Here is a 57,671-nt window from a genome sequence, read left to right as displayed (position 1 = left end):
TGCAGGTGATGCTACGATTCTTGGAGCACAAACGCTAACGCGTTTCTTTGCGATCCACGTATTCTTCCTGCCTGCAGCACTTCTTGGATTGCTCGCAGCACACTTTATCATGATCAGAAGACAAGGTATTTCCGGACCATTGTAAAATATAAGGAAATCCTTGATTTCTCACTAAGGAGGGAACAAGATGCAGCACGGAAAAGGTATGAAATTCGTTGGAGATTCACGTATTAAAACGAATAGAATGTCCAACACACCTAAAGACTATTCCGAATATCCGGGTAAGACGGAAGCCTTCTGGCCAAACTTCCTCTTGAAAGAGTGGATGATTGGAGCAATTTTCTTAACTGGGTATTTGATTATTACATTAGCGCATCCATCACCGCTTGAGCGACAAGCGGATCCGACCGATACGACATATATTCCTCTTCCTGACTGGTATTTCTTGTTTATGTACCAGTTGCTGAAGTATGAATTTGCATCCGGTCCATTTAACGTCATTGGAGCTATCGTGGTTCCAGGACTTGCTGTTGGTGCACTTATGCTCGTTCCATTCATGGATACTTCTAAAGAACGTCGTCCATGGAAACGTCCGTTGCCAACAGGCTTTATGCTTTTAGCTTTCGCAGCTATCTTCTACCTAACATGGGAATCAGTTGCTAACCATGACTGGGAAAAAGCGGCAGCACAGGGTAAAATCGTTGAAGAGGTTGAATTCGATGAAACTGCCCCAGGATATGAGCTCTATCAGGGTTCTAGTTGTATTGGCTGTCACGGTGATCAGTTCCAAGGTGGATTGGGTCTTCCACTAACAGATACTGGACTTTCACCAGAAGAAATTGAAAAAATCGCCCATGATGGTATTGGTACAATGCCTGCAGGTCAATGGGAAGGTTCAGACGAAGACTTGGCGACTATGGCTGAGTTCATCTCGAATCTAGGAAAAGAATAACTTAAAGGAGTCAGGAAACTGACTCCTTTTTTGATACATATAAATGGATTCTGCAATGTATGGAGTGAAGGGTATGCAATTTGCACTAACTTGGATACGAATGATTCTGTTCAACAAATCGTTCCTATGGATTTTATTGTTCATCAATATCATTGGAACTGTATACGGGTATGATTGGTACATGTGGCAACTTGAAATCACAGATCCGATTTATTGGATATTCGTACCCGACAGCCCGACCGCCAGTTTGTTTTTCTGCTTTGCTATCATCGGCTGGTTACTGAATACGAATTTCAAATTGTTTGAAGCTCTCGCTCTCATTACTCTTGTGAAATATGGGATATGGGCTGTAGTTATGAATCTGCTGACATTGAACGAAGTGGGCTCAATTGGTCCTGCTGGATGGATGCTTGTTATTTCACATGGGGCGATGGCTCTTCAGGGAGTATTGTATTGGAATAAGTACAAATTCGGGATGATTTCGATTTTAATAGCCGCTGTTTGGACGTTGCATAATGACGTAATCGATTATGTCTTTGGACAGATGCCAATCTATGGGGACCTGATGAAGATGATGGATACCATAGGCTACTTCACGTTTTGGTTATCCATTGTTTGTATTTTACTTGCGGTATGGAATTGGAAGCGTCGTCATAAAATTGTAACAGAGCTAATCCAATAAGTATCTTAAAAGTTGCGAGTCACTTTCAAGCACACTAGAATAGGGAGTAGGGAAAGGGTGAGGACCGTTGAATTTCTTAGTGTATTTAGGCATCATAATTTTGTTGCCATTGTATGCACAGTTCAAAGTAAAAAGTACGTATAACAAGTATTCAAAAGTTCGTTCAACATCTGGAATGACTGGTGCACAAGTCGCTCGTCTAATCTTAGACCACAATGGCCTACAAGATGTAAAAGTCGTAGAAACTCAAGGAGTTTTGAGCGATCACTACAATCCAGTAACTAAAATCGTTGCATTATCGAGTCAAAACTATCACGAGGCATCTGTCGCTGGAACAGCTGTAGCCGCTCACGAAGTCGGTCACGCCATCCAAGACAAGGAAGCTTATGCGTTCCTTAGATTTAGACATCGCCTCGCTCCTGTAGCTGGAATCACTTCTAACGCAAGTTGGTTATTTATCATGGCGGGTCTGATTTTCTCAAGCATGAACAGTTTACTCGGAATCGGAATCATCATGATGGCAGTCGGAGTGGTATTCCAGATTGTCACGCTTCCAGTAGAGTTCAATGCCTCGAGTAGAGCGATGACTCAAATTGTTGAGCTAGGGATCATTCGAAACGAAGAAGAACCCCACGCGAAAAAAGTTTTAAGTGCAGCCGCAATGACATACGTTGCAGCAGCTGCTGTTGCTGTACTTGAATTGCTACGTCTTGTAACAATTTTCTTAAACCGTGACTAAACAAAAAAATGCCCACGCTAAATTTTAGCGTAGGGCATTTTTCATCTTGGAATCGGTTGTTTCTTATCGTCTAACGTGAAGCCTTCTCCCATCACATCATGGACATCAGAAACGGAGACAAATGCATGTGGATCGATTGAGGTGATAATATTCTTCATCCTCATAATTTCGTTCTTCGCGATGACACAGTACAAAATACTACGATCCGCTTTTGTGAAGTGGCCATACCCTTTAAACACTGTCACTCCACGGTCCATCTCAAGAGCAATCTTAGTTGCAATCGCATCTTGATGATCCGAGATGATAAACGCCCCTCTTGCGGCATATGCGCCCTCTTGAACAAAGTCAATGACTCGAGCACCGACAAATAACGCAACTAGCGTGTACATGACTGAACGATGATCTAGATACACATACCAAGAGACCAGAATAACCACAGCATCGAACATGAACATCGTTTTCCCAATGCTCCATCCCCAATGGATTTGGGCGAGCCGCGCAATAATGTCTACACCACCTGTAGTACCTCCGAATCTAAAGATGATTCCAAGTCCCACACCGATAAAGATACCTGCGAATAACGATACAAGGAACATGTCTCCCTCAAGATGGATATCGATTTGATACTTCATGAACACCTTTAGAAAAACAGAGACGGCAATTGTCCCTACGACGGTATAGGTGAATATACGCTTTCCGAGCATGCGCCATCCTATGATGAACATAGGGATGTTAAGTACTAAGTTCATAATGGCAGGGTCCCATTTGAAAGCAAAAAAGAGAATTAATGTAATACCTGTAAATCCGCCTTCTGCTAACTCGTTTTGAATATTAAAATGAACGAGTCCAAAGCTGAAAATGGCAGCTCCGAGTACAATGAAAAACAAATTTTTAAACTTTATATCCTTGAACATCTCATCACTCTCCTAAAAGCACTAGTGTTATTATCAGTCATCCAATATATTTTGACAACAGGAAGATGAATGAATACGATAAGTAAAGAAAGGTGTGAGCGACAATGAGTGAATCGAAAACGATGAAAGCAATGCAAAAAGAGGTAGATGCATACATTTCAAGCTTTAAAGAAGGATACTTTCCGCCAATGGAGCTCATAGCCCGTTTGACAGAAGAACTAGGTGAGTTATCCCGTGAAGTTCAGCATGTACATGGTATGAAGAAAAAGAAGAGTTCTGAAAGCGCGAGCACTTTAACTGAAGAGACAGGTGATTTGTTATTTGTACTCATTTGTTTTGCGAATGCTCAAGGAATTGAGTTGACGGAGGCATTGGATACTGTTCTTAATAAGTTTAAAACGCGTGACGCAGACCGCTGGACCAAAAAGGAGGAAATGAAATGACAATCCGTGTCGCAATCGCAGGTGCCCGTGGACGAATGGGAAGTACTGCAGCAGCAGCAATTAATGAAGCTCAAGATATGGAGTTTGTAGGAGCACTTGACTATAAATACGATGGTTGGTACATAAATGAGGGTACACTTATAGAGCATTCACCTGGAGTTCAAGTATATACTTCTATTGCAAAATTGGCAGAAGTTGCGAGGCCGGATGTACTTCTCGATTTAACGGATCCGGAAGCAGTCTTTCCAAATGCTCAAAAAGCGCTGACTTTGGGTATACGTCCTGTTATTGGAACATCAGGTTTGACACTGGAAGAAATCGATCAGTTGAAAATGTTGAGCGAACAAAAAGAACTATCTTGTATTTTAGCTCCTAACTTCTCAATTGGTGCAGTTTTGATGATGAAGTTTGCTGCGCAAGCCGCTCATTATCTAGGGGATGTTGAAATTATCGAAATGCATCATGACCGAAAGTTGGATGCTCCTTCAGGGACTGCGGTTAAAACAGCTGATATGATTTCGAGCGTAAGGACACCGCACCTACAGGGGCATCCAGACGAACAAGTGAACGCTTATGGCGCAAGAGGGGCTGACGTCCAAGGTATGAAGATCCACAGTGTCCGTTTGCCTGGATTGCTTGCACACCAGCAAGTGTTACTTGGTGGTGAAGGTGAGTTATTATCCATCCGCCACGATTCGTTCGACCGCAAAAGCTTCATGCCAGGTGTTCTTCTTGCCGTGCGTGAGTCTATGAGTCAACATCAATTTATCAATGGGTTAGAAGAACTCATCTAAAATGTTGAACAAAAGAGTGTGATGCACTCTACAAGTTAGTTGTTTGTAGGAGAGCAAAATAGAAGGACTTTTACGCGTGACATCGAACTCACTGTGTTTTAATTGGATTGAAATCGAGCCTTTCGGAAATCATTCGACTGGAGCGATAACCAAGGGCACTATACATTTGTAAATAACGTAATGAAATCTTAATAAGTAAGGGATGATGGGATGGAACGATTAAAAATAGGTGTCATTTGCTATCCATCCTTAGGAGGATCGGGAGTAGTAGCTACGGAGCTCGCTATTAAAATGGCTGCAAAAGGTCATGAAATTCACTTTATAACGTCTAGCCTTCCGTTTAGATATAACGAACCTCATGAGAATATCCATTTCCATGAGGTAAGGATCGATGGATATGCAGTATTCAAGTATCCTCCGTATGATATCGCTCTTGCAAATCGAATCGGTCAAGTCGTTGAGGAGCATCAGTTAGATTTGCTTCATGTTCATTATGCGGTTCCTCATGCAGTGTCAGCAGTGTTGGCGAAAGACATGATTCAATCGGATATCGGTATTATTACGACGTTACATGGTACGGATGTGACGATTCTTGGACACGATCCAGCACTACGCAATACAGTTAAATATGGAATTGATAAGTCTGATATTACAACAGCGGTTTCTGACTCACTACGTAAAGAAACCATAGAGCTAATAGAGCCTACCAAAGATATTATAACCATCTATAACTTCATCGATGAAGATACGTACCATCCTGTTGAATGTGGATCTTTACGTGAGGACTTCGATATTAAGAAGGATGAAAAAGTAGTCATTCATATATCAAATTTTAGAAGTGTCAAGAGAATTCCAGATCTGATTCGTGCATTTGCGAAGATTGTAGAAAAAGTTCCCTCCAAACTTTTATTAGTTGGAGAGGGTCCTGAGGTTCCAAGAATTCGTAGGTTGGTGGACATGCTTGGCGTTACTGAAAAAGTAATTTTTACCGGAAAACGTGATGACTTGCCAGAACTTTTATCATTCAGTGATGTCATGGTACTTCCTTCTGAAAAAGAGGCATTCGGACTTGTGTTATTAGAAGGGTTCGCATGTGGAGTTCCTGCAGTCGGTACAAAGGCAGGAGGAATTCCTGAAGTGATTGAAGAGGGGATTAATGGTCATATAGTGCCTATAGGTGACCCGGATGCGATTGCAGAAAAAACGCTCCGTATTTTGAGTGACAGCGATGTTCATCAACAGATGAAAGAGAACGCGATGAAAACTGTAAAAGGGAAGTTCGCATCTGACACCATCGTCGCACAATATGAAAAGCTTTATTATGACTTGCAAAAGAAGGAATGCTAATATGTTTGGAACTACTAAAAGCCGTACAGTCATCACTCGTTTAAACGAATTTGGGTATGAAGCCGTTTTTGTAGGAGGAGCTGTACGGGACTTTCTTCTTGGGAAAGAACCAACAGATATCGATATTGCCACTTCAGCGACCCCTGACCAAGTAAAATCTGTTTTCAAGAACACAATAGACCTCGGAACAGAGCATGGCACCGTATTGGTGATCGAATCAGGCGAACCGATTGAAGTGACGACCTATCGTACGGAAGGAACGTATTCAGATAATCGCAGACCGGATGAAGTCCATTTTGTAACTTCTCTAGAAGAAGATTTGAAAAGACGAGATTTTACTATCAATGCCCTCGCTCTTCGAATGGACGGAGAAGTAGTAGATCCTTTTAATGGTAGGGAAGATTTGTCGACTAAAACAATCCGGGCCGTTGGGAATGCAAGTGAACGCTTTAATGAGGACGCGCTTCGAATGATTCGGGCAGTCCGGTTTGTATCTGTACTTGGATTTGAATTGGAATCCTCGACAAAAGAATCGATTACAGCCCTGGCCAGTACTATTAAAACTCTCTCTGTTGAGCGGATTAAAAGCGAGTTCGATAAATTGTTTCAAGGTAAATTTGCTCACGATGCTTTGAAGTTACTAGCAGAAACAAATTTGTCAGAGGCACTTCCTTTATTCCCTAAGCGGCAAGATACATGGTTACAGTGTGCTCCATTCCGAAATTCACTGGAGGGGTGGGCGTCATTGATGATTGCTGGTGACTTCGATGCATCCGAGGTCGTAAGAGCATATAAATTATCAAACAAGGAACGGTTGTATTTGAAATCGATACAAAAGTTCTTTGAAATTAGACAACAGCGCGCTTATACAATCGATGATTATTACGCATCCGAGTATTCGACGTTGGTGTCTGTTGAAAAGATGATAGTTGCTTTCACCAATCGAGTAACAATCGATGAAAACGAGATCGAGAAAGCAATGAATGGGTTACCGATTCATTCCAAGCAAGAATTAGCTGTGAAAGGTGAACAACTGATGGAATGGACAGATAAAAAAGCAGGAAGATGGCTAGGAGAGGCGATTCAAGCCATTGAGCACGCTGTCCTACATCAAGTAATTCCGAACGAACAGAATGCGATAAAGGAATGGTTTTTACATGAATACGAATGTAAAAAGTGAGTTGCTAAAAAGAATGTCAGCAGGTAAAGACAATCCAGTGTCAGGACAACAATTGGCAGATGAGTATGGTGTATCCCGCACCGCCATCTGGAAATATGTAAAAGAACTTGAAAGTGAAGGGTATGAAATTGGCTCGATTCGAAAAAGAGGGTATTATTTAATCGACTCACCAGATACAGTAGGTCCTGCGGCGGTTCAACAGTTTTTGCAAACTGAAAACTACGGACGCAACATTCGTCATGTTGAATCGTGCCCATCGACACAGATACTTGCACACGAAGAAGCCCAAAATGGTGCACCCGACGGGACTGTTATTATTGCTGATGAGCAAACCGCTGGTAAAGGGAGACTGTCACGCCCTTGGTCTTCTGTAGCTGGGAAGGGGATCTGGATGAGCGTCATTACACGACCCAGGTTAACCCCGCAGCAAGCACCTCAAATGACTCTTGTGGCTGCAGTCGCTATTGTACGTGCTATCGAAGAGCTGACGGATGTCACGCCTACTATAAAATGGCCGAATGACATCTTGGTGGATGGTCGTAAACTAACAGGGATTCTGACTGAGCTTCAAGCGGATCCGGATCGTGTAAAAGCCATCATTCTTGGTATCGGCATGAACGTTAATCAGCAGTCAGAAGATTTCCCTGAAGAGATCCGTTCAATTGCCACATCTCTTTGTATTGAAGAAGGGCAACCGGTTAGTCGTGCAAAATTGACGGCAAAAGTCTTGGATTATTTAGAATTATACGTTGGGCTATACGTCGAAAAAGGATTCGCCCCCATTAAACTCCTTTGGGAAAGCTACGCAGACTCCATCGGCAAACGTGTTCGCATCTCGACACTGCAAGACACCTATGAAGCGACTGCTAGAGGTATTTCAGAAGACGGACGTCTTGAAGTGGTGCTTGACGATGGAACCATACGAGGAATCTATTCAGCTGATATTCACATTATCTGAACAATTAAAAACCATTTGGCAATTACCCACATTGGGTGTTATAGTGATTGAGAAGGGCGATATCATATTGAATCGCACCTGTAATACCAGTACGTGAACACAATTAAATAAATCTGCCTTGATCATATTGACAGGGACGGAGGAAACCTATGACGATATCCTACACAACCCTTCTGTCTTTTTATGACTAGAAGGGTTTTTATGTTTTGGTTTTCTCCTGAATAGGAGAGGAGAAGAACAATGAAAACAATTACGGACTTCAAACGGATGAAAGCTGAGGGTGACAAAATTGTGATGATGACAGCATATGATTACCCAACAGCGGTTTTTGCTGAAAAATCAGATGTTGATATTTTGCTAGTCGGGGATTCTCTTGGAATGGTCGTTCTGGGATATCCTTCAACTGTATATGTGACTTCGGATGACATGGTTCATCACGGAAAAGCGGTAAGACGTGGCGCAAAAGATACGTTTCTTGTTGTCGATCTGCCTTTTGGGACGTTTAGAGGCTCACAAGATCGAATTCTTAACGAAGCAATTCGGGTCTTTCAAGAAACGGGTGCAGACGCGCTTAAAGTCGAAGGAGCTGATGAAGTATTGGATACGATTCAGCTACTTACGAACACAGGGATCCCAGTTGTTGCCCATTTAGGGTTACTTCCTCAATCGGCATCTGTTATTGGAGGCTACAAAGTACAAGGAAAGACAGCGGATTCTGCACGTAAGCTGTTGGATGATGCGATATTGTGTGAACAAGCAGGTGCATGCATGATTGTTGTCGAGTGCATCCCCCATCAGTTGACTGAGAAGTTAACGAAAGCGGTCAGTATTCCGATCATAGGAATAGGCGCAGGGGCAGAAGCAGACGGCCAAGTACTTGTATTCCACGACCTTGTAAAATATGGAGACCATCGTCTACCGAAATTCGCGGAGTGCTTTAGCGATGCTGGAGTAGTTATTCAAGATGGAATTTCATCCTATACAAATGCAGTACGAACAGGAACGTTTCCCGTCGCGCAGCATCAGTTCACGATGAAAGAAGAAGAATTAGTGAATTTGTATGGAGGCGGAAACCAGTGACTGAAACAACTCCAATGCAATGTACAGCTTCAATCTCAAAAATGATTGAATGGCAGCAAGACATGAAAGCATCGAATCGGACAATCGGTTTTGTTCCAACGATGGGATTTCTTCATGAAGGCCACGTATCGTTAATACGGGAAGCGAAAGAGAACAATGACTGCGTCGCAGTTAGTATCTTCGTAAACCCTACTCAATTTGGACCAGGGGAGGACTTTGAAGCGTATCCTCGCAATTTGGATGCAGATGTAAGACTTGCTGCGCAAGCGGGGGCGGACATTATATTTTGTCCTGAAGTAGAGGAAATGTATCCAACTGATGGGGGTATACGTATAGTTCCAGGTCCTCTGGCAGACCGGTTATGCGGAGCATCGCGTCCGGGTCACTTTGATGGCGTGTTGAAAGTGGTCTTGAAGCTCGTGAATATCGTGCAACCAAACAACGTGTACTTTGGCATGAAAGATGCGCAACAACTTGCGATTATTGAAACGTTTTTCCGTGATTACAACTGTCCAGCAACCATAGTTCGCGTTCCAACAGTTCGGGAGTTAGATGGATTGGCAAAAAGCTCGAGGAATGTGAACCTTTCTTCTCAAGAACGAAGCGAAGCACCAGCACTATATGAAACGTTGCAACAGGGGCAAGTTTTAGTCCTTGAAGGGGTCGCAATTGATGCAGTTAAACAATTTGTCACAGAAGCACTTGAGAAAAAGACATCGGGGACCGTTGACTATATATCAATACTGACCTATCCACTATTGGAAGAACCGACCGCTATGTCGAAAGATCTGATCATTGCTTGCGCAGTCCAATTTCCAAAAGCTCGTTTGATCGATAATATCATTTTTGAGAGGGAAGGCTGAATCATGTTCCGTACGATGCTCACAAGTAAACTACACCGCGCTACAGTTACAGAAGCCAATTTGAATTATGTAGGAAGCATTACAATTGACGAAGACTTACTAGATGCAGCCAATATCCTGGTTAACGAAAAAGTACAGATCGTCAACAATAACAACGGAGAACGATTCGAAACGTATACCATTCCAGGGAAACGTGGCAGTGGCATGATCTGCGTTAATGGTGCTGCTGCAAGACTCGTTCAACCAGGAGATATCGTCATCATACTTGCGTATGCTCTCATGCTAGACGAAGAAGCGCAACAACATACCCCAATGGTCCTACTCATGGATGAACATAACAAAGTAAACCAAATTATCCAAGAATCCCACGGTGTAATTGTTTGATAATCTCTATGTGAATTGCATTTAGAAACGCATATTGTATTCTTATTTAAAACTAAATGACTATCCAGAAACAGTATCTACTGACTTTCTGGATAGCTTTTTCATTTTTTGCCATGTTCGCACCCTTCCTTTAGAGCCTAGACTGAATATATGGTACAATCTGCAGTAGGAAACCGATACAGGAAGTTGATGAATCCATGGAAAATCTAAAATTTGCAGTAGTCGATTTGGAGACAACCGGTCATTCCCCCGAAAAAGGCGACCGGATTATTCAAATTGCCATCATGTTCATTGAAGACGGCATTCTCACAAACGAGTATGTCCGCTTTGTCAATCCCGGTCAAAAAATCCCTGTTTTTATACAAGAACTAACGGATATCACGAACGCCGAGGTAAAAGATGCACCGTTATTTGAAGAAATTGCGCAAGAAGTGAGAGACTTATTAGAGGGATGGGTTTTTTCCGCACATAATACGAACTTCGATTTAACATTTCTGCAAAAAGAGTTTCTACGTTGTGGAATTCCTCGATGGCAAGGAAAACAAATCGATACAGTCGAATTTTCAAAAATCATGTTTCCATCCGCGGTCAGCTATCGTTTAAAAGAATTGACAGAGGAACTTGGAATCGAACTTTCCGCTGCTCACCGTGCAGATGATGATGCAAGAGCGACAGCCCACTTGTTACTTAAATGTATTGATAAAGTCAAATTGCTTCCAGAACAAACGATAACTCGTTTACATAAGCGCTCTTTTTCGTTGAAAACAGATCTATCCGTAATATTCTATCTAGCGCTAGTAGAGGCGCGTCAAAAAACGCTTTACCCGCATCTCTCTCATTTCCGGGGAATTCCTTTTCGGCAAACCAAGCTCATCCAGAACCTTGAACCTAGAGAAATTACCTATCCAATCAGTCAAGATGAAAAAGACCAGTTGCTCATTCAAGCATATCCTTCCTACGAATCTAGAAGCGCGCAACTGCAATTCATGGATGCTGCTTGGAAATCCTTACGTACAGGAACGGAGATCATGGTTGAGGTTCCTACAGGAATAGGAAAGACAGTATCTTATTTGCTGCCTGCAGCCATTCGCGCAGTGGAAACAAAACAAGCAGTCATTGTGAGTACGTACACGAATCATTTGGCAGATAAAATTATGGAAGAAGAAATTGACGTCGTCTCGAAAGCATTATCTGTTCCAGTTCAAGCTACCGTGTTGAAGGGGCGTTCAAATTATATTTCGCTAGCAAAGTTTGCAGAACTGTTGTTAAGTGGCGAATCGAGTTATGACAATATATTCACTGAAATGCAACTTTTAGTTTGGCTAACGGAAACCACGACGGGAGATGTTAACGAACTTAATCTTTCAGGTGGCGGCATGCTGTATATCGATCGAATCCGCAAACGTTCTTCGGTTCTTGCAGAAGATGAAGTTGGAGTGGATTATCATCAAATCGCTTTAGAAAATTGCCGTCATGCAGATATTGTCATCACGAACCATGCATTACTTCTCAGTGATGGAGCCAGTAAGGAACAAATTGTTAAGGAATCTTGCGGACTCGTTGTCGATGAAGCCCATCAGTTTATACACGCGGCCTATAAAACAAATGAAATCATATTCTCCTATACAAATTGGAAATATGTACTGGGGCAAATTGGCTCTGAAGCAGATGACCAAATTAGTCGTCGCATCGAAGGGATTCTAATACGAAAGAGATTACATCGTTCACGTGAGCGTTCAAACCTTTTGACAGCATTCGAGAAATTCTCTTCTGCTTTTGATGCTGCTATCCATGAGTTAATAGGGTCAGAATCAGTTCAAAGAGGTCATGTTAAGGGGAGTCGACTTCATGTTGCTTTAGAAGACATCACGGCGGACCGAATCGTATTTGAAACTGTGTTCCAATCCATGAATAGCTTCATTGAGCAAGCTTCGACATATGTTAAAAGATTGGATCGGGAAGTGGAAAGTCTTTCCGATAAAGAACAAGCGATTCTTACAGAATGGCATTATTGGATAGATGAGCTTCGCGTGAAAATTGGAGAATGGGTCGAATTATTCCTTGATAACGAATCGGATGGAACTGTTTGGATGGAGCAAGACCAAAGAAGTATCCCGGGAAGTCTCACAGTCATTAAAAGTCCTATTGACAGTGCACCTGTGATCCGTAATTCACTGAACTCATTTTTCACTGAGGAAAAAGGCGTGATATGGACGTCTGGGACATTATCTGTGAAAAGCGATGAGCGCTTTGTTGCACGGCAATTAGGTGTTGCCCAAGAGGTGCCCGTTCTGAAGTTACTTGCTCCTGAACACTTCTATACAGGTGCCCAGATCTTTCTTATCGATGATATGCCGAACATTCAGCAAGTCGCACAACAAGAATATGTAGAAGAAGTGGCGGAGGCAATCGTCCAAACGGTAATGGTAACTGAGGGGAGACTTTTTGTTCTCTTTACGTCGCAAGATATGCTGAATCAAACCCATGAACTCATTTCAGACAGTGGATTGTTGGAAGACTATGCACTCATCGCTCAAGGCATCAGCTCAGGTAGTAGGTATCGATTGTTAAAATCATTCCGTCAGTATGAAAAAGCGGTATTGTTCGGTACAAATAGCTTCTGGGAAGGGGTTGACGTCCCTGGTAACTCATTATCAGCAATTATTATAGTGCGTTTACCTTTCTCTTCTCCGTCTGAACCTGTGTTTAAAGCAAAAACTGCCCTACTGAACCAGATGGGGAAAAATGCATTCACTGCATATGCATTACCTGAAGCAATTTTGAGACTACGTCAAGGTTTTGGAAGACTAATTCGCTCATCTACAGATACTGGTTTTTTCATCATCTTGGATCGACGAATTGAAACGAAATCATATGGTAAGAAATTTTTAGAAGCGCTGCCAGACGTGCCTGTTAAAAAAGTGTCACTTGCACGTATGGTAGATGAACTTAATAATTGCTATAATAAATGAGTCTAACGGACTTAGATGAATACGTTTTTAAAAAATCAATCTAGGTCTGTCTAAACCCATTAAGAGTGGGATGTGAAATAGTGATAAACTGGATAAAATTTTTCGCCGTTTTTCTCTTTGCTCTAACGCTAGCTTTTACGTCATTTGTCTTTTACAAAGCTTATGAACCTGCTTCTACGTTAAAAGAAAATGCGACCAATCGAGTATTGGATGCGGGTCTTTTAGAAGAAGCAGATCGGGCTGAAGTGTACAATGGCACAACATCACTTACAGTGGTCTTTGGAAAAGATTCAAAAGGTGTTTCAAAAGCCGTTTTTGTAAACGAGAAGGCGAAATCAGATGAGGATCTGAACGTGATTACTCTTGAAAAAGGTATAACCGCAAAACAAGCATTATCCTCGGTCAAACAAGAAATGAACGTCAACAAACTCATCCATGTTAAACTGGGAGAGGAAGACGATGCTGCTGTATGGGAAGTCGCATTCAAAAATGAGGACAATAAACTGAATTACGTGTATGTCTCATTTTCAGATGGACAGTGGCAAAAGCGAATTTTAAACTTATAGGAAGTGCATGAACGCACTGGTAAAGGGAGCGATGGACTTGGCGAAGCAATTAGCATCTAGAGTAACTACACTTTCACCTTCAACAACTTTGGCGATTACAGCTAAAGCAAAAGAAATGAAAGAATCTGGTATTGATGTAATTGGTCTTGGTGCAGGAGAGCCTGACTACAATACACCCGAGCCTATACTGGAAGCAGCATGGCATTCTATGAAAGAGGGAAAGACAAAGTACACACCATCTGGTGGTCTTCCTGCTCTAAAGGATGCAGTCATTGGGAAGTTGGAAAAGGACCAAGGCTTAACGTATGCGCGTACTGAAGTCATGATCGGGATTGGCGCAAAGCATGTGTTGTACACATTGTTCCAAACGATTCTAGATCCATTAGATGAAGTGATCATTCCTGCACCATACTGGGTGAGTTATCCGGAGCAAGTGAAACTTGCAGGCGGAGTACCTGTTGTCGTTCAGGCAGCTGCAGAAGCAGAGTTCAAAGTGACGGCCAGTCAGATTAAGCAAGCTATTACATCAAAAACAAAAGCACTTATCCTTAACTCTCCTGGTAATCCTACAGGAATGGTGTATACAGAAGAAGAACTAAAAGAGATTGCGAAAGTGTGTAAGGAACACGATATTTGGATCATTTCGGATGAAATTTATGAGAAACTCGTTTATGGAACGGCAAAACATGTTTCCATTGCAACATTGTCAGACGATGCTAAGGAGCGCACGTTTATTATTAACGGTGTTTCAAAATCACATTCGATGACAGGATGGCGTATTGGGTTCATTGCCGGGAACGAAGAAGTCGTAAAAGCGATGACAAATCTTGCCAGCCATTCGACATCAAATCCTGTAACTACTTCACAATATGCGGCAATCGAAGCGTATAATGGTTCACAGGATGCAGTAGAGATTATGCGGAAAGATTTCGGCGCTCGTTTAGAACGTATTTATCCGCAAATCCAGGCAATTCCCGGTTTCCATACAGTGAAACCACAAGGTGCATTCTATTTGCTACCAGACGTATCAGAAGCTGTGAAACATACAGGTTATGAAAACGTGGATGCGTTTGCAAAAGCATTACTGGAAGAAGCAAATGTGGCAGTTATCCCAGGTAGCGGATTCGGTTCAGAAGAAACGATTCGATTATCATACGCGACTTCTATTGATTTGTTAGAAGAAGCTGTGCGCCGTATAGACCAATTTGTAAAAGAGAAATGGAACGACTGAACGAAAACTGACTAGGTAGTACAAGTACCTAGAAAAACTTTGGAGGCTCTTATGAAAACGATTATGATTCACGAAATGCCTGATCATGAAGGCGAAACAGTACGAATTGGAGCATGGCTTGCCAACAAGCGTTCAAGCGGTAAGATTGCATTTTTACAATTACGTGATGGCTCTGGTTTTGTACAAGGGGTTGTTGTTAAGGAAGATGCTGGTGAAGAATTATTTGCTACTGCAAAAGGTTTAACACAAGAGACTTCCTTGTATGTAACAGGTGAGGTTACTGTAGACGAACGTTCAAGCTTTGGGTATGAGCTGCAAGTCAAAGGGATTGAAGTGATTAAAGTAGCAGAAGATTACCCAATTACACCTAAAGAGCATGGAACAGAATTCCTTATGGATCACCGTCATCTTTGGTTGCGTTCACGGAAGCAACATGCAGTGATGAAAATACGTGACGAAATTATTCGCGCAACGTATGAATTCTTCCACATGAATGGATTTATCAAAATCGATCCACCGATATTGACAGGTTCTTCTCCTGAAGGAACTTCAGAGTTGTTCCACACGAAATACTTTGATGAGGATGCTTATCTTTCACAGTCAGGACAGCTTTACATGGAGGCTGCTGCGATGGCACTTGGTAAAGTATTTTCATTCGGTCCAACATTCCGTGCTGAAAAGTCGAAAACTCGCCGTCACTTAATCGAGTTTTGGATGATTGAGCCTGAAATGGCGTTCGTAGAACATGCTCAAAGTTTAGAGGTACAAGAGCAATTTGTAGCACACGTTGTTCAATCTGTACTTCAAAACTGCAAACTTGAGCTAGAACGTCTAGGTCGGGACACTTCAAAATTGGAAAAAATCCAAGCGCCGTTCCCGCGCATTACGTATGACGATGCAATTGAGTTCCTTCACAAAGAAGGATTCGATGATATCCAATGGGGTGACGATTTTGGAGCGCCTCATGAGTCGGCCATTGCGGAAAGTTATGATCTACCTGTATTCATCATGAATTATCCAATAGGCATTAAGCCATTCTACATGCAACCACATCCTGATCGTGATGATGTTGTGCTATGTGCAGACTTGATCGCCCCTGAAGGATATGGAGAAATCATTGGTGGATCTGAACGTATTCATGACTATGAACTCATGAAGCAACGTATCGAAGATCACCAGCTAGATGCTTCTGCATACGAATGGTATTTGGAGTTAAGTAAATATGGCGCAGTGCCTCACTCTGGTTTCGGTCTTGGATTAGAGCGTACTGTCGCTTGGATTTCAGGGGTTGAACACGTGCGGGAAACGATTCCGTTCCCACGTCTACTCAACCGTCTGTATCCTTAATAAAGCAACAAGGAGGAGTTCGCCATATGCAACAAGATGAACGGCTCCGGATGTGGATTGAGCAGGGGAATGTTACTATTCCCCAGCTTTTTTTTAACTCTTATAAAAAACTAGGCATTCAAGATTCGGATGCCATGCTCATTTTACAAATGGAAGCCTACCGTGCTCAACATATTGAGTTTCCGACGCCATCCGATTTTTCATCACGGATGAACCTCACAGAAAACGAGGTATCCCAAGTATTGCAGCGTCTCATGCAAAAGGGATATTTGAAAATTGGCCAAACTAGTGATTCCAATGGAGTACTGTTTGAACAATTTTCACTACTTCCTTTATGGGAAGCGGTTTTAGAATGTGAAATCGGGAGTCAGAATAAAACAGTTGAAGTAAAAGAAAAGGAAGAAGAAGGACAAATCTTCCAAGTTTTTGAGCAAGAATTTGGGCGTCTTCTTTCTCCTATGGAATGTGAAACGATTGCGATGTGGATTGATCAGGATCATCACGGCATTAATATTATTAAAGCAGCTTTAAAAGAGGCTGTTATTGCTCAGAAACTAAGTATGCGTTATATCGATCGGATTTTGTTTGAATGGAAAAAGAAAAATGTAACGACACTTGCAGATGTCGAAAAACAAACTAAAGCCTTCCGTTCCCCTACGCAATCTATACGACAGGGAAAAGCACAAGGAACTGTTAAACGGGTTCCTCTCTACAACTGGCTTGAAGATCGGGATGGGTGAGTGGAATGTTAACTAAAACAGAGTGGCACTATTGCTTAGAGGAAATCGACACGATGTTTCCGGATGCTCATTGTGAGCTTGTGCACGAAAATGCCTTTGAATTGGTCGTTGCGACACTTTTATCCGCACAATGTACGGATGTGCTGGTCAATCGTGTAACTGCAGAGTTGTTTAAGAAGTACAAAACGCCAGGAGATTATTTGGAAGTTCCAATCGAAGAATTGCAACAAGACATTCGTTCGATTGGTCTCTATCGGAACAAAGCAAAAAATATCCAAGCGTTGTCGCTCATGCTTCTAACTCAATTCGGTGGGGAAGTCCCTGAAGATCGCGACGTGCTGACAACACTTCCAGGAGTGGGTAGGAAAACGGCGAATGTTGTAGTCTCAAATGCGTTTGGTGTTCCTGCACTTGCTGTCGATACACACGTTGAACGTGTAGCAAAGCGTTTGGCAATGAACCGATGGAAAGACTCGGTCTTGGCAGTTGAAGAGAAAATCATGCGATGGACACCAAGAGAACGATGGACACAGACGCATCATCAACTTATTTTTTTCGGTAGATATCACTGCAAAGCCCAAAGACCGAACTGCCCGGAATGTCCACTGCTTTCTGTATGTCGAGAAGGAAAGAAGAGGATGAAGACTAATGGATAATTCAAAACCAAATGTAACAAAAGACCAAGTAATGCTTTACTTTGATAAATGGGAATCTCTAAAACCTGAAATTCAACAGCGTTATGACCAGAAGCAATCCGATGCTTCTGAGTCGATGGCGATTGCCATTGCAAACTATGAAGAATTACTAGAGGTATGTGCACCAGTCGGTGGTTCTGATCGTCGTACAAAAATGGAGCCATTGAATGGGGAGGAGCGCCTTCAATTCATCAAGGATAAGGTAATAAGTCCATTTGCACTCATTCAATTGAATTTGCTCTATACGGAATTGAGAAAGAAGATTGCCCGATTTATCACCAATTAAAAAAACAGCGACTTCGTTTTTACGAAGTCGCTGTTTTTTGTTGTCAGTTTTCGTCTGATGTCTTTGTATCATCAGGTTTGGTTCCAGAAGGTTTCGACGAACTGGCTGTATTGGAGTCCGAGTTATTCGAAGGGTTGCTACTGACGCCATCGGAACCGTCAGCATCGTTACCTTCTCCATTATTTTCAGAGTTGTTTCCGTCTGAACCATTGCCGTTGTTGCCATTATTGTTTCCGTTATTACCATTGTTACCGTTGTTGTTCCCATTGCCATTATTATTGTTCCCGTTGTTGTTATTGCCATTATTATTGTTGTTGTTGTCATTGTTAGAGCCGTTATTTTGACCGTCATCCTCATTGTCCTGATCAGAGTCCCCTTGGTTTTCATCATCAGGATTTTCTTCAGGCACTTCTTCTTCAGTTGCCTGAATCATAAGCGTTGTCGAAGCAGGGGAGCTAACAAGATTATCTGCTTTTGCAATAACAGAGAACGTATACGTATGACCCGGTTCGACATTCCCGAATGTGAAGGATTTATCGCTTGTCTCCGTAAGTGATTGGGATCCTCCGCCATCTACAGAAACTGAAACTGCAAATGAGACATCGCCATCAAAATCATCAGAATCAGGCTTATTGTGGTTCCAACTTAAGTCGATTTCCTGATTATCGGCGTCATATTCTGCACTTAAATCAGTAGGCGCTTCAAGTTCCGTCACTTCTTCCTCAGGCTCTTCCTCTACATATGTGCGCTCGGGAAGAGTTCCACGAACAAATAGCTCATCACTTTTCAGGTTGCTTGGTGTGCTATTACTTGCCAATTGAAGCGGTTGAGATCCTGCGACGATTGTAGCTTCTTCAACAGAACTAGGCTTTTTGAATTTCTTCGGATTGTTGCCAGAAGCGATATCGCTCATCACTTGACGGAACAATACTTTAGGCATATCGCGACCGCCTTGGAAACCGACTATGGGTTCGTTTCGTTTTTCATGTCCTCCCCAAACTGCAATCGTATAGTCGGATGTATATCCTGCAAACCATGAGTCAGGTACACTGTACTGGCCAATGTTATATTTCTTTTTGTCGTCAGCTGAATAGTTAGTTGTACCCGTTTTCCCCGCAATGTCCATTCCAGGAATGTTTGCTTTTGTTCCAGTTCCATTTGGTTTTGTCATCACGTCACGAAGCATATCTGTCACCATATAAGCGGTGGAATCCTTCATCGCGGAAACTGGATCTGGAGAAAGATTGATTTCAGTTTTACCATCTCGTAAAATTATTTTTTTTACTGCATGGGGAGCATTGTAGATACCTTCGTTTCCGAATGCCGCAAATGCTCCTGCCATTTGTTGAGTAGAGACGTCATTGGCGCCTCCGCCAATCGCATCCGATTGGTATAATTTTTTAACAGGTACGCCAAGTGAGTTTGCAAATTCCCCGGCGTTTTTAGTACCAACTTCTTCAAATGTTTTAATCGCTGGGATGTTTCGAGATTCATACACTGCTTGACGCATAGTGATAGGTCCCTTGAATCTATTGTCGACGTTATTTGCTTTTATACCTTTTGTTTTTTCATCTACGATTGTCTGACCAGTCGACCAGTTTAAGTATTCAATTGCAGGGCCATAGTCTAAAACGGGTTTGATCGAAGATCCAGGCTGTCGTTTTTGGTCGCTTGCATAGTTATGGTTAAATAATTTGTAATCACGACCTCCACCAACTGCTACAATCTCGCCTGTTTTTGTATCGACAACTGTCATACCTGCTTGAATTGTATCTGATTCAAAGTTGCTAGAATCTGCAAGTGCTTTTTCGACAGCTTGTTGTGCGTTAGGATCTAGGGCGGTTTGAATCGTAACACCATCTGCCTCAATATCTTTGTACCCTGCTTTTTGGAGTTCATCCATAGCAATATCAATGTAAGCTTGGTATTTAATATCCATTGGTTTTTCGCGTTTTTCTTCAGGAAGAAGAGAAGCAGTGACCGGGATGGATTTCGCGGTATCCATTTCCTCTTTTGTGATTTTTTCGTGTTGGTTCATGAGTCTCAATACAATATCACGACGTTTTTGTGCACGTTCAGGGTGTTTGAATGGATTGTAAGCATTTGGTGATTGAGGCATCCCTGCTAACATTGCCATTTCAGGAAGCTCCAGCTCATTTAACTCTTTCCCGAAAAAGTACTCAGCACCTGTACCAAATCCATATTTGTTACCTGACATGAGGACTTTGTTGAAATACATTTCAAAAATTTCTTCTTTGGAATAATTTCGTTCTAGCTTAAAAGCAAGCCATGCTTCCTGTGCTTTTCGCTTTAATGTTTTTTCATTCGTGAAGAATGAGTTTTTTATAACTTGCTGTGTTAATGTCGAAGCTCCTTGAGAGCCAAAACCGCTTTTAAGATTGGCAAGGACAGCACCACCAAGACGCCATAGGTCAATTCCGTGGTGTTTGTAAAAACGGGAGTCTTCCGTTGCAAGAATTGCGTCTTCCAATTCTTTAGGAATTTGGTCGTATGGTATATATTTTCGCTTTTCATTACCTGTAGTGTAAATAACGTTGTCGTTACGATCTAAAACTTTTGAAGAGAGCGGGTCTTTTAATAGACTTTCATCTAATGCGGGTGCCGTACTTGCATAGTAGGCGAATAAACCTGCACCTGCCATCAAAAATAGTAATCCGATAACAACGATTGCTTTCAATATGGTCTTAACGAGACCTTTTTTCTTTTTAGGTGTTTTTTTATGTTTCCGCGACGATTTCTGCTCCGCCTCCGCTTGTTGTCTGCGTGCGGTCCTTGAATTTGGAGTATTTTTGTCCATTAGGATTCCTGCCTTTCAATTCGTTCACCGGTTGTTTGTTCAACTAGACCGGTTAGAGCGTGTAAATAGTCTAGACGTGGATGATAGCCAGGTTGTAATTCGACTGACATTTCCTCAAGTTCAGAAAGAGTAATCGATTTTCTGCCACCATCAATCATCCTTGTCCATGTTCCGATGAAATTTCTAAAGGGTAATACGAAATAGCGATCTAAGAGAGAAAAGCGGATAATTAGAAATGCAATACCACCTTGTTCGTGTACTTGAGACATATGCTCAACTTGATGATCATGTATATTTTGTAAAGGAAAAGAAGTTTTGTTTTTCGTCTCCTTCGCTTCAAAATCGACATATTTCCCTTGCCATACGCCGTTGTAGTCAGTTGTGGAAGCAGTTTTGAAATAAGCTTCAGTAATTACTGCTGCACTTCTCGCCGGATATCGGACGTTAACAATTTGAATAGGTACGGGTTTTTTATGAATGACTGCGATCCCTCTACTAGTATAATACTCGTTGCTGTCATTCAATTCATCTTCCAACGTTTTACCCCGATTGCTGAAAGATAATGAAGTTGGTTTGGCAGCAGTATTCGTTGTAGTAGGTACATATTTTTTGCCATTTGGATAGCGTATCGCCAACATACTCACCTCACATCATCAGTGTATCATACCACAATATTGAGACGTTAAAACGTTGATTAGGTTGCAAACTACAAAATGCTCTCCCTTTTAGAGAGGAATGCACGTTCGTCAATGTTGGAACTAAAAGCACTAATTTGATAAACTTAAAATAGAAGTAGTAGAAAGGTGACAAGTAGTATGAGGTTACAGCAGTTAACAGAACAATTACTTGAAGTATGCGATGAGTGCTTAGTTCGGCATAGCGACATGCGACTTGAAAATCGCGAACCCGACTTTTATAAAGAAGTTAAACCATATGCCGATCACTGGCATCTGATGATAGATGAATGGGACGAACTCGTACAACAATGGATTCGTACAAGACGGCCAAAATACGTACGACCTATTCAAATTTCAACGTTAAATGATCTGATGAAACAATTTACCGTTCAATCCTTTTATCAAAAGACAGGGAAAAAGCGATTTGTTCAATCCATTCAATCCGCCAGTTATACATTGAATACCGTTCGTATCGCGTTGGAAAAAGAGAAAGAGGAGGGCGGAGATGGCAAATAACGTAAATCTCCAGTCATTTATTGATGAGTTGAAACAAGATCCGGAATTCGCAAAGAATGTAAAGCATTATAAAGTGACGGAAGGAAAAGACGCAATCTATGCTACTTTTCCTGAGAAATTGCATCCATCATTAAAAACGGCGCTTTCACATAAAGGCATACATCAATTATATAGTCATCAGCGGAAAGCATTCGACTTCGCACAACAAAAAAAATCATATACAGCGGTAACTCCAACGGCGTCTGGTAAATCACTTTGTTATCATTTACCTGTTCTTCAAAGCATATTGGAGAATGAAGCCTCGCGAGCATTGTATCTCTTTCCGACAAAAGCACTCGCGCAGGATCAATTAGCCGATCTACATGAACTCATTGAAGCGAGTGGAGAAACGATACTAAGTTATACGTATGATGGAGATACTGCACCCGGATTAAGAACGAAGGTTCGTAAATCGGGGCATATTGTGTTGACCAACCCGGATATGCTACATTCTGGAATTTTGCCGCATCATACGAAGTGGGTTTCACTTTTTGAGAACTTGAAGTATATCGTGATCGATGAATTGCATACGTATAAGGGAGTGTTTGGTACACATGTTGCCCATGTGTTAAGACGCTTAAAACGAATTTGTGCTTATTATGGAAGTAACCCTGTGTTCATCTGCACTTCAGCAACAATTGCAAACCCTCAACAACTTGCGGAAAACCTGACGAATTCCTCAATGGAGCTCATTGCGGATAACGGAGCGCCTGCTGGCAAGAAGCATTTTTTGTTTTACAATCCACCGGTTGTCCATGAAACGTTTGGAATTCGTAGGAGTGCTGTCTTGGAAGTTCGGGATATTGCTTCCCGCCTTTATCGAGAAGGGGTTCAAACCATCATTTTTGCAAAAAGCAGAGTGCGTGTAGAAATGCTCGTAACCTATATGAAAGAACTCACCAAAAAGAAATTGATGGATGAGACGATCATGGGGTACCGGGGAGGTTATCTTCCTTCAGAGCGTCGTAAAATTGAAAAAGGACTGCGTAATGGGACGATTAAGACAGTAGTCAGTACAAATGCGTTGGAACTTGGTATTGATATTGGTCAACTCCAAGCATGTGTTATGACGGGTTACCCGGGAAATATCGCAAGTGCATTGCAACAAGCAGGTCGAGCAGGAAGAAGGCAGGATGACGCACTCATCATTTATGTCGCACAGTCTATGGCGTTGGACCAATACATCATCGAGCATCCTGATTACTTACTAGGTGGATCACCAGAGGAAGCGCATATTCACCCTGACAATATTGTCATACTCATGGATCATCTACGGTGTGCTTCATTTGAACTGCCATTTTCGGTGAACGATCAGTATGCAGAGTTCGATGTCCAGCAGCTATTGGAATTTTTAGCGTCTGAAGGAGTTCTCGTATTGGCAGGGGATCATTGGCACTGGATGACAGAACGTTTTCCTGCGAGCGAAGTAAGTTTACGTTCAGCTTCTCAAGAAAATGTAGTGATTATTGATAAAACCCGACCTAAAGAAACGACGGTCATTGGAGAAATGGATCGATTCAGTGCAATGACGTTGTTACATGAAGAAGCGATCTATTTGCACCAAGGTACACAGTTCCAGGTTGAAATGTTAGATTGGGAGGAAAAGAAGGCGTATGTGACAGAAGTGGATGTCGATTACTTCACAGACGCGAATTTAGCTGTTGAGCTGAAAGTAATCAGTGAAGACAAAAAGCAGGATGACGCATCCCAGACAGTGGCATTCGGCGATCTAGCTGTCCTGGCAATCCCAACAATTTTTAAGAAGATTCGATTCGATTCTCATGACAATATCGGTTCTGGTCCTATTCATTTGCCAGCTGAAGAGCTACATACAGCGTCCACGTGGCTAGCATTTGATGTACCTGAAGGATGGACAGAAGCTACCTTGACTGACGCCATGACTGGTGCAGCACATGCGATGCAATCCTTTATTCCTTTGTTTGTTCAATGTGACAGAACTGATATTCATGTGGTACCGCAAGTAAAAGCAGTCCATACAGGAAAACCGACGTTTTTCATCTACGATAGTTATCCTGGAGGAATTGGATTGAGTGAAAAGATGTTTGACCAATGGAATTCATTGCTTCGCCAGGCCGCCTCGCACGTAAGTTCATGTGAATGTGAAGGAGGCTGTCCAATTTGTACAGGTCCGCCCGAAGCTGATACAAATTTGAAGCTAGGCGCTGCGGAGCTTTTGAAGAGTATGGCAGGTGGTGACGCGCGTGTCGTATGAGCAAAATCTTATGAAGATGAAAGGTATGTTGAAAAAATCAAAAGCTGACTCTTCAACTCAGAAAGAAACCTCAAAGATCGTTCAAGCGTCATCTCCTAGTTACGAATCACAGTGGCTAGCAGCAGGTCTCGAAAAAGAGACCAATCACTACGGGACCGTTTATAAGAAAATTGTCGACTATGACGAATTCTATACACACGGGAAATATCAATTGACCGAATTGACGGCCACGTTGCAAAAATGGAAGAGCTCAGGGGAACGACATCCGTTAGCACCTGACCCAGACAAACGACTCCTTTTTTTTGATACAGAAACCACGGGTTTGAAAGGGACCGGGACACTTATTTTTCTAATCGGTTTAATCGAGCAACGAGGCAAGGGCTTTAGAATGACCCAGTATGTACTGCCGGGTCCTGCTCATGAAGCAGCGTTTCTTTATGCAACTGAATTATGGGAAAAGCCGGTTACGCTTGTCATGTATAACGGAAAGAGTTTCGATGTGCCTCAATTGGATACCAGGTGGACAATGAATCGGAACTTACTACCTCCTTTGCCAAAGCACGATCAGATCGACCTGCTCCACGGTTCCAGGCGCATTTGGAAACACGAAATGGAATCGTTCAAATTGCCTGCAGTTGAAGAGGAACAACTTGGATTTGTACGGGAAGACGATATGCCGGGCTATTTGGCACCGATTATCTATCAAGATGCTGTGAAAAATGGTCGTGCTGAAATGCTGATGAAGATTTTGCTGCACAATGAGTACGATATTTTGTCACTTGTCACGTTGTATATTCGTTCAACTGAGCTTCTTTTACAGGAGGAGTTATCAGGAACTGCGATTAGCCAAACGAATATTGGAAAATGGTATGCCGATTTGAAGTCACATAGTCGAGCAACTGCTGTCTTAGAGCAGGTAATCGAGGAATATGGGACTCAACACCCGACAACTCACTTCCATTTCGGGTTTCTTTTAAAAAGGGAAGGGAAATACAAAGAGTCACTAGATGCGTTTGGTGTCTGTATGACGAAGTCGACTGGACGGGAACGGATTATTGCACTTGAGGAAATGGCGAAAATACTTGAGCACAAAAACAAAGACTGCACAAAGGCGCTACAACTTTGTGGAGTTTCCAAGGGGCTGCTTGCACGTGATTCCTCATTGTCTGCTTCGTTTTCTATGCGCATGATTGCGGAGTTCACAAAACGGGAAATGAGACTTAAGAGAAAATTATTTCCCGGGCAAGCGCAGGACTCGACAAAATAACACTTCTAATCTTGACTTGAGCAGACAGAATTGGACAGGATATGCTATACTTAGAGCAGTTACCACTGACGGAAGGACGTTGTTGAATGGATATTAAATTGGATTCAAAAACGATTCTTGAAAAAGAGTTTAAAACAGGTATGCGCGGTTATAACCAAGAAGAAGTCGATTTGTTTTTAGATAGTGTGATTCATGATTACGAAAGTTTTAAAAAACGGATCGCTGAGCTTGAACGCGAAAACGGAGAACTTCAAAATGAGTTATCTACTGTCCAGAAACGACCAGCATCGAGCGCTCCTGGTACAACAAACTTCGACCTGCTGAAACGTATTTCTAATTTGGAAAAAGCTGTGTTTGGAAGTAAACTTTCAGGAAACGAATAAGACGAACCCCACTTACCCTTGCGGAAAGTGGGGTTCTACTGTATACTAATCAAGCCATGACGGAAATTCAGGTAATTGCTGCAGTGCTAGACACTGGAGAGGAAAGTCCATGCTCACACGGTACTGAGATGTCCGTAGTGTTCGTGCCCGGCCAAAAAATAAGCCGGGGCGCTGTTTATTCAGCTGACGGCGGAAATAATTCCTAAGTCCTTTTAGGATATGGAAGACGTTTCCTGAAAAGTGCCACAGTGACGGAGCTGTATCGGAAACGGTACAGGTGGAACGAGGTAAACCCCGCGAGTGAGAAACCCAAATTATGGTAGGGGCGCTCTTCCGAAGGAAATGAACGGAGGAAGGGACAGACAATCGTCTGTAGATAGATGATTACCACCCTGAGTACGAGGTGTAAACCGTTCGAGTACAAGGGAACAAAACATGGCTTACGAATTTCCTGATGGTACTTAATGTATACAATCATGCTCTCCTGTATTTACGGAGAGCATTTCTGCGTTAGAAAACAGGTTTGTTCATATATAGCACGTACATAAAGTGATTCAACAGTGGAGAGGAAGTGTACGATTCATGAAAGAATACAAATTAGTAGCAACTGCAGCGATGGGGCTTGAAGGACTCGTTGCAGAAGAAGTGAAAGCACTAGGGTATGAAACGATGACAGAGAATGGGAAAGTTTACTTTTCTGGCGATGCCCATGCAATTGCAAAAGCGAATATGTGGCTGCGCATCGCTGACCGTGTCCGAATTATCGTAGGGGAATTTAAAGCAACTACTTTCGACGAACTATTTGAAAAAACTAAAGAATTGCCGTGGGAGGAATATCTTCCAGTGGATGCAACATTCCCGGTTGCTGGTAAATCCGTTAAGTCGATTCTTTACAGTGTGCCTGATTGCCAAGCAATTGTTAAAAAAGCAATTGCAGAAAAACTTAAAACCGTCCATGGCCGTGTCGGCTTTTTAGACGAAACGGGTCCATTATTCAAATTGGAAGTATCGATTTTAAAAGATAAGGTGACACTAACAATCGATTCAAGCGGTGCGGGTCTGCACAAACGCGGATATCGCGTTGGACAAGGTGATGCTCCGTTAAAAGAAACGTTAGCTGCGGCACTTGTTAAATTGACAAAATGGAACCCGGATCGACCATTTGTCGACCCGTTCTGTGGTTCAGGTACGATTCCAATTGAAGCTGCAATGCTCGGACAAAATTTAGCGCCAGGCTATAATCGGGAGTTTTTAAGCGAACAGTGGCCATGGATGGCTGAAAGCGTATGGGACCGAGTACGTGAAGAAGTAGAAGACGTCGCAGATTATGATCGTAAACTGATGATTTCAGGTTCTGACTGGGATCCAGCAATGATAAAAGTCGCAGAGAAAAATGCTGCAGAAGCAGGATTTTTAGATATTATCAATTGGAACGTTTGCAATGTTGCAGACCTTTCACTTGAAGGTGAAAACGGCGTTTTAGTCGGAAATCCACCGTATGGAGAACGTCTTGGCGAACTAGAAGAAGCTGAAGACATAACCGCTACACTGGGGAACGTCATGAAACCTTACCCATCCTGGTCTGTCTATATGCTTTCTTCTCTTGAAAACTTTGAGACGATGTATGGCAAAAGAGCTACTAAGAAACGTAAACTCTTCAATGGTTTCATCCGCACAGATCTTTATCAGTTCTGGGGCAAACGAAGCTAATCTAAATAGATCTAAAAGAGAGGATTCTCCTCTCTTTTCTTATGTAATAGAAAGGGGTTCACTATGACAGGAAAGTTACCATTTGCACTCACACGCGACAAAACATTCTACGAATCACTCAACGAGTGGATCGGAGATACCTTATATGATGAGCTCACCGAAAAAGGATTCGACTGCAGAGATGAACAAATCTATATGTCTTTCCAAATTGAGCAAGCTCTACGAGAAAAAGAAGTATTATTTGCTGAAGCTGGCGTCGGAACAGGTAAAACTATCGCTTATCTACTTCCTGCCATCGCTTATGCTCGCTACACAGGCAAACCGGCATTAATCTCTTGCGCAGACGAAACACTAATCGACCAACTTGTAAAAGAGGAAGGCGATATTCGTAAACTTGGTGAAGCGCTAGAGCTCACAATCGATGTGCGTCTTGCAAAATCACGTGACCAATATCTTTGCCTGAAGCGTTTGGAAGAAATGAATCGTAGCGGAGAAGATTATGCCGGGGATGTGGAAGACAGCCTCCCGGAATTCGTTTATGGGCCAGCCTCTTTATCAGAAGTGCATCCATACGGAGAGCGTTCTTCCTATCCAGATCTAAGTGATGGTGAATGGGAGACGATCAATTACCATCCAATACAACAATGTGGTGGATGTGACTTACGAAACCGTTGTGGACAAACGATTCACCGCAGTGAATATCGAAAAGCATCTGATCTCATCATTTGCTCCCACGATTTCTTTATGGAACACCTTTGGACGAAAGAGTCTAGAAAACGACAAGGGCAACTCCCATTACTACCAGAGGTTTCAATGGCTGTTTTTGACGAAGGTCATCTACTTGAATATGCAGCACAGCGCGCTCTAACTTATGAAGTACAAGATAGCACGCTTCTCGGACTTCTGGAGCGGGTCATGACAGACGGTGTACGTGAGCAAACGCTTCAACTGATGGAACAACTGATGGAATGTCATGAACTGTTCTTCGACTACCTATCTGAATGTGCTCAGGAGGATGGAGAAGAACGACTAACGATTTCAAAGACTGCCGAACTCGTGAATACAGCGCGTGAAGCAGTTCGTCTTTCGAATGCATTACTCGAAGAATTTGTCTTTGATAGTGAGCTCTATGTGATACCTGAATATGACTTGAGAATGGTAGAAGAATACCTCGAACAATATATATTCTCATTAGAGTTGTTTTCGGATAATGCAGAAGCTGTCGATTGGGCAGAAGATCGAGAAGGGGAATTGACACTAGTTATTATGCCGCGCCTTGTAACAGATGTTTTACAGGAGCGATTATTTTCAGAAAAACTACCAATTATTTTCTCATCAGCTACATTGTCCGTACAAAATGATTTCTCGTTTATTGCAAATAATCTAGGTATTGAACATTCAGTTTCATTTTCAATTGAATCTCCATATGATTACGACGAAGTCATGGATCTTACCATTGAATCGCTTTCTGAAGATGGTAAAATGAACAGACTTGTCGAATTATTGAATGATGGTGAACAGACGCTGGTGTTGTTTAAGTCGAAACAGTCTATGGAAGATTTTCGAGCGCACCTGCCTGAAGGACAACTTCCTTTCGCGGCGTTTGAGGGAGACCGTGAACTCTCGTCTATCGTTAAAGAGTTCCAAGCTAAAAAATGGTCTGCATTCTGCTCCTATCATTTGTGGGAAGGGCTGGATATTCCTCATGATGCATTAACGAGAGTGATCATTTATGATTTACCGTTGCCACCTGCAGATCCGTTGTTCAATGCGAAGCGCAGTCATGCAGAATCTCCATTTGAAGAAGTGGACTTACCATATATGTTGCTCCGTTTACGTCAAGGTGTTGGTCGACTTATCCGGACTGCGACAGATTCAGGTTCTGTTCATATTTTGTTGAACCCTGAAGAATCTAAATTAGTACCCACATTCGATTCAATTTTTCCCGTTGCTCCAAAAGTGAAATCTTGATAGATATGTAAATTGAACAAAACAAAAAGCAACAGGGCGTCGGCCTTGTTGCTTTTTGTTTTGTTAGTATGTTTCATCCTTCATCCAATTACCTTTTTCAAGCTTCGTCTATTGTCAGTAACACATTAGAAGGTGGAGCGTTGTTAAAATTCAGTGGTAATTTAAATGCTTGTTGGAAACCATAGAATTTCGTCTCACCTGTTAAAACAGTTGGTGGAGAAATATCCAGATTCAGTGCATCCTTTTCAAGCAAGGTACACAGATTTCCAGCGACCATATTCCCGAGTTCACCAGTAAATGACTCGATCATTTCGCCTTCAATCGTCATGCCAAACATTGCTTCGCCAATTTGTGAAATTGTCGATTCGTTTGTATCGATAATAAGTCGTCCGCGTACGTCACCAAGCAGTGCAATAAGTACACTTAGTTCTTTTTGTTCATACGGCTGTGTGGTGAGAGAAGGTGGGAGAACGTCGAATTTAACAGGGATAACTGTAGTTAGAGATTGGATTGTACTATTCAATATATGTTGGATTGTTTTTGCATCAGTCATTTAGACACCCCTTCAGCAGGTAATAATAGTCCAATGATACCACCCGGGTCGTCAATTGTATAGAGTATTTCTATAATTAAAAACGTAGAATATATGAATAGAGTGTGAACAATAAATAATGGTATGATAGACAAAGCTCTAGCAGAAGGGATCGAAGTGTTTATGACTCAGCATAAAGATTTTTTAGACGAAACCGCAGTTCTTGGTCTTCTTTGTCAAGAAGATGGGGATCAGGAAAGGTTTCAAAAAGCTACAATGCTTGCGAAGAAATTAGTGAAAGATGACTACACCATTGCATTTGCGGGTCATTTTTCAGCAGGTAAATCATCGATGATCAATGCACTGACAGGAGAGGATCTGTTGCCATCTAGTCCTATTCCGACAAGCGCAAATATCGTTAAAATACATAAGGATGAAGAGGACTTTGCAATCGTACATCGACAAGATGGGACTTCCGTTAAAGTTATTGGAGAAGGATTCTCACAAGCTGTTAAAAAGATGAGCAAAGAAGGGGCATCCATTGCTTCATTGGAAATTGGACATACAGCATCAAAACTTCCCATGGGGATTTCCGTGATGGATACACCTGGTGTCGACTCAACAGATGATGCTCACCGGTTGTCGACAGAATCTGCTCTCCATTTAGCTGATGTGGTGTTCTATACGATGGACTACAACCACGTGCAGTCTGAATTGAATTTCCGGTTCACCAAAGAACTGATGCGCTATAATCCGAATGTCTATTTAATCGTCAACCAAATTGACAAACACCGTTCGAATGAGTTGTCATTCGATGAATTCAAGGAATCTGTCCGGCACTCGTTTTCTCTTTGGGGTGTTAAGCCGAAAGGGATTTTTTTCACGTCACTCAAACAGCGTGATTTAGTAGGTAATGACTTTGACGCAGTGAAGGAGATCGTGAATGGCTCGATTGAGCACCGTGATGAACACTTTGAGCGGAATGCGCAAAATGCTCTCGCGCAGTTAACTGCAGAGCATATTGACTTTTTAAAAGAAGAGATTAAAGAAACAATTGATACTCATCCTGAGATTGCGGATGAAGAATGGTCTGAAACTAATGAACTTGAACTAGAAGCTGAAGAGCTTCACATGCGACTATCGCTCATGCATGGAGATGCTTTCCATCTGCACTTCGAGAAAGAGCGAAAAGAACTTTTACAAAGTGCTACCCTGACTCCTTATGAAACGAGAGAGTTGCTAAAAGAGTATTTAGAGTCGCAAACGAGTCATTTTAAAGTCGGTCTTTTCTTTAGTGCCAAAAAGACACAGGAAGAACGAGATCGGAGACTTCAGACGCTTAGTGAGTCATTAGAAAAGTTAGCCCATACTCAAATTGAGATACATCTTCGGTCACTTATGAAAAACGTACTGAAACAAGCGGGCTTGTTAACCGATGAACGATCATTAGAAATCGATGAAATGGATCTGGCATTTCGTTTTAGCGAGATTGCTTCTACTTTGACAACGCCGGATATTTTGACTGGCGAGCTGATTTTAAATGCGGCAAGTCAAATGCGTGAAGCGGTCCTGAACGTTTACAAGAGGAAAACAGACGATTGGAAAGTCCGGGTATCAGATGTGGCGAAGCGCGAAGGCGAGAGTGCTTCCGTACGATTGCAAAAAGAACTTAACGATTCAGAGCTGAAGTTAGCTGCAATCCGCCTCGTCAAATCACGTACTACAAACCTTCAATTATTTGAATCTGGTCAGCAACATGAATGGTCGAAAGAGGAACTAGCCTCATTGGATGGTTTAAAAGAAGAATGGAGAGCTCAATCTGAGCCTGAAATCCTCGATGTACAACAACAGCAAGAAACTGAAGTAATCCAGGAGCAAACTAAGCAAGATCTCAGCGTTCAGGAACAAAATGAGGAAATGTTCAATGGGGATCATGAACTCATCGTCAAGCGTGCGCAACAAGTGGCAGATGAAGTAGTTCACATTCCAGGGTTTAAAGAGCTCTCTGTATACTTGAAATCTAAATCGAAAAGGTTGGAACAGCAAGAGTTTACAGTGGCATTGTTTGGAGCGTTCAGTGCAGGTAAATCATCTTTCTCAAATGCGTTGCTTGGCGAAGCGGTATTACCTGTTTCTCCAAATCCGACAACTGCAGCCATTAACCGGATCCGACCGACTTCTGACGTACATGCTGATGGAACGGCGGATATTCACTTTAAAGCGCGTGAGCAATTGACTCAAGATACGGTGGACGCATTCGCAATGCTTGGTTTATCCATTTCAACACTTGAAGAAGCTTTTAAACGTGCAGAAGAAGCATTACAACTAGAACTAGTTGAAGAATCACTTCATATCCATAAATCGTTTATACGTGCATTCCAAGCAGGCTACCCAACATATCGTGATATGCTTGGCACTGTCTTGACTGCCGAGCGAGATGAGTTTGTCCGATTTGTAGCCGAAGAGGAACGCAGTTGTTTTGTCGAGTCGATCGACTTATATTATGACTGCGAACTGACACGCCAAGGGATTACCTTAGTGGATACTCCGGGTGCCGATTCGATAAATGCCCGACATACAGACGTAGCGTTTGAGTATATTAAAAATGCCGATGCGATTTTGTTTATCACTTATTATAATCATGCATTTTCACGCGCGGACCGTGAGTTTTTAATCCAGCTTGGACGTGTGAAAGATGCGTTTGAAATGGACAAGATGTTCTTTGTAGTCAATGCGATCGACTTGGCTGCAAATGAGGAGGAAGCACAGGAAGTAAAAGGATTTGTAGCAGAGGAACTTGTGAAATTCGGAATTCGAAACCCACGCGTTCATGGAATCTCTAGCTTGCAAGCACTTGAAGCAAAGCAACAAGGTGAAACCGAGTCGAAAATGAATGCCTTTGAAACTCGTTTTTATTCGTTTTTAGAAAATGATTTAAATGCATTAGCCGTTCAAGCATTGGATGAAGAGACTATGAAAACGGTCGAACGTCTAGCTGACCTCATTGATCGAACTGAGAAAAATCGTGAGCGGAAAGCAGAACGATTAGAGGAACTTACTGTTTTTGAACAACGTGTAAAGGAACATTATAGTTCAAGTTTTGCACCAGTTCTTAAAAAAGCCGTTGAAGAAGAGTTGAGGGAACTTATTTTCTACATCCATCAACGAGTATTTCTTAGATTCCCCGATTTCTTCAAAGAAGGCTATACACCGTCGTTATTTGTTCGTCACCAAGCTTCAGAAGCACTTCGTTTAGCACTAGAAGAAACCATAGGAATGACAGGCTTTGACTTTGCACAAGAACTTAAAGTGACAAATTTACGAATGCTGACGTTTATGAAGAAACAAGTTGATGCACGACAACGGACTGAACAGCGTTGGCTAGCTGAAATGGATAGTGCGCTGTCTCCTTCTCCGTTCGATTCAAAGGATGCAGAAATGTTAAAATTTGTTGCTCCATTCGAACAGATAGAACGATATAGTGCAGTGAATCGACACTTTAAGAATGCGAAGTCGTTCTTTGAAAAAGGTGATCGGAACGCGCTTCAAGAGCAATTGACAGAACTACTGAAGAAAGATGCGACAACCTATTTAGAGCAAGAACAGCAACGTTTAGGAGAATGGACCAACAATTGGATTGACGATTCTGCAGCCGCATTGACTGATCATTTATTAACAGAAACGTTGGCTCAACTAGAAGGTGAACGGAGTCTTTTGGAAAGTCATGAGCAGCTGTCTGAGTGGCGGACGATATATGGACAACTTCAACAGAAGGAGCTGGTTTAAGTGAATGTATTCAAATCTATGGTGGGACAAAATAGTGACCAACCGCGTAAATGGATTGATGCACGATTCTCTCTTCAAGATCCTGGAATGGGAGTGAATCTCTATAGTCAAAGTCACATTCAACATGCAATCCATTGGGATCTTGAGAATGATTTGTCGGATATGCAAAAAAGTGGCGGACGGCATCCTCTGCCTGATCACGAAACATTAACTGAGCTATATCGCAAGAGTGGTCTCCATTTGGAGGACGAAATCATCATTTACGATAATGGAGGAGAGCCATTCGCTGCTCGTGCATGGTGGATGTTGCAATATGGAGGATTTAAAAATGTGTACATTTCTCTGGAAGGCTATAAGGAGCTTGTAGAATCTGGCTTTCCAACAGATGCCGGTGTTGTGACTCCTGAACGCTCAACAGTAGAACCAGAGTGGAATGAATCCATTTTAGCGTCAAAAGAAGATGTGAAGAACCTAGTGCAAGCAAATGGTGAGAACTTACTGCTAGATGCAAGGGCAGCCGCACGTTACCGTGGAGAGCATGAACCACTGGATGCAATAGCAGGTCACATTCCAGGAGCACAAAACTTTGACTGGGCCCAGTTAACTAAGAATGGACGCTTTGAAACGTCGGGTGAGGCAGTTAATGGATTAGAAAAGATGGCCAATCATGAACAAGCGATTACCGTCTATTGTGGGAGTGGTGTGACTGCAGCACCTCTTTACGCCATGCTGACGGAAAAAGGGTATTCTAATGTCAGGTTATATGCAGGAAGTTATAGTGATTGGATTTCTGGTGGAGACCTAGCGGTTGAAACAGGAGCTTTTAAAAAGGATGATTCGCTGTGAAGGTAGCATTTATTAGTGATATCCACTCCTCTTTAGACGAATTGAAAATGGTGCTTGAGCAAATTGAAAAGGTAGCTCCGGATGCAAAGATAGTCGGTGTTGGAGATTTGTTCGAATGCACAATTGGTAAGAAAAAACTGGATGGGACGACCTATCCGCTACTCAGCGAGGTCATGCTCAATCCAGTTGGGTTCGAACAACTTCTTGACTTTCCTTCAATCAGAGGGAATCAGGAAGAGCGGATCCTCCTCATTTCCCGGTCAACTGATCCGTTATTGCAAATGATTTCTCAACTACCGGAACGAATGAGAATCGGTGATGCTTTGCTTATTCACGGTCACCAATGGCCGTACAATGAGTTGCCTCCACAAGAGGTGACGCAAGGTGAACCTCTTGTGGTACACGGTCATACACACAAATCATCATGGACTGTAGAAGGTGAGGAGCAGAAGTTTCAATTCTTTGAGCCGATCGAGCTTCCTCAGAAATCCGTGACGGTAAACGTAGGTTCAGTTGTCGATAACAAAGAATGGGTGTTATATAATGACGGTGAACGAAAAGTGACATTTATGAAAGTTGAATAGGAAGAGATTCATCGCTGCTTATGAATCGCTTGGCGAGCGAGCGCATCTGCTGCCCGATTCGTATCATCTGCAATCCATTTGATGAAAAAGTACTCGAAGTTCTTTGTGAGCTCGAGTACTTTTTTTAAGTGGGGTTTATACAGGTCATTTTTCACGAATTCTTTTTCTACGGCTTGCACCACGAGTTGAGAATCACTTTTGACAGAAAGAATTCCAGACGTTAACTTAGTAGCTTCCTCTAATCCTCTTATGAGCGCTAGAAACTCCGCTGAATGGTTATCACACGGTGGAATCGGTTCTGAGAGCTTAATGGAGTGACCTTCGCCTGTAATATAAATACCAATCCCGCTTTTTCCGGGGTTTCCTGCACTTGCGCCGTCTGTATATAATTCAATCATGTGAATGTGCCTCCTGTTTAGTTGCATCCTTACGTAAGAAAACTTACAATTACTTTAAGGTCTGATGGGAGTGACTTATGAAAAAAACTACTGTTATTTCTGAAATTGATGAACTACTTGATATGTATTGTGAAGGATGTCTAGTGAAAAAGCATTTGACACAAGAACGTGGTAAGACGGAAGCACACAAGTTTTGTATACGGGAATGCACTGTGGGCGACCAACTTCGCTTTCTTGGGTCTGAAATGAATAAATTAATGAAATAAGATCCCACTGATTAGATCAGAGGGATCTTTACATATAATGACGAGCGATCATCGGTCGGTCGAAGAAACATTTGCCGCTTGAGGACCACGATTACCTTCTATAATTTCAAAAGAGACATTTTGTCCCTCATCCAGCGTTTTGAATCCTTCTGCTGTGATGCCTGTGAAATGGACGAAAACATCTTGTCCGTCATCCGCTTCAATGAAACCGTACCCTTTTTCATTACTGAACCATTTGACTTTACCGTGGTACATAATTATTCCTCCTCGGCGTTAGATGTCTTCCCATTTAAAACATGGTTAAGTTTACTATACCGCAACCTTTTATGAAGGTCAAACGCACTATCAGATTTTTGGAAAATATAAAAAAGGTGTGATCTTGAAAATGACATACAGTGAACAGTGTGCGATAGTAACGCAAGAAATATACAAAAAATTTGATGCCAGTCATGATTTTGACCATATTTTACGAGTTTTGCAAAATGCCTATGAAATTATGGAAGAAATGGACGGCGTGAATCGGACAGCGGTCGAGTTGGCGGTCTATCTGCATGATATTGATGATCCAAAGTATGCAGAAGTCACCGGTACTTCCGCTGCGGAAATATTGAAGGACTTAGCTGTGCCGCAAGATCTTACTGAACTCGTATTAGCTACAATTGAATCAGTATCATTCAGCGGTGGCAATTCAAAAGAAATAGATTCTCCTGAAGGTGCCATCGTTCGGGACGCAGATCGATTGGATGCTATCGGAGCTATTGGTATTGCACGCACTTTTGCTTACGGCGGTGCGAAAGGCCGTAAAATATATGACCCGACAGAGAGTATACGCACAAGCATGTCAGAACATGACTACCGATCGAAAAAAACGGCTTCCGTTACACATTTTCATGAAAAATTATTTTTGTTAAAAGATTTAATGGTCACAGAACGAGGAAAACAACTTGCAGAAAATCGTCATCAATTCATGAAACAATTTGTTAGACAATTGGAAATTGAAACAGGTCTATCCTTATAAAGCCGATTGCATAAAAAACAGGCATCACTCAACGAGGATGCCTGCTTTTCTTAATGCTTCAAAAGCTTGATCGAGCTGTTTTTCACTATCTGCCATCACGGTATGTAAGTGTGTAAAGTCGTCAGATAGAGCAGATAGATAGGCAGCATTCGATGCTGTAATCTTGTCGAGGAATTCTTTCACTTCCATGCGATTCGCAACCATAATTGAGGCAGTTAAGTCACCATATACAGGATGTTCCACCCGAACGTCTTTAACAGTCACACCGTGATCCACGAAAATAGTCAGTTCCTCTTCGGTTTGGTTTGCAGCATGCTGACACACCACAATTCGTTCGATTTGGCCAGCACTTTCGGGGTCATTCATGTATAAATATCCTCTACTTGTTGCAACAATCGGTTCATCCACAGCTTTCAACAAATTAATGTCTCCAACCACTATTTGCCTACTGACTCCTGTGCGTTCGCCGATTTCTTTTCCTGTCATAGGTGTATCAGCTTGTTTCAATAGCTCGAGAATTTGGACTCTACGTGCTTCGCTTGCTGTCTGGTTTGTTGACATGCATCCGTCATCTCCCTTAACTTATCGTTCACTTTTTCTTTCTGAACTCTTTTAATCGTTCATAAATAGCTGCCGATTTTTTCTCTTCACCTGCTAAAACAGGCGTGTAAAATTGGAGGTTAGCGATGGAGTCCGGCAAATACGACTGATTTACCCAACCACCGAAAGAGCCAATCGGGTGATCGTGTGGGTAGATGTATCCGCCATGTCCTAACTTTTCAGCGCCAGCATAATGTGTATCACGCAAATGCATTGGGATATCACCGGTTTTCCCTTGGTGAATCGCAGCAATGGCAGCATCTAATGCCTTGTAAGCGGAGTTGGATTTGGAAGCGAGACACATTTCGATGACAGCATTCGCGAGTGGAATTCGTGCTTCAGGCAACCCCAATCGGATGGCGGCATCCGTTGCAGCAGCTACATGTGGACCGACTTCTGGTGCAGCAAGCCCTACATCTTCATAAGCCATTACAAGCAGCCTGCGATTGACAGAGACCAAATCTCCAACTTCGAGTAAGTGTGCTAAATAATAAAGTGCAGCATCCGTATCGCTGCCTCTGACGGATTTTTGCAAAGCAGATAGCAAATTATAATGATGAGAACCGTTTTTATCACCAAAAACCCCAACTCGTCCAATCAAGTTATCAATCAGCCAATCCTCGATAATGACTTTTCCATCTTCTTCGTCTGATGCAGAAATAAGTGATTCGAGTAATGTTAGTGCTTTACGAGCATCCCCATTGACTCCTTCAGCAATTTTTTCGATTTGCTCATCTGAAATCTCAATTTGCTGCTTCCCAAGTCCACGGGTTTCGTCGTTTAGCGCTCTATCTAGCAAGACGAGTAAATCTTCTTTTTCAAGCCTCTGCAACTGTAGAATTTCACCACATCTGGAGCGGATGGCTGGGTTGACATCATGAAATGGATTTTCTGTTGTTGCACCTATCAATACAACCGATCCATTTTCAACGTGCGGTAAGAGAGTATCTTGCTGGAGTTTGTTAAAACGATGGATTTCATCTAAAAACAAAATGACTTTCCCAGTGATTCTAGCTTCGTCTACAACACGTTCAATATCTTTTTTTCCTGAAGTCGTTGCGTTTAATGGAATGAATGTTAAATCCGTAGAGCCTGCAATCGCGTAGGCAAGAGAAGTTTTTCCAATACCCGGCTCTCCGTAAAGTAACATTGAGGGTACGTGTCCATTTGTAATCATCCGATAAAGCGCCGTGTCTTGGCCGATGACGTGCTGTTGACCAGCAATTTCGTCAATCGTGCGCGGTCGCATTCTAAATGCTAGAGGTTCGTTGTGCATGGTATCCCTACTTCCATTCAAAAGTGTTCTAGAGATAAGTATACATGTGCAGTAGCTTGAAGTCATTTCAAGGAAGCCGAGTGTTCGAATATGATATACTATCGGAAGCAATTTCAAAAAAAGGGACGATGTCTTATGAGAATATCAACAAAAGGAAGATACGGACTAACCATTATTGTCGAACTTGGCAAACGATACGGAGAAGGTCCAGTTCCGTTACGGAAAATAGCGGAAGAACAGACACTGTCAGAAGCGTATTTGGAACAACTTATCCCATTGCTTCGAAATGGTGGTCTGGTGAAGAGTATCAGAGGGGCTTATGGTGGGTACAAACTGTCAAAAGAACCTTGTGAAATGACGGCAGGGGATGTCATCCGTCTTCTTGAAGGTCCGATCCAACTAGTAGAAGGACTTGAAGAATCTGATATTCCACAACAATCGCTTTGGATGAAAATCAGCGAGGCTGTTCGGGAAGTACTAGACACAACAACAATCGAGGACTTAATACAATCTGAAAGAAACCAACCTAAATCAGACGGTTATATGTTTTATATTTAAAGGAGTTAAAAGCATGAAAACACCTATCTATTTAGATCACGCAGCGACAACACCTATACGGCCAGAAGTCGCAGATATATATATGGAAACGATGCAAACAGTTCCTGGAAACCCTTCCAGTGTACACAGTCATGGGAGAGCTGCGAGAAAGAGTGTGGACGATGCGCGGCAACAACTTGCTCGCTCAATTCATGCTGAACCGAGTGAAATCATTTTAACTTCAGGTGGGACGGAAGCGGATAACTTGGCCGTCACTGGAACTGCAATGAGTAGAAGACATCTCGGAAAACATATTATTACCACGACGATTGAGCACCATGCGGTATTAACAACGTGTGAAGCGCTTGAAAAAAGTGGGTTTGACGTGACGTATTTGCCGGTGGACCGCAATGGGCAAGTGACTGTTCAACAAGTTACTGAAGCACTGCGTGAGGATACAATCCTCGTTACAATCATGTATGGCAATAACGAAGTGGGCACAATTCAACCAATCGGAGAAATAGGCGAACTGTTAAAAGATCATCAAACACTGTTCCATACAGATGCTGTCCAAGCTTATGGAGTTCTTCCTATCAATGTGAACGAGTTACATGTTGACTTATTGTCGGTTTCATCCCACAAAGTGAACGGTCCGAAAGGCGTTGGTTTCCTTTATCAGCGTAAAGGGGTAGACTCCTTTCCAATTATGCATGGAGGTTCACAGGAACGTAAACGTAGGGCGGGAACTGAAAATGTTCCTGCAATCGTTGCATTCGCAAAAGCTGTCCAACTTTCTGCTGATGAACAACTTGAAAATGCGGTACGCTATACGTCGTATCAAACGATTATGAGGGAATCGTTCCAACAGTCGGCGGTAGCATATGAACCGACTATTGAAGAAGGGACGCCAGTGCTTCCACATATTTTCAATGTTTACCTTCCGGGAACAGATATTGAATCTTTGCTCGTCAATTTAGATTTAGAAGGCGTATCCGTGTCCAGCGGTTCTGCTTGTACAGCCGGTTCATTAGAGCCTTCTCACGTTTTGCTTGCGATGTTCGGAGAAAAATCACCACGTCTTAGAAGTTCTGTCCGTTTCAGTTTTGGATATGGTTTATCAGAAGAAGATATACAACAAGCGGCTGAACGGATCGCACTCATCGTCAAACGTACAGTGAAATAACACCTAAAAGGAATGAATGATAAATGAGAATAGATAAAGCAAAAAAAGATACAAGAGTCGTAGTAGGGATGTCAGGTGGCGTAGACTCGTCTGTCGCTGCCTATCTGTTGAAGCAAGAAGGCTATGAAGTCATAGGGATCTTTATGAAAAACTGGGATGACACGGATGAGTTTGGTGTTTGCACAGCAACCGAGGATTACGAAGATGTCATTAGCGTATGTAACCAAATTGGTATTCCTTATTATGCAGTCAATTTTGAACAACAATATTGGGATAAAGTATTTACGTACTTTTTGGATGAATACAAAGCAGGTAGAACGCCGAATCCAGATGTAATGTGTAACAAAGAAATTAAGTTCAAAGCATTTTTAGAGCATGCGATGAATCTTGGGGCAGACTTCCTAGCAACAGGACACTACGCCCGGATTGCTGAAACGGAAGATGGCGTTGCTATGCTTCGTGGTGTAGATACGAATAAGGATCAGACGTATTTCTTGAACCAACTGAACCAAGAACAATTGTCTAAAGTTATGTTTCCAATCGGTGACATGGAAAAGAGTCGTGTTCGTGAAATTGCGGAAGAAGCAGGTCTTGCTACGGCTAAGAAAAAAGACTCTACAGGTATTTGTTTCATTGGGGAAAGAAACTTCAAAGAGTTTCTCTCTAATTATTTACCAGCTCAACAAGGTGATATGAAAACGATGACGGGTGAGAAACAAGGTCGTCACGACGGGTTGATGTATTATACAATCGGACAACGTCACGGTCTTGGTATCGGCGGTTCTGGAGAGCCTTGGTTCGTGATTGGGAAAGATCTTAAATCCAATACATTATTGGTTGGACAAGGCTTCCACCACGATGCGCTCTATTCGGAAAGTTTAACAGCGACTGAAGTGAGTTTCACAACTGCACGGACTTTACCTGAAGAGTTCAAATGCACAGCTAAATTCAGATACCGCCAAGCAGATACGGGTGTCTCTGTTAAAATGACAGGACCGACAACTGCTGAAGTTGTATTTGACACTCCGGTACGTGCAATTACACCAGGTCAAGCTGTCGTCTTTTACGATGGCGATGAATGCCTTGGCGGGGGAACCATCGATACAGTCATTAAAAATGGAAAAACACTCGACTATGTCGGATAAGGGAGAACTAAAAATGGGACACAATGAACAAGCGATAGAAGCATTACAAGCAGGGAACTTTGAAAAAGCAGTGGAAGAATTCATTAAAGCAGCAGAAGAATCTCCTGACGATCCGGTCGGTTATGTAAATGTCGGGAACGTATTCGCATCCATTGGGGATATTGAAAAAGCAGAACCGTTTTTCCAAAAAGCACTCACGCTAGACGGCGAAATGGGAACAGCCTATTACGGGTTAGCCAACCTTTACTTTAACCAAGATCGTTATGACGAAGCAACAACGCTCTACGAAAAAGCAATTTCATGCGGTGTTCAAGAAGCAGACGCCTATTTCATGTTAGGGAAAAGTTTGGAAAGAGCAGAAAAAGGTCGCTTGGCACTACCTTATTTACAAAGGGCGCTTGAACTAGCTCCTGAAGATCTTGAAATTCGCCTGTCTTATGGGATTTTGCTAGCGAACGAAGGTGTCTATGATCTAGCTGAAGACCAATTCAAATCGATCATAGAAGAAGAACCAGAGAACTCTGACGCTCACTTTAACCTAGGGTTCTTATATGCAGTTTCTACAGAAGACAAAGATCAGGCTCTACATCATTTAGAACGTGCATACACGATTGACCCAGAACATGTCCAGGCCAGATATATCTACGACATGATTCAAATGGGGGAAGAAAACGAATCCGCTGACGAGTGAGGTGACGCTAGACTATGGAAAAAACCGATTCAGCAGTTCAAGAAGAACCTTTTTTAATTGGCAGAGCGGTCGTGACGATTTTCCATAACCCTGATAGTTTGTTTACGATTGCTAAACTGAAAGTGCGGAAAACAAATTGTTCGTTTGAAGGAAAAGAAATTGTCGTCAAAGGGAACTTTCCAAAACTATCCGAAGAAGAAGAGTATCGGTTTACGGGGAGACTCATAAATCACGCAACATATGGTCAGCAATTTGATGTAAAAACGTTTCAAAAAGAATTGCCTGCAACTGAAACAGGGTTAATCCACTACCTTTCAGGAGATATGTTTCCTGGGATTGGGCGGAAAACTGCTGAAACGATTATCAACCATCTCGGTCCTGATGCGATTCGTAAGATAATGGAAAACGAAGGTGTCTTGGATGAAATTCCTCGCCTCAACGCGGAAAAGAAAGAGACGCTCGTTTCTGTCCTCCGGGATAATCTCGGCTTGGAACGGACCATCGTCAAATTAAATGAGTGGGGATTTGGACCTCAAGTTGCAATGAGGATTTATCAAACGTATAGGGAAGAGACGATTGAAAAGCTGACTGAGAACCCTTACCGTCTCATTGAAGATGTGGAAGGGGTCGGATTTCAGCGAGCGGACGAACTCGGAAGGCAACTAGGAATTACAGGTACACATACATCGCGGATCCAGGCTGCGATCCTGCATACGATCAATACTGGGATTCTATCGAGTGGTCATGTGTACTTGGAAGCCGTTCAAGTGTTACCGGAAGTCAAACGGTTGTTGGAATCCAGTCAACCTGAGGAAATCCCTTTCAAATTAATATCCACCGCCATAATTGAACTAGTAGAGGAAAGCCGGTTGAGTGCAGAACAGCGTAAACTCTATTTGCCCTCATTGTATTTTTCAGAACTAGGAATCGCTTCGAAAATGGAACGGATTTTGGATCAAGATCGGGAAAATACATTCCCGTCTTCAGAAATGAGAAAAGCAATTGGTGAAACGGAAGAACGTCTAGAAGTCAACTATGCGGAAACGCAAATTGCTGCGATTGAACAAGCCCTCAATTCTCCGGCTATGATATTAACGGGTGGGCCCGGGACCGGTAAAACTACTGTAGTAAGAGGTCTTGTTGAAGTTTACGCAGAGTTACATGGCCTGACACTCGATCCGAAAGAGTACGCGAAAAAAGAAGAGCCATTTCCGATCATTTTGGCGGCTCCTACAGGGCGTGCGGCGAAAAGGCTCTCTGAATCCACTGGACTGCCCGCGATGACGATACATCGACTTCTCGGCTTTACGGGGCAAGAGAAAGAAGAAGAAACCGAGCGAGAAATCAAAGCTAGACTTGTTATTATTGATGAGGCGTCGATGCTCGATACGTGGCTTGCCCATCAGCTTTTGAAAGCAATCGATGATGACGCTCAGATCCTGTTTGTCGGAGACCAGGATCAGCTTCCTTCTGTTGGTCCTGGTCAAGTGTTACGTGACTTTTTAGAGTCAGGAACAATTCCCGTCGTCGAGCTGACTGAAATTTATCGGCAAAGTGCGGGATCTACAATCATTGAACTGGCTCACGCTATCAAAAAGTCCGAACCACTTGGCGATTTGGCGATGAAAACATCAGATCGCTCATTCATCCGTACTGATGCAGACCAAGTAACAACAGTTGTAAGCCAGATTGTTAAAAATGCGTTAACGAAAGGTCAAGCCATTAAAGATATTCAAGTGCTTGCCCCTATGTACAAAGGTCCTGCGGGTATCGATGCGTTAAACACTATGATTCAGGAGATGGTGAATCCAGCTTCTGCAGGTCGCAAGGAAGTCACATTCGGAGATATTATTTACCGAATTGGCGACCGCGTGCTTCAACTCGTCAATCAGCCTGAAAGTAATGTGTTCAATGGTGATATGGGTGAAGTGATTGCAATCTTAAAAGCCAAGGAAACAATCGAGAAAAAAGATCTGATGGTTGTCTCGTTTGATGGGATTGAAGTGACATATGAACGGTCGGATCTGAATCAGCTAACTCTGGCTTACTGTTGTTCTATCCATAAGTCACAGGGTAGTGAATTTCCTACGGTTATCATGCCTGTTGTTCGTAGCCATCGGAAAATGTTACGTCGCAATTTGCTTTACACAGGGATTACTCGAGCCAAAAACTTTCTTATTCTATGTGGTAGTCCAAACGAATTTGCGGAAGGCATCGCCCGGATGGACGAGCGTGAACGGCAGACTACTCTTAAAGAACGGCTGCGCGGTGAAAGCTTGGAGTCTGTTGCATCCGAGTCACCTAAAACTGAGACAACTATCTCTGCTCGAGTAGAATCGCCTAATACATCGGATGCTTTGACTGGTGCATCCACTCAAACAGATCCAGCTGTTGCAACCGCGGAAGTTGTCCAAACCCATAAGGAACTGCCGCATATCCTATCAATTGAAACGATATTAGATGTGGACCCAATGGTGGGGATGAATGGTGAGAGCCCCTATGATTTTATGGGAAGTGTGGATTGACAACACTTTCCGACTTCCTTATAATCCAAGTATAGCTTGAATACAAAACACATTGATGGAGAAAGTATGCATGATGGCGTGTGGAAAGAGAGGTTCCCCTTGGCTGAAAGGGAACTCACACAATGAGTGCTGAAAGCTGCTCCGGAGTGCGGGTGAACCCCGCCGTATGCCGCGTTATGGCAACTCAAGATGCCGGAGTCTACGTTTTCGGCAATGAGGGTGGTACCGCGAATAACACTTCGTCCCTTTCCAGGGGCGGAGTTTTTTTATTTTCAGCTAGGTACATTAATAGTCTCGATGTACCCTTAAGACAAATGCTTTCAGCTGTAATCAATAGAATTACTTGCACCTAATTTTTTATGAAAGCTTATAACCAAGGAGGAATAGATGATGAAATCACTTACAGCATCTGAAATACGTAGTTTATTTTTAGATTACTTTAAAGCAAAAGGGCACAGTGTCGAGCCATCAGCACCACTAGTTCCAATTGACGACGCTTCTCTACTATGGATCAATAGCGGTGTCGCGACGCTTAAGAAATACTTCGATGGACGAGTTGTTCCTGAAAATCCAAGAATCGTCAACGCTCAAAAGTCAATCCGTACGAACGATATCGAAAACGTTGGAAAAACTGCTCGCCATCATACTTTCTTTGAAATGCTCGGTAACTTTTCAATCGGGGACTACTTCAAAGAAGAAGCTATCCTGTATGCATGGGAGTTCCTAACACATCCAGATTGGATTGGGTTCAATCCAGAGTTGCTATCCATCACGATCCATCCTGAAGATGAAGAAGCATACACGATTTGGAAAGATAAAGTCGGCTTACCTGAAGAACGTATTATTCGTCTAGAAGGAAACTTCTGGGATATCGGTGAAGGACCAAGCGGACCGAACTCTGAAATCTTCTACGATCGCGGACCTTCATATGGAGACGACTTCTCTGACCCTGAACTATACCCAGGTGGAGAAAACGACCGCTACTTGGAAATCTGGAACTTAGTGTTCTCGGAATTCAACCATAATCCAGATCATACGTATACACCGCTACCGAAGAAAAACATTGATACAGGAATGGGTCTGGAGCGGATGGCATCTGTATTACAAGAAGTTCCGACTAACTTCGATACGGACCTTTTCTTGCCAATTATTAACGCGGTGGAAAAAGTTTCGGGTGAAACGTATGGTAAAGACGAAATAAAAGATACAGCGTTCAAAGTGATTGCGGATCATATCCGTACAGTTGCGTTTGCTATCGGAGATGGTGCGCTTCCTTCAAATGAAGGCAGAGGATATGTACTCAGACGACTCTTACGTCGTGCCGTTCGATTTGCGAAGCAGCTCGGCATCGATCGTCCATTCATGTATGATCTTGTTCCCGTTGTTGCCGACAAGATGGAAGATTTCTATCCACAAGTAAAAGAAAAACAGGAATTCATCATGAAAGTAGTTAAAAACGAAGAAGATCGATTCCATGAAACATTGGCAGAAGGCATGAGCATGTTAAGTGGAATTCTTGAGAAAGCGAAATCTACAGAACAGCCTACTGTTTCTGGTGCAGACGCATTCCGACTTTATGACACTTACGGATTCCCGTTTGAATTGACGGAAGAATTTGCTGAAGAAGCAGGCGTAGCTGTTGATGAAGCTGGTTTCCATAACGAAATGGAAGCTCAACGGAAGCGTGCAAGAAGCGCTCGACAAGACGTTGACTCCATGCACGTTCAGTCAGGTGTACTTGGCGATATCCATGAGTCAAGTGAATTCATTGGTTATGAGCAACTAGAAAGTGAATCGAAAATTGTTGTCCTCTTAAAAGATGGTGAAATTGTTGAGCGTGCAACAATAGAAGACGAAATTCAATTCATTCTTGACCGAACTCCGTTTTATGCAGAAAGTGGGGGTCAAATCGCAGATAAAGGGATGATTGCAAATGATTCATTTTCTGCGGAGGTGTTGTCTGTTAAAAAAGCGCCAAATGGCCAGCATTTGCATACAGCGATTGTCCGTTCAGGTGAAGTGACACCCGTGACGTTTGTACGTGCACAAGTAAATAAGCCTGATCGCGCCCTTACTGTGAAAAATCATACGGCAACACACTTATTGCACAAAGCTTTGAAAACAGTACTGGGAGAGCATGTCAACCAAGCAGGTTCTTATGTAGGACCAGATCGCCTTCGTTTTGACTTCTCGCACTTCGGGCAAGTTACAAAAGAAGAGCTAGAACAAGTCGAACAGATCGTGAACGAAAAGATTTGGGAAGATATCGCGGTTTCAATTGAACAAAAAGGGATAGAAGAAGCGAAGGAAATGGGCGCAATGGCGTTGTTTGGAGAAAAATATGGCGACGTTGTGCGCGTAGTATCGGTCGGGGACTACTCACTAGAGTTATGTGGTGGATGTCACGTACATTCAAGTGGCGAAATCGGCGTCTTCAAAATCGAATCCGAGAGCGGTATCGGAGCAGGAACTCGACGCATTGAAGCGGTGACAGCAAAACAAGCGTATCGTTCATTTAAGGAAGAGGAAGCAATTTTAATTGAAGCTTCATCACTGATGAAGTCCAATCCGAAAGAGCTTGCAACAAAAACGGCATCTTTCCTTGGTGATTTCAAAGATTTGCAACGTGAAAATGATTCATTATCTGCAAAACTAGGGAATAGCCAGTTGACGGATGTGTTAGCAAACGCAAAACAGATTGACGATATGACAGTCATAGCTGCACGTGTCGATACAAAAGATAATAATGCACTGCGTCAAATGATTGATGAGCTAAAACAAAAGATAGAAAAAGGTGTGATTGTTTTAGGTGCGGCTTCTGAGGGAAAAGTTATGCTTGCGGCAGGAGTTACCGAAGACTTGAAAGGTGAACAGCATGCAGGGGAAATTGTTAGCCATGTGGCGTCATTATGCGGTGGTAAAGGCGGGGGCCGTCCAGATATGGCAATGGCTGGAGCAAAAGACGTCTCAAAACTTGATGAAGCGCTACTTTCCGTGTATGATTATGTCAAATCTGTTTAACTGAATCCGGCTTCCAAGTTTGTGGCTTGTGAGGGTCATAGTATTGGTTAGCCGATCGGACAAATTGAAAGCGGGGTGTCGATTGTGAATTCATATGACAAAACGATGAAGTTCAATTTTCCTGAGGAATCGATGGAGCAAGAGGTCAAACAGGTGATGCTCCACGTGTACAAGGCTTTAGAGGAAAAAGGATACAACCCCATTAATCAGCTTGTGGGCTACTTGCTCTCAGGTGATCCTGCTTATATCCCACGCCATGAGGATGCACGTAATATGGTCCGTAAATTGGAGCGGGATGAAATTTTGGAGGAACTCGTGAAGTTCTATATCCGTGAAAACGGAGGCAGTAAGAAGTGAGAGCGATGGGCTTAGATGTAGGATCTAAAACAGTCGGCGTCGCAGTTAGCGATGCCATGGGTTGGACAGCTCAAGGAATTGAAACTGTCCAAATTGACGAAGAATCGGGTAATTTAGGTATGAAACGTATAAAAGAACTTGTTAAAGAGTATAACGTCAGTTCTTTTGTTGTCGGTCATCCTAAAAACATGAATAACTCGATTGGTCCTCGAGCAGAGGCTTCTGAGAGATACGCCCAGTTGCTAGAAGAAAAATTTAATATGCCTGCAATCCTTTGGGATGAACGGATGACTACAATGGCCGCAGAACGGATGTTAATCGAAGCGGACGTAAGTCGTAAAAAACGAAAGACTGTTATTGATAAGATGGCAGCAGTCATGATTCTTCAAGGATATCTTGACTCAAAAACTACATGAGGTGATCAAATGGAACACGGTATGGAAACAATGACAATTGTAGATGAAAAAGGACAAGAACATGTATGTGAGGTAATCTTCACATTCGAATCAGAAGACTATGGTAAATCATATGTGCTTTATCACGTACTTGGTGATGAGCCTGAAAATGAGGATGAAGAAATTGAAATCTTTGCTTCAAGCTTTGTCCCTTCAGAAGACGGTGAAGATGGGGATCTAATGCCTGTTGAGTCTGACGAAGAATGGGAAATGATCGAAGAAGTTTTCGGTACTTTCTTGGACGAGCAAGACGAAGACGACGAGTAAGCCATATGCGCACGTACGGAACGGTGCACACCGTTCCGTTTTTTTCATTGCAGACGATTGGTTGCTTTAAGTCAGCAGGCCAGTGATACAACGAGAAAGAGGTGACCTTCCATATGGCGAAGGGTTCAAAAAAAGAAGTGATGTTTGAACGCATGCAAGAACAGAAGAAGGAAGTTAAAGTCGTACGCAAAATTGTTTTTTGGATAGCGATTGCATTGATTCTACTTGTTGCAGTGGGTGGGTTCTTCACTTATCGATACATAAAAAGTGCCCTGGAGCCAATAGATCCTGACTCCGAAAAAACGGTGGAAGTGGAAGTTCCTATTGGTTCAGGGTTAGATACAATCTCTCAAATTCTTGAGGATAAAGGTCTTATTAAAAATGCGAAAATCTTCAAGTATTATGCCAAAGTGAACAACGAATCAGACTTTCAAGCAGGAACATATGGTTTGTCTACTTCTATGACGCCTGATGAACTTTTAAAAAGTTTAAAAACAGGAAAAGTTTACCGCACACCTGTATTTACAATGACGATTCCTGAAGGACTAACGGTCGAGCAAATAGGTGAACGGGTTGCAGCGAAAACAACTGTAACAAAAGAAGAGTTTATAGCCTATATTGATTCCGACGAGACGATTACGAATTTGCAAGCTTTATATCCAGAGGTTATTACCGATGAAGTGAAAAATGAAAACATTCGTCATCCGTTGGAAGGCTATCTATTCCCGGCCACCTATCCATTTTACGAGGAAGAGCCTACTGTACAGACGGTAGTTGAGACGCTGATTGACGGAACGCGTGCAAATGTTACACCTTATTTAGCTTCACTTGAGGAAAACAAGAAATCAGTCCATTGGTTACTTACTTTCGCATCGTTGCTAGAACGTGAAGCAACAGCCCAAGCGGATCGCCAAACCATAGCGAGTGTCTTTTATAATCGACTGGAAGAAGGCATGCCTTTACAAACGGATCCAACCGTTTTATATTCTCTAGGCGAACATAAAGATAAAGTCTCGCTCAAAGATTTAGAAGTAAAGAATGCATACAACACCTATCAGAACAAAGGACTACCACCTGGTCCGATCGCAGCTCCAGGAGCAGAATCGATTGAAGCGGTAATAGACCCTTCTGATACTTCTTATTTTTATTTTCTGGCAGATAAAACTGGTAAAAATCACTTTGCTAAAACATATGATGAGCACTTGAAGTTAAAAGCGGAGTATATTGATGGCAAGTAAAATAGCAGGATGGAGTTTGTATTATGTCAAATTATGAAACGTACCGGTTAAACTTCGAAAAGGAAGTGGATCCGATTGTCAAAGAAATGGAAAAGGATGCCGAAGAGCATTTTGTTCCTATCATGGAGCGCAGTGGAATTGACACGTTTATCGGTTTGTTAAGTATTCAGAAGCCCTCGACCCTGTTGGAAATTGGGAGTGCAATCGGCTATTCTGCGATTCGTCTTGCGCAAGCAAATCCTGGAATGCATATTTCCACCATTGAGAGGGACGATGAACGGCATGCAAAAGCAGTTCACTACATTAACCGTGCCGAGCTGAATGACCGGATTTCGTTGTTTAAGGATGATGCACTGACGTTCGATACAGCTTTGCTTCCATTTGAATACTTTGATGCTTGTTTCATCGATGCAGCTAAAGGGCAATACAAACGCTTCTTTGAAAAGTATGAACCTCTCGTCAAGGCGGGTGGTGTCATTTACTGTGATAATATGTTTATGCATGGAATGGTATTTTTAGAAGATCAGGATGTGCCGAAACGCAATCGCACGATGATTCGAAATTTAAAAGCATTTACAGAGTGGGTAATGGACAACCCTGCGTATGAAACTTCCTTACTTCCTGTAGGAGATGGAATTTTAATCGCTCGTAAAAACTTATAAAGTTGCATCAGCTACAGAGGAGGAATTAGTAAGATGGGAACGCAAAAACCCTTAATTATCGGTATCGCAGGAGGCTCGGGGTCAGGGAAAACCAGTGTAACAAAAAAGATTCATCAAGTTTTTCAAGATCATTCTGTAGTCGTAATAGAACAAGACTTTTACTATAAGGATCAGTCACATTTAGAATTTGAAGAGCGCCTTGCTACGAATTACGACCATCCACTTGCTTTTGATACGGATTTGTTAATAGATGATTTAGAAAAACTTCTTATTCGGCAGTCGATTGACAAGCCAGTATACGACTATGCGCTGCATACGCGTTCAAGTGAAACAATTGCGATTGAACCTAAAGATGTGATTATCCTAGAGGGTATCTTAATTTTGGAAGATAAACGGTTAAGAAATCTAATGGACATTAAATTATTTGTCGATACGGACGCTGACTTGAGGATTATTAGAAGAATTTTACGAGATATTAACGATCGAGGTAGAACTATTGAATCCGTCATCGATCAGTACATGAGTGTCGTTCGCCCGATGCACAACCAGTTCATCGAACCTACCAAGCGTTATGCGGACATTATCATTCCTGAAGGCGGTCATAATGAAGTCGCAATTGACTTAATGGTAACGAAAATAAAAACAATTCTTGATTCTGGTAATGATTTGTAATATGATGTTGTCAGATATTCATATAGTAAACACTATGTCGCATACCTTTTTACGAGGTGCGACATATTATTTTGATGATTTTGCAAAATGAGGAGTGAGGAAATGGTTTCTGAAAAAAAATATCCAATGACTGTTTCAGGGAAACAGAAATTAGAAGATGAACTTGAATTTCTAAAGACAGTTAAACGTAAAGAAGTTGTTGAACGTATTAAAATTGCTCGCAGCTACGGTGACTTGTCCGAGAATTCTGAATACGATTCTGCGAAGGAAGACCAGGCGTTCATCGAAGGAAAAATCTCATCACTTGAATCAATGATTCGTAATTCTGTTATCATCTCAGAAGATACTCGTACGGAAGAAGCGCAACTCGGCAGCACAGTAACGTTTAAGGAAATCCCTGACGGGGAAGTTGAAACATATACGATTGTAGGATCTGCTGAAGCTGACCCGTTAGAAGGCTTGATTTCTAATGATTCACCTATCGCCAAAGGAATTCTTGGTCGAAAAAAAGGTGATCAAGTGAAAATCATAACACCGGGTGGCGAAATGCAAGTTGAAATCACAGAAGTGAAGTAACATAGAGATGCCGCCTTCGAAATAAAGGCGGCTTTTTTTGTGAAACATCACGCATGCAGAAACGTCCAATCGTTAGAAGCGTGGAACTAAGGGAGATGATTTCAAGTGAGTGAACAAAAACCGGAATTTTCAAGGGTGCGTCGGAAACGACAAAACAATAAAGGGAATAAGATGTTGAATTGGATGATTGCCATCGTTGTTTTGTTAATTGTCCTCGTGGGAGTGAAAATACTTTCAAGTGATAGCACACCAGAAGACAAAGAAATAGCTATAACTGAAACAACTCCGGAAGATGAAGCGAGTGGTACTGAAAATAGTACTGAAGGAACTGGTGAGGGGGACAAGGGAGAGGATTCAGACCAGTCTGCAGAAGGCGATGACTCTTCTAAAGAAGGAACTGTCAGTGACGAATCAGATGATAGCGAACAAAGTGATGATACATCCAAAAAGAAAGATACCGAAAAAGAAGGAACTGTTACATATACAGCTAGTGAAGACGCCGTCGTTGACGAAACTGTTTCAAATGATTCGTGGGAGCCTGTAGGAACGTCACAGTCAGGCAATCACGTATCGCAATATGATGGTTCATCAGTAGACTGGCAGGAGAAAAAGAGGGCACTAGCGTATGCAACAGGAATGGCTGAAAATGACATGATTTTCTTGAAGATTAAAAATGGGGGTAGTCCCCAGAAGTCAATTGGGATTGTCTCTTCAAAAGACAAATCAAAAAAATATAGAGTCTATTTAGAATGGGTCGACGGAGAAGGTTGGAAACCTACGCAAATGGACGTGTTGAACACACTCGATTTTAACTACTAATAGGTAATGACGGATAGGGGATACAACGATGAAAGTTGGAATTATCGGAGCAATGGAAGAGGAAGTTACCATTCTCAAAAATCAGTTACAGTCAGCTCGACACACGGTTATCGCAGGTTATGAATTTAGTGAAGGGACGCTTGGTGGTCGTGAAGTCGTGCTCGTAAAAAGTGGCATTGGTAAAGTGAATGCTGCTGTAGCCACAACTTTATTGCTTCAACTATTCAAACCAGATGCAGTCTTGAACACTGGATCTGCAGGCGGTATAGGTGAAAACTTAGAAGTCGGAACAGTTGTGCTATCGAAGGATGTTACGCATCACGATGTAGATGTAACTGCTTTTGGATACGCACTCGGTCAAGTACCGGGGGGTCCTGTCACATACAAGGCAGACGAGATGCTTCTACAAGTTGCTGCAAAAGCAGTCGAAGAAATTGGCAAACATTCGCACGCTTCGGGGTTAATCGCTTCAGGAGATGTGTTTATGAGCGATCCTGTACGTGTAATGAATGTGAAGCAACAGTTTCCTGAACTGATTGCTGCAGAAATGGAAGCTGCTGCAGTTGCTCAAGTGTGTCACGAATTCCAGGTGCCTTTTGTTGTAATTAGAGCGCTCTCAGATATTGCTGGGAAAGAATCTTCCTTGTCATTCGATGAATTTCTACCAGCGGCGGCACAACATTCTTCAGAAGTTGTGCTTGATGTCATCTCGAAACTTTAATCCATTCGTGGTAAACTAGACATATGAAGTAAAACCTAATTCATGAAGCGAGGAGGAACTCGTATGTTATTTTTAATGTTGGGTGCATTTGTTGTCACAGCTGCTCTTACAGGTGTGATCTATTTTGAAGTGAAAGCTGATTGAAGAAAAATCAGTGTAGACGTCTCCAGCGAGGGTACGAATGCTGGAGACGTTTTTTAATTTGAAATGCTGGGTTACTTGGAGTCTTGTTCACGTTTGAACAGCTGATACAACTTGACAATCGCTCTTTTCTCAATTCTTGACACATAACTTCTTGAAATTTGTAGTTCATCTGCGATTTCTTTTTGTGTCATCGGTTTGTCGTTTAGCAAACCAAAACGTTTCTGGATAATTTCAAGTTCTCGCCCCTCCAAATTATGAAGATGACGATAAAGCCGCTCTTTTCGTTCATTCATTTCCGCACGGTCGTGGGGAGACTCTTCATCAGTTTGGAGTAAATCTGCTATTTCTAATGATTGGCCTTCACTATCTGTGCCAATGGGTTCGTTTAAAGAGATATCTTTTTGCGTCTTTTTCTGTGTTCTTAAAAACATTAATATTTCATTCTCAATACATCGTGCTGCGTACGTTGCAAGTTTGGTTTTACGATCTGGAGTGAAGCTCGCAATTGCTTTCATGAGACCGATCGTTCCTATAGAAATGTAGTCGTCAAGCTGTTCGTGTTTTGGATGGAACTTCTTAACAATGTGTGCAACGAGCCTCATATTGCGCTCGATTAGTTCATCACGGGCGTCTTCATCCCCTTGTGCTAGACGTTCGAGACAATCGGCTTCTTCCGCTTTTGAGAGTGGACGTTTAAATGCCTGCCCACGGATGTACCCTAAAACCGCAGGAATCTCGAGCCATAATTGTACTAGCGCCATAACAAAGCCGCTCAAATGAACCACCTCCTGTGTCGTTGTCTGACATCCTATGCGGGTAAAAGATGACGTATCACCGCTGATTTTGGCGGACAGGCAGTTTTTAAAAGCATGACTGTTCTCGTTTGGTCTGCAAGTATTATCGCTTAGGTATGGTATAATAAGTGCGAATCAGCACAGTAATGGAGTGGATAGGATGTACAGTTATTTCTTGCCAGATCAATATGTTAAGGATGTTTATCAGCTTTCACCTACTGATTTTATAAATAGAGGTATTAAAGGGATTATCACCGATCTCGACAATACGCTGGTCGCTTGGGATCGTCCCGATGCAACACCCGAGATTGCTACTTGGATAAAAGAAATGCAGGATGCAGGGTTGCAAGTAACGATTTTATCGAACAATAATGAGCTGCGTGTAAAAGCGTTCAGTGAGCCAATTAAAACGCCTTTCATCTTTTCAGCGAGAAAACCATTGTCTAAAGCGTTCAGGAAAGCGCTCGATCAGATGGGACTGCAAAAAGAGGAAGTAGTGATGATTGGAGATCAGGTAATGACCGACATCCTTGGTGGCAATAGATTCGGACTACAAACGATTCTCGTTGTACCTGTGGCAAGTTCTGACGGCTTCATGACGAAATTCAATCGTCAGTTGGAACGTCGTATATTGAAAACGTTAAAACGAAAAGGAATGATTTCGTGGGAGGAATAGATTTGGAACTCACTTGCATTGGATGCGGTATTGGCATTCAAACAGATAACCCTAAAAAAGAAGGGTATGCACCACCCGCTTCGCTCGAAAAGGAAGAGGTAATTTGTCAACGGTGTTTCCGTTTAAGAAACTATAATGAGTTGCAACCAGTTTCACTATCTGGGGATGACTTTCTTGCTATTTTAAATGGAATTGGGGATCGAAAAGGTCTTGTTGTCCTTGTTGTGGACATCTTTGACTTTAATGGTAGTTGGATTCATGGATTACAACGCTTTGTTGGTAAAAAAGATATAATACTGATCGGAAACAAGGCAGATGTATTGCCGAAATCAGTGAATCGTAACAAACTGATTAACTGGATGAAAGAACAATCCGCCAAGCTTGGTCTAAAACCTGTTGAAGTCATGCTGGTTTCTGCTGTTAAAGGTCAAGGCGTTCCTGAAGCATTGGAACGTATTGATGAATTACGTAAAGGTCAAGACGTTTATGTGGTAGGATGTACAAACGTTGGAAAGTCGACATTTATCAACAGAATCATTAAGCAAGCTACAGGCACGGGAGAAGTCATTACAACTTCACATTTCCCAGGAACAACATTAGATCTTGTGGAGATTCCACTGGATGATGGCAAAGCAATTTATGATACACCTGGAATAATCAATAATCATCAGATGGCGCATTATTTAGATCCGAGCGAACTGAAAGCAATCACTCCCAAAAAGGAAATCAAGCCAAAGATCTTCCAGTTGAATGCAGAGCAAACGCTTTTCATTGGTGGTTTAGCTCGCTTTGACTTTATAAAGGGAGAGCGTTCTTCATTTAACGTACACTCTTCTAATGCACTTCCTCTTCACAGGACGAAGCTGGAAAATGCGGATGCGTTATATGAAACACATCTCGGAGACATGCTGTCACCACCAGGGCCAGAGTCGTTAGAACGGTTCCCTAAACTCGTTCGTCATGAGTTTTCTATTAAGAAAGCAAAGACTGACATAGTCATTTCGGGTCTAGGTTGGATTACTGTTCAGCATGCAAATGTAGTTGTTGCTGTTCATGCGCCTCGTGGCGTAGACGTGGTCTTACGCCCGTCATTAATCTGACAGAGGGGGACTTAAGATGAAAAAATGGTTTGCAGTCATAGGAGATCCAATTGCACAATCGATGTCTCCCGGCATGCATGATCACTGGCTCAAGGAAAACGGTATTGATGCTACCTATATTCCTGTACATGCAAAGACTAAAGAACTTCCTTCTGTTATTGCAAGTCTACAATTATTAGGATGCAGTGGTTGGAATGTGACGGTTCCGCATAAAAGTGATATACTCCCTTTCCTAGGCGGTGTTGATGAAGCTGCAGCTCATATGGAAGCAGTCAATACTGTAGTAGCTGGGGAAAATGGACGGTTAGTTGGATCTAATACAGACGGAAGCGGATTCGTTAGGGCATTAGAAGAAAAGTACGGTAGTGGGCGTAAAAAAGATGAGATTTTAATAATTGGTGCCGGAGGGGCAGCAAAGGGAATCGCCTTTGCATTACGTAGCGCTGGATATGGCGTGATTACCTTCACAAATCGGACATTGAAAAATGCTACCTCAATAAGTGAACGATTATCTAATTCAACTTATTTAACGATCGCTGAAGCGGAACAGCAGCTTGCCCGTTTTGGCATCATTATACAAACCACTTCTGTTGGAATGCTGTTTTCCTCTGAGGGAATGCCTCTAGATCCTTCTAATGTAACACCGGGGACTGCAGCCATTGATATTATCTATAATCCTCTTGAAACGGAATTTTTAGCAACCGCTCGGAACAAAGGGGCGGAAACAGCAAATGGGATAGGAATGTTTGTCCACCAAGGAGCACTCGCTTTTGAAAAATGGACAGGCATTCGCCCGGACACTATTGGAATGATGAAACGACTAACACAACAATTGGAGGATCAACATGCTAACAAGTAAACAAAAGAGTTTCTTACGTAGTGAAGCACATCACTTACAACCTATTTTCCAAATCGGTAAAAGCGGGTTAACGGACGCGATTATTAAACAGATTGAAGAAGCGCTTGAAGCGAGAGAACTTATCAAAGTGTCTGTT

At 42.4% G+C, this 57,671-nt stretch carries 58 protein-coding genes, 1 other RNA gene and 1 other annotated feature (2 of these 60 cut by a window edge); of the genes, 50 read left to right on the top strand and 9 right to left on the bottom strand.

The window, feature by feature from the left end; all coding sequences use genetic code 11:
* The 4 genes from qcrB to RL70_RS02015 form a co-directional block, all read left to right on the top strand.
* Positions 1 to 145, top strand: partial view of a menaquinol-cytochrome c reductase cytochrome b subunit gene (gene qcrB / locus RL70_RS02030; protein ID WP_039041767.1) — the final stretch only. The gene continues 530 nt to the left of window position 1, outside the view; the window shows 145 of its 675 coding nt (coding positions 531-675); its start codon lies beyond the left edge, outside the window; its stop codon occupies positions 143 to 145.
* Between the two features lie 42 nt (positions 146 to 187).
* Positions 188 to 952 (top strand): menaquinol-cytochrome c reductase cytochrome b/c subunit, encoded by a 765-nt coding sequence (locus tag RL70_RS02025; RefSeq protein WP_039041766.1) that lies wholly within the window; start codon positions 188 to 190, stop codon positions 950 to 952.
* A gap of 73 nt (positions 953 to 1,025) precedes the next feature.
* Complete coding sequence (locus tag RL70_RS02020) at positions 1,026 to 1,634, top strand: DUF1405 domain-containing protein (RefSeq protein WP_039041835.1); 609 nt, start codon at positions 1,026 to 1,028, stop codon at positions 1,632 to 1,634.
* A gap of 67 nt (positions 1,635 to 1,701) precedes the next feature.
* Positions 1,702 to 2,373, top strand: coding sequence for a zinc metallopeptidase (locus tag RL70_RS02015; protein ID WP_039041765.1), 672 nt, complete (start codon positions 1,702 to 1,704; stop codon positions 2,371 to 2,373).
* Between the two features lie 41 nt (positions 2,374 to 2,414).
* Here RL70_RS02015 and RL70_RS02010 read toward each other — a convergent pair whose 3' ends face one another.
* Positions 2,415 to 3,287, bottom strand: a complete 873-nt coding sequence (locus RL70_RS02010) for a YitT family protein (protein WP_039041764.1) — start codon at positions 3,285 to 3,287, stop codon at positions 2,415 to 2,417.
* Positions 3,288 to 3,391: 104 nt separating this feature from the next.
* Between RL70_RS02010 and RL70_RS02005 the strand changes: the two genes are divergently transcribed.
* From RL70_RS02005 to RL70_RS01935, 15 genes are all read left to right on the top strand, one after another.
* Positions 3,392 to 3,730 carry a nucleotide pyrophosphohydrolase gene (locus RL70_RS02005; RefSeq protein ID WP_039041763.1) on the top strand — a complete coding sequence of 113 codons (339 nt, stop codon included), beginning with the start codon at positions 3,392 to 3,394 and terminating at the stop codon, positions 3,728 to 3,730.
* Positions 3,727 to 4,524, top strand: a complete 798-nt coding sequence (gene dapB, locus RL70_RS02000; RefSeq protein ID WP_039041762.1) for a 4-hydroxy-tetrahydrodipicolinate reductase — start codon at positions 3,727 to 3,729, stop codon at positions 4,522 to 4,524. The genes RL70_RS02005 and dapB overlap by 4 nt, the downstream gene beginning before the upstream one ends.
* Before the next feature lie 210 nt (positions 4,525 to 4,734).
* Positions 4,735 to 5,871 (top strand): N-acetyl-alpha-D-glucosaminyl L-malate synthase BshA, encoded by a 1,137-nt coding sequence (bshA, locus tag RL70_RS01995; protein ID WP_039041761.1) that lies wholly within the window; start codon positions 4,735 to 4,737, stop codon positions 5,869 to 5,871.
* A gap of 1 nt (position 5,872) precedes the next feature.
* Entirely contained in the window at positions 5,873 to 7,051 is a 1,179-nt protein-coding gene (locus tag RL70_RS01990) for a CCA tRNA nucleotidyltransferase (protein ID WP_039041760.1), read from the top strand.
* Positions 7,029 to 8,009: a biotin--[acetyl-CoA-carboxylase] ligase gene (locus RL70_RS01985; RefSeq protein WP_039041759.1), complete on the top strand. Its 981-nt coding sequence runs from the start codon at positions 7,029 to 7,031 to the stop codon at positions 8,007 to 8,009. Before RL70_RS01990 ends, RL70_RS01985 begins: the two co-directional genes overlap by 23 nt.
* A 240-nt stretch (positions 8,010 to 8,249) precedes the next feature.
* Complete coding sequence (gene panB / locus RL70_RS01980) at positions 8,250 to 9,089, top strand: 3-methyl-2-oxobutanoate hydroxymethyltransferase (protein WP_039041758.1); 840 nt, start codon at positions 8,250 to 8,252, stop codon at positions 9,087 to 9,089.
* Complete coding sequence (panC, locus tag RL70_RS01975) at positions 9,086 to 9,952, top strand: pantoate--beta-alanine ligase (RefSeq protein ID WP_369795173.1); 867 nt, start codon at positions 9,086 to 9,088, stop codon at positions 9,950 to 9,952. Before panB ends, panC begins: the two co-directional genes overlap by 4 nt.
* Positions 9,953 to 9,955: 3 nt before the next feature.
* A complete protein-coding gene (gene panD, locus RL70_RS01970) occupies positions 9,956 to 10,336 on the top strand; it encodes an aspartate 1-decarboxylase (protein ID WP_039041757.1) in 381 nt (126 codons plus the stop codon).
* Positions 10,337 to 10,533: 197 nt separating this feature from the next.
* Positions 10,534 to 13,308, top strand: a complete 2,775-nt coding sequence (gene dinG / locus RL70_RS01965) for an ATP-dependent DNA helicase DinG (RefSeq protein WP_039041756.1) — start codon at positions 10,534 to 10,536, stop codon at positions 13,306 to 13,308.
* Positions 13,309 to 13,388: 80 nt separating this feature from the next.
* On the top strand, positions 13,389 to 13,874 hold the full coding sequence (locus tag RL70_RS01960; RefSeq protein ID WP_039041755.1) for a DUF5590 domain-containing protein: 486 nt from the start codon (positions 13,389 to 13,391) through the stop codon (positions 13,872 to 13,874).
* Positions 13,875 to 13,905: 31 nt separating this feature from the next.
* Positions 13,906 to 15,105, top strand: a complete 1,200-nt coding sequence (locus tag RL70_RS01955) for a pyridoxal phosphate-dependent aminotransferase (RefSeq protein ID WP_039041833.1) — start codon at positions 13,906 to 13,908, stop codon at positions 15,103 to 15,105.
* A 51-nt stretch (positions 15,106 to 15,156) separates the two neighbouring features.
* Positions 15,157 to 16,452, top strand: coding sequence for an asparagine--tRNA ligase (gene asnS, locus RL70_RS01950; protein ID WP_039041754.1), 1,296 nt, complete (start codon positions 15,157 to 15,159; stop codon positions 16,450 to 16,452).
* Between the two features lie 26 nt (positions 16,453 to 16,478).
* Positions 16,479 to 17,192, top strand: coding sequence for a DnaD domain-containing protein (locus RL70_RS01945; RefSeq protein WP_039041753.1), 714 nt, complete (start codon positions 16,479 to 16,481; stop codon positions 17,190 to 17,192).
* 5 nt (positions 17,193 to 17,197) lie between these two features.
* Complete coding sequence (gene nth, locus RL70_RS01940) at positions 17,198 to 17,848, top strand: endonuclease III (RefSeq protein ID WP_039041832.1); 651 nt, start codon at positions 17,198 to 17,200, stop codon at positions 17,846 to 17,848.
* A complete protein-coding gene (locus RL70_RS01935; protein ID WP_039041752.1) occupies positions 17,841 to 18,173 on the top strand; it encodes a YpoC family protein in 333 nt (110 codons plus the stop codon). The genes nth and RL70_RS01935 overlap by 8 nt, the downstream gene beginning before the upstream one ends.
* Positions 18,174 to 18,216: 43 nt before the next feature.
* Here RL70_RS01935 and RL70_RS01930 read toward each other — a convergent pair whose 3' ends face one another.
* Positions 18,217 to 20,991: a penicillin-binding protein 1A gene (locus tag RL70_RS01930; RefSeq protein WP_039041751.1), complete on the bottom strand. Its 2,775-nt coding sequence runs from the start codon at positions 20,989 to 20,991 to the stop codon at positions 18,217 to 18,219.
* Positions 20,991 to 21,626: a Holliday junction resolvase RecU gene (recU, locus tag RL70_RS01925; RefSeq protein ID WP_039041831.1), complete on the bottom strand. Its 636-nt coding sequence runs from the start codon at positions 21,624 to 21,626 to the stop codon at positions 20,991 to 20,993. Before recU ends, RL70_RS01930 begins: the two co-directional genes overlap by 1 nt.
* Positions 21,627 to 21,806: 180 nt before the next feature.
* On the opposite strand from recU, the gene RL70_RS01920 reads away from it, so the two are divergent.
* From RL70_RS01920 to RL70_RS01895, 7 genes are all read left to right on the top strand, one after another.
* Entirely contained in the window at positions 21,807 to 22,184 is a 378-nt protein-coding gene (locus RL70_RS01920) for a YppE family protein (RefSeq protein WP_039041750.1), read from the top strand.
* Positions 22,174 to 24,456 (top strand): DEAD/DEAH box helicase, encoded by a 2,283-nt coding sequence (locus RL70_RS01915; RefSeq protein WP_039041749.1) that lies wholly within the window; start codon positions 22,174 to 22,176, stop codon positions 24,454 to 24,456. The genes RL70_RS01920 and RL70_RS01915 overlap by 11 nt, the downstream gene beginning before the upstream one ends.
* Positions 24,446 to 25,723 (top strand): ribonuclease H-like domain-containing protein, encoded by a 1,278-nt coding sequence (locus RL70_RS01910; protein WP_039041748.1) that lies wholly within the window; start codon positions 24,446 to 24,448, stop codon positions 25,721 to 25,723. The genes RL70_RS01915 and RL70_RS01910 overlap by 11 nt, the downstream gene beginning before the upstream one ends.
* An 86-nt stretch (positions 25,724 to 25,809) precedes the next feature.
* Entirely contained in the window at positions 25,810 to 26,106 is a 297-nt protein-coding gene (gpsB, locus tag RL70_RS01905; protein ID WP_025784848.1) for a cell division regulator GpsB, read from the top strand.
* Positions 26,107 to 26,169: 63 nt separating this feature from the next.
* An RNA gene (gene rnpB, locus RL70_RS17445) (RNase P RNA component class B) lies at positions 26,170 to 26,553 on the top strand.
* A 135-nt stretch (positions 26,554 to 26,688) separates the two neighbouring features.
* Complete coding sequence (locus tag RL70_RS01900) at positions 26,689 to 27,816, top strand: class I SAM-dependent RNA methyltransferase (RefSeq protein ID WP_039041747.1); 1,128 nt, start codon at positions 26,689 to 26,691, stop codon at positions 27,814 to 27,816.
* A gap of 63 nt (positions 27,817 to 27,879) precedes the next feature.
* Complete coding sequence (locus RL70_RS01895; protein ID WP_039041746.1) at positions 27,880 to 29,787, top strand: ATP-dependent DNA helicase; 1,908 nt, start codon at positions 27,880 to 27,882, stop codon at positions 29,785 to 29,787.
* A gap of 97 nt (positions 29,788 to 29,884) precedes the next feature.
* Here RL70_RS01895 and RL70_RS01890 read toward each other — a convergent pair whose 3' ends face one another.
* The gene (locus RL70_RS01890) at positions 29,885 to 30,340 is read right to left on the bottom strand and encodes a chemotaxis protein CheX (RefSeq protein WP_039041745.1); all 456 of its coding nucleotides are present in this window, start codon (positions 30,338 to 30,340) and stop codon (positions 29,885 to 29,887) included.
* Positions 30,341 to 30,502: 162 nt separating this feature from the next.
* Between RL70_RS01890 and RL70_RS01885 the strand changes: the two genes are divergently transcribed.
* From RL70_RS01885 to RL70_RS01875, 3 genes are read left to right on the top strand one after another with little or no spacing between them, the layout of a single operon-like run.
* Positions 30,503 to 34,105, top strand: coding sequence for a dynamin family protein (locus RL70_RS01885; protein ID WP_052245734.1), 3,603 nt, complete (start codon positions 30,503 to 30,505; stop codon positions 34,103 to 34,105).
* Positions 34,106 to 34,951 carry a sulfurtransferase gene (locus RL70_RS01880; protein WP_231567215.1) on the top strand — a complete coding sequence of 282 codons (846 nt, stop codon included), beginning with the start codon at positions 34,106 to 34,108 and terminating at the stop codon, positions 34,949 to 34,951.
* Positions 34,948 to 35,535: a metallophosphoesterase gene (locus RL70_RS01875; protein ID WP_039041744.1), complete on the top strand. Its 588-nt coding sequence runs from the start codon at positions 34,948 to 34,950 to the stop codon at positions 35,533 to 35,535. The genes RL70_RS01880 and RL70_RS01875 overlap by 4 nt, the downstream gene beginning before the upstream one ends.
* 8 nt (positions 35,536 to 35,543) lie before the next feature.
* On the opposite strand, the gene RL70_RS01870 is transcribed toward RL70_RS01875, so the two are convergent.
* The gene (locus RL70_RS01870; RefSeq protein WP_039041743.1) at positions 35,544 to 35,933 is read right to left on the bottom strand and encodes a ribonuclease HI family protein; all 390 of its coding nucleotides are present in this window, start codon (positions 35,931 to 35,933) and stop codon (positions 35,544 to 35,546) included.
* A gap of 77 nt (positions 35,934 to 36,010) precedes the next feature.
* Here RL70_RS01870 and RL70_RS01865 point away from each other — a divergent pair, with 77 nt between their 5' ends.
* Complete coding sequence (locus tag RL70_RS01865) at positions 36,011 to 36,199, top strand: zinc-finger domain-containing protein (RefSeq protein ID WP_039041742.1); 189 nt, start codon at positions 36,011 to 36,013, stop codon at positions 36,197 to 36,199.
* A 48-nt stretch (positions 36,200 to 36,247) separates the two neighbouring features.
* Here the strand turns inward: RL70_RS01865 and RL70_RS01860 are convergent, their stop codons facing one another.
* Complete coding sequence (locus tag RL70_RS01860; protein ID WP_039041741.1) at positions 36,248 to 36,454, bottom strand: cold-shock protein; 207 nt, start codon at positions 36,452 to 36,454, stop codon at positions 36,248 to 36,250.
* A 130-nt stretch (positions 36,455 to 36,584) separates the two neighbouring features.
* On the opposite strand from RL70_RS01860, the gene RL70_RS01855 reads away from it, so the two are divergent.
* Positions 36,585 to 37,217: an HD domain-containing protein gene (locus tag RL70_RS01855; protein ID WP_039041740.1), complete on the top strand. Its 633-nt coding sequence runs from the start codon at positions 36,585 to 36,587 to the stop codon at positions 37,215 to 37,217.
* Between the two features lie 24 nt (positions 37,218 to 37,241).
* On the opposite strand, the gene RL70_RS01850 is transcribed toward RL70_RS01855, so the two are convergent.
* Together RL70_RS01850 and RL70_RS01845 are read right to left on the bottom strand one after the other, a co-directional pair.
* Positions 37,242 to 37,778 (bottom strand): transcription repressor NadR, encoded by a 537-nt coding sequence (locus tag RL70_RS01850; RefSeq protein WP_039041739.1) that lies wholly within the window; start codon positions 37,776 to 37,778, stop codon positions 37,242 to 37,244.
* A 28-nt stretch (positions 37,779 to 37,806) separates the two neighbouring features.
* Positions 37,807 to 39,093: a replication-associated recombination protein A gene (locus tag RL70_RS01845; RefSeq protein WP_039041738.1), complete on the bottom strand. Its 1,287-nt coding sequence runs from the start codon at positions 39,091 to 39,093 to the stop codon at positions 37,807 to 37,809.
* 135 nt (positions 39,094 to 39,228) lie between these two features.
* Between RL70_RS01845 and cymR the strand changes: the two genes are divergently transcribed.
* The 15 genes from cymR (at position 39,229) to mtnN (ending at position 53,962) form a co-directional block, all read left to right on the top strand.
* A complete protein-coding gene (cymR, locus tag RL70_RS01840; RefSeq protein ID WP_039041737.1) occupies positions 39,229 to 39,651 on the top strand; it encodes a cysteine metabolism transcriptional regulator CymR in 423 nt (140 codons plus the stop codon).
* A gap of 13 nt (positions 39,652 to 39,664) precedes the next feature.
* Entirely contained in the window at positions 39,665 to 40,813 is a 1,149-nt protein-coding gene (locus RL70_RS01835) for a cysteine desulfurase family protein (RefSeq protein ID WP_039041736.1), read from the top strand.
* Between the two features lie 23 nt (positions 40,814 to 40,836).
* Complete coding sequence (gene mnmA / locus RL70_RS01830) at positions 40,837 to 41,958, top strand: tRNA 2-thiouridine(34) synthase MnmA (RefSeq protein WP_052245727.1); 1,122 nt, start codon at positions 40,837 to 40,839, stop codon at positions 41,956 to 41,958.
* Positions 41,959 to 41,971: 13 nt separating this feature from the next.
* The gene (locus RL70_RS01825; RefSeq protein ID WP_039041735.1) at positions 41,972 to 42,649 is read left to right on the top strand and encodes a lipopolysaccharide assembly protein LapB; all 678 of its coding nucleotides are present in this window, start codon (positions 41,972 to 41,974) and stop codon (positions 42,647 to 42,649) included.
* A 14-nt stretch (positions 42,650 to 42,663) separates the two neighbouring features.
* Positions 42,664 to 45,174 carry an ATP-dependent RecD-like DNA helicase gene (locus tag RL70_RS01820; protein ID WP_039041734.1) on the top strand — a complete coding sequence of 837 codons (2,511 nt, stop codon included), beginning with the start codon at positions 42,664 to 42,666 and terminating at the stop codon, positions 45,172 to 45,174.
* A gap of 43 nt (positions 45,175 to 45,217) precedes the next feature.
* Positions 45,218 to 45,424, top strand: a binding site (T-box leader).
* A gap of 140 nt (positions 45,425 to 45,564) precedes the next feature.
* Complete coding sequence (alaS, locus tag RL70_RS01815) at positions 45,565 to 48,195, top strand: alanine--tRNA ligase (protein ID WP_039041733.1); 2,631 nt, start codon at positions 45,565 to 45,567, stop codon at positions 48,193 to 48,195.
* A gap of 84 nt (positions 48,196 to 48,279) precedes the next feature.
* Positions 48,280 to 48,552 (top strand): IreB family regulatory phosphoprotein, encoded by a 273-nt coding sequence (locus RL70_RS01810; protein WP_039041732.1) that lies wholly within the window; start codon positions 48,280 to 48,282, stop codon positions 48,550 to 48,552.
* Entirely contained in the window at positions 48,549 to 48,968 is a 420-nt protein-coding gene (gene ruvX, locus RL70_RS01805; RefSeq protein WP_039041731.1) for a Holliday junction resolvase RuvX, read from the top strand. Before RL70_RS01810 ends, ruvX begins: the two co-directional genes overlap by 4 nt.
* A gap of 9 nt (positions 48,969 to 48,977) precedes the next feature.
* Positions 48,978 to 49,274, top strand: a complete 297-nt coding sequence (locus RL70_RS01800; RefSeq protein ID WP_039041730.1) for a DUF1292 domain-containing protein — start codon at positions 48,978 to 48,980, stop codon at positions 49,272 to 49,274.
* 113 nt (positions 49,275 to 49,387) lie between these two features.
* Positions 49,388 to 50,512 carry an endolytic transglycosylase MltG gene (gene mltG / locus RL70_RS01795; RefSeq protein ID WP_039041729.1) on the top strand — a complete coding sequence of 375 codons (1,125 nt, stop codon included), beginning with the start codon at positions 49,388 to 49,390 and terminating at the stop codon, positions 50,510 to 50,512.
* 23 nt (positions 50,513 to 50,535) lie between these two features.
* Positions 50,536 to 51,174: an O-methyltransferase gene (locus RL70_RS01790; protein ID WP_039041728.1), complete on the top strand. Its 639-nt coding sequence runs from the start codon at positions 50,536 to 50,538 to the stop codon at positions 51,172 to 51,174.
* Between the two features lie 33 nt (positions 51,175 to 51,207).
* On the top strand, positions 51,208 to 51,846 hold the full coding sequence (udk, locus tag RL70_RS01785; protein WP_039041727.1) for a uridine kinase: 639 nt from the start codon (positions 51,208 to 51,210) through the stop codon (positions 51,844 to 51,846).
* Positions 51,847 to 51,948: 102 nt separating this feature from the next.
* Positions 51,949 to 52,422, top strand: coding sequence for a transcription elongation factor GreA (gene greA, locus RL70_RS01780; protein WP_039041726.1), 474 nt, complete (start codon positions 51,949 to 51,951; stop codon positions 52,420 to 52,422).
* A 105-nt stretch (positions 52,423 to 52,527) separates the two neighbouring features.
* Entirely contained in the window at positions 52,528 to 53,241 is a 714-nt protein-coding gene (locus RL70_RS01775) for a YrrS family protein (RefSeq protein WP_039041725.1), read from the top strand.
* 28 nt (positions 53,242 to 53,269) lie between these two features.
* Positions 53,270 to 53,962 carry a 5'-methylthioadenosine/S-adenosylhomocysteine nucleosidase gene (mtnN, locus tag RL70_RS01770; RefSeq protein ID WP_039041724.1) on the top strand — a complete coding sequence of 231 codons (693 nt, stop codon included), beginning with the start codon at positions 53,270 to 53,272 and terminating at the stop codon, positions 53,960 to 53,962.
* Between the two features lie 215 nt (positions 53,963 to 54,177).
* Here mtnN and sigK read toward each other — a convergent pair whose 3' ends face one another.
* Entirely contained in the window at positions 54,178 to 54,882 is a 705-nt protein-coding gene (gene sigK / locus RL70_RS01765; protein WP_039041723.1) for an RNA polymerase sporulation sigma factor SigK, read from the bottom strand.
* Positions 54,883 to 55,060: 178 nt separating this feature from the next.
* On the opposite strand from sigK, the gene RL70_RS01760 reads away from it, so the two are divergent.
* The 4 genes in view from RL70_RS01760 to yhbY are tightly spaced (at most 16 nt apart) and all read left to right on the top strand, a layout consistent with a single transcriptional unit that may run on beyond the window.
* A complete protein-coding gene (locus RL70_RS01760; protein WP_039041722.1) occupies positions 55,061 to 55,576 on the top strand; it encodes a YqeG family HAD IIIA-type phosphatase in 516 nt (171 codons plus the stop codon).
* Positions 55,573 to 56,676 (top strand): ribosome biogenesis GTPase YqeH, encoded by a 1,104-nt coding sequence (gene yqeH / locus RL70_RS01755; protein WP_039041827.1) that lies wholly within the window; start codon positions 55,573 to 55,575, stop codon positions 56,674 to 56,676. The genes RL70_RS01760 and yqeH overlap by 4 nt, the downstream gene beginning before the upstream one ends.
* A 16-nt stretch (positions 56,677 to 56,692) precedes the next feature.
* Positions 56,693 to 57,535, top strand: coding sequence for a shikimate dehydrogenase (gene aroE, locus RL70_RS01750; protein WP_039041721.1), 843 nt, complete (start codon positions 56,693 to 56,695; stop codon positions 57,533 to 57,535).
* A protein-coding gene (gene yhbY, locus RL70_RS01745) for a ribosome assembly RNA-binding protein YhbY (RefSeq protein ID WP_039041720.1) crosses the window boundary here: on the top strand, positions 57,522 to 57,671 show its 5' portion. It continues 141 nt past the right edge of the window; the window shows 150 of its 291 coding nt (coding positions 1-150); its start codon is at positions 57,522 to 57,524; its stop codon lies off the right edge, out of view. The genes aroE and yhbY overlap by 14 nt, the downstream gene beginning before the upstream one ends.

Source organism: Sporosarcina sp. ZBG7A (assembly GCF_000813425.1).
Lineage (GTDB): Bacteria > Bacillota > Bacilli > Bacillales_A > Planococcaceae > Sporosarcina.
This window is presented reverse-complemented; position numbering and strand designations above follow the sequence as displayed.

Coding starts and splice junctions, on each gene's coding strand:
- RL70_RS01915 (WP_039041749.1), top strand. CDS start 22,174: ATGGCAAATAACGTAAATCTCCAGTCATTTATTGATGAGTTGAAACAA.
- greA (WP_039041726.1), top strand. CDS start 51,949: ATGGTTTCTGAAAAAAAATATCCAATGACTGTTTCAGGGAAACAGAAA.
- RL70_RS02010 (WP_039041764.1), bottom strand. CDS start 3,287: ATGTTCAAGGATATAAAGTTTAAAAATTTGTTTTTCATTGTACTCGGA.
- RL70_RS01820 (WP_039041734.1), top strand. CDS start 42,664: ATGGAAAAAACCGATTCAGCAGTTCAAGAAGAACCTTTTTTAATTGGC.
- alaS (WP_039041733.1), top strand. CDS start 45,565: ATGAAATCACTTACAGCATCTGAAATACGTAGTTTATTTTTAGATTAC.
- aroE (WP_039041721.1), top strand. CDS start 56,693: ATGAAAAAATGGTTTGCAGTCATAGGAGATCCAATTGCACAATCGATG.
- RL70_RS02020 (WP_039041835.1), top strand. CDS start 1,026: ATGCAATTTGCACTAACTTGGATACGAATGATTCTGTTCAACAAATCG.
- RL70_RS01945 (WP_039041753.1), top strand. CDS start 16,479: ATGCAACAAGATGAACGGCTCCGGATGTGGATTGAGCAGGGGAATGTT.
- mltG (WP_039041729.1), top strand. CDS start 49,388: ATGGCGAAGGGTTCAAAAAAAGAAGTGATGTTTGAACGCATGCAAGAA.
- cymR (WP_039041737.1), top strand. CDS start 39,229: ATGAGAATATCAACAAAAGGAAGATACGGACTAACCATTATTGTCGAA.
- RL70_RS02025 (WP_039041766.1), top strand. CDS start 188: ATGCAGCACGGAAAAGGTATGAAATTCGTTGGAGATTCACGTATTAAA.
- RL70_RS01860 (WP_039041741.1), bottom strand. CDS start 36,454: ATGTACCACGGTAAAGTCAAATGGTTCAGTAATGAAAAAGGGTACGGT.
- RL70_RS01990 (WP_039041760.1), top strand. CDS start 5,873: ATGTTTGGAACTACTAAAAGCCGTACAGTCATCACTCGTTTAAACGAA.
- RL70_RS01890 (WP_039041745.1), bottom strand. CDS start 30,340: ATGACTGATGCAAAAACAATCCAACATATATTGAATAGTACAATCCAA.
- dinG (WP_039041756.1), top strand. CDS start 10,534: ATGGAAAATCTAAAATTTGCAGTAGTCGATTTGGAGACAACCGGTCAT.
- panD (WP_039041757.1), top strand. CDS start 9,956: ATGTTCCGTACGATGCTCACAAGTAAACTACACCGCGCTACAGTTACA.
- mtnN (WP_039041724.1), top strand. CDS start 53,270: ATGAAAGTTGGAATTATCGGAGCAATGGAAGAGGAAGTTACCATTCTC.
- RL70_RS01800 (WP_039041730.1), top strand. CDS start 48,978: ATGGAACACGGTATGGAAACAATGACAATTGTAGATGAAAAAGGACAA.
- udk (WP_039041727.1), top strand. CDS start 51,208: ATGGGAACGCAAAAACCCTTAATTATCGGTATCGCAGGAGGCTCGGGG.
- RL70_RS01900 (WP_039041747.1), top strand. CDS start 26,689: ATGAAAGAATACAAATTAGTAGCAACTGCAGCGATGGGGCTTGAAGGA.
- RL70_RS01850 (WP_039041739.1), bottom strand. CDS start 37,778: ATGTCAACAAACCAGACAGCAAGCGAAGCACGTAGAGTCCAAATTCTC.
- panB (WP_039041758.1), top strand. CDS start 8,250: ATGAAAACAATTACGGACTTCAAACGGATGAAAGCTGAGGGTGACAAA.
- RL70_RS01870 (WP_039041743.1), bottom strand. CDS start 35,933: ATGATTGAATTATATACAGACGGCGCAAGTGCAGGAAACCCCGGAAAA.
- RL70_RS01825 (WP_039041735.1), top strand. CDS start 41,972: ATGGGACACAATGAACAAGCGATAGAAGCATTACAAGCAGGGAACTTT.
- RL70_RS01855 (WP_039041740.1), top strand. CDS start 36,585: ATGACATACAGTGAACAGTGTGCGATAGTAACGCAAGAAATATACAAA.
- RL70_RS01895 (WP_039041746.1), top strand. CDS start 27,880: ATGACAGGAAAGTTACCATTTGCACTCACACGCGACAAAACATTCTAC.
- RL70_RS01760 (WP_039041722.1), top strand. CDS start 55,061: ATGTACAGTTATTTCTTGCCAGATCAATATGTTAAGGATGTTTATCAG.
- RL70_RS01865 (WP_039041742.1), top strand. CDS start 36,011: ATGAAAAAAACTACTGTTATTTCTGAAATTGATGAACTACTTGATATG.
- bshA (WP_039041761.1), top strand. CDS start 4,735: ATGGAACGATTAAAAATAGGTGTCATTTGCTATCCATCCTTAGGAGGA.
- nth (WP_039041832.1), top strand. CDS start 17,198: ATGTTAACTAAAACAGAGTGGCACTATTGCTTAGAGGAAATCGACACG.
- RL70_RS01835 (WP_039041736.1), top strand. CDS start 39,665: ATGAAAACACCTATCTATTTAGATCACGCAGCGACAACACCTATACGG.
- RL70_RS02005 (WP_039041763.1), top strand. CDS start 3,392: ATGAGTGAATCGAAAACGATGAAAGCAATGCAAAAAGAGGTAGATGCA.
- RL70_RS01955 (WP_039041833.1), top strand. CDS start 13,906: ATGGACTTGGCGAAGCAATTAGCATCTAGAGTAACTACACTTTCACCT.
- asnS (WP_039041754.1), top strand. CDS start 15,157: ATGAAAACGATTATGATTCACGAAATGCCTGATCATGAAGGCGAAACA.
- RL70_RS01935 (WP_039041752.1), top strand. CDS start 17,841: ATGGATAATTCAAAACCAAATGTAACAAAAGACCAAGTAATGCTTTAC.
- RL70_RS01790 (WP_039041728.1), top strand. CDS start 50,536: ATGTCAAATTATGAAACGTACCGGTTAAACTTCGAAAAGGAAGTGGAT.
- RL70_RS01985 (WP_039041759.1), top strand. CDS start 7,029: ATGAATACGAATGTAAAAAGTGAGTTGCTAAAAAGAATGTCAGCAGGT.
- RL70_RS01845 (WP_039041738.1), bottom strand. CDS start 39,093: ATGCACAACGAACCTCTAGCATTTAGAATGCGACCGCGCACGATTGAC.
- mnmA (WP_052245727.1), top strand. CDS start 40,837: ATGAGAATAGATAAAGCAAAAAAAGATACAAGAGTCGTAGTAGGGATG.
- RL70_RS01930 (WP_039041751.1), bottom strand. CDS start 20,991: ATGGACAAAAATACTCCAAATTCAAGGACCGCACGCAGACAACAAGCG.
- gpsB (WP_025784848.1), top strand. CDS start 25,810: ATGGATATTAAATTGGATTCAAAAACGATTCTTGAAAAAGAGTTTAAA.
- dapB (WP_039041762.1), top strand. CDS start 3,727: ATGACAATCCGTGTCGCAATCGCAGGTGCCCGTGGACGAATGGGAAGT.
- RL70_RS01920 (WP_039041750.1), top strand. CDS start 21,807: ATGAGGTTACAGCAGTTAACAGAACAATTACTTGAAGTATGCGATGAG.
- RL70_RS01885 (WP_052245734.1), top strand. CDS start 30,503: ATGACTCAGCATAAAGATTTTTTAGACGAAACCGCAGTTCTTGGTCTT.